This is a genomic window from Rhodococcus sp. IEGM1339, assembly GCF_050321925.1.
Taxonomy (GTDB): Bacteria; Actinomycetota; Actinomycetes; order Mycobacteriales; family Mycobacteriaceae; genus Rhodococcus; species Rhodococcus pyridinivorans.
In genome coordinates this window covers 1-56733 of the sequence record NZ_JBNQFT010000015.1, presented here as the reverse complement: position 1 = coordinate 56733, position 56733 = coordinate 1, and the positions used below count along the sequence as shown (strand labels likewise).

At 68.0% G+C, this 56733-nt stretch carries 52 protein-coding genes and 2 pseudogenes (1 of these 54 only partly in view); 28 read left to right on the top strand and 26 right to left on the bottom strand.

All coding sequences use genetic code 11. The features are described 5' to 3' along the window. The 5 genes and pseudogenes from ACQR3U_RS14810 to ACQR3U_RS14790 form a co-directional block, all read right to left on the bottom strand. A protein-coding gene (locus ACQR3U_RS14810) for a LamB/YcsF family protein (RefSeq protein WP_230810769.1) crosses the window boundary here: on the bottom strand, positions 1-665 show its 5' portion. The gene continues 94 nt to the left of window position 1, outside the view; 665 of the gene's 759 nt are visible here — the first part of the coding sequence; it begins with the start codon at positions 663-665; its stop codon lies off the left edge, out of view. A gap of 70 nt (positions 666-735) precedes the next feature. Then, positions 736-1505, bottom strand: a pseudogene (locus ACQR3U_RS14805) (hypothetical protein); the annotation flags it as partial. A 119-nt stretch (positions 1506-1624) separates the two neighbouring features. Next, a complete protein-coding gene (locus ACQR3U_RS14800; RefSeq protein ID WP_006550474.1) occupies positions 1625-2509 on the bottom strand; it encodes a metal ABC transporter permease in 885 nt (294 codons plus the stop codon). Next, complete coding sequence (locus ACQR3U_RS14795) at positions 2506-3369, bottom strand: metal ABC transporter ATP-binding protein (protein ID WP_230810770.1); 864 nt, start codon at positions 3367-3369, stop codon at positions 2506-2508. Before ACQR3U_RS14795 ends, ACQR3U_RS14800 begins: the two co-directional genes overlap by 4 nt. Before the next feature lie 26 nt (positions 3370-3395). Next, entirely contained in the window at positions 3396-4457 is a 1062-nt protein-coding gene (locus ACQR3U_RS14790) for a metal ABC transporter solute-binding protein, Zn/Mn family (protein WP_230810771.1), read from the bottom strand. Positions 4458-4626: 169 nt separating this feature from the next. Here ACQR3U_RS14790 and ACQR3U_RS14785 point away from each other — a divergent pair, with 169 nt between their 5' ends. Further along, positions 4627-5733: a LacI family DNA-binding transcriptional regulator gene (locus ACQR3U_RS14785; RefSeq protein ID WP_071936215.1), complete on the top strand. Its 1107-nt coding sequence runs from the start codon at positions 4627-4629 to the stop codon at positions 5731-5733. A gap of 21 nt (positions 5734-5754) precedes the next feature. Here the strand turns inward: ACQR3U_RS14785 and otsB are convergent, their stop codons facing one another. Beyond that, complete coding sequence (otsB, locus tag ACQR3U_RS14780; protein WP_230810772.1) at positions 5755-8331, bottom strand: trehalose-phosphatase; 2577 nt, start codon at positions 8329-8331, stop codon at positions 5755-5757. Between the two features lie 184 nt (positions 8332-8515). Then, positions 8516-9175, bottom strand: coding sequence for a cholesterol catabolism transcriptional regulator KstR (gene kstR / locus ACQR3U_RS14775; RefSeq protein ID WP_230810773.1), 660 nt, complete (start codon positions 9173-9175; stop codon positions 8516-8518). Positions 9176-9264: 89 nt separating this feature from the next. Between kstR and ACQR3U_RS14770 the strand changes: the two genes are divergently transcribed. The 10 genes and pseudogenes from ACQR3U_RS14770 (at position 9265) to ACQR3U_RS14725 (ending at position 20629) form a co-directional block, all read left to right on the top strand. Next, complete coding sequence (locus ACQR3U_RS14770) at positions 9265-11412, top strand: acyl-CoA dehydrogenase (RefSeq protein ID WP_230810774.1); 2148 nt, start codon at positions 9265-9267, stop codon at positions 11410-11412. Positions 11413-11479: 67 nt separating this feature from the next. Further along, positions 11480-12523: an acyl-CoA dehydrogenase family protein gene (locus tag ACQR3U_RS14765; protein WP_230810775.1), complete on the top strand. Its 1044-nt coding sequence runs from the start codon at positions 11480-11482 to the stop codon at positions 12521-12523. Next, on the top strand, positions 12508-13659 hold the full coding sequence (locus ACQR3U_RS14760; protein WP_230810776.1) for an acyl-CoA dehydrogenase family protein: 1152 nt from the start codon (positions 12508-12510) through the stop codon (positions 13657-13659). Before ACQR3U_RS14765 ends, ACQR3U_RS14760 begins: the two co-directional genes overlap by 16 nt. A gap of 74 nt (positions 13660-13733) precedes the next feature. After that, positions 13734-14753: a bifunctional MaoC family dehydratase N-terminal/OB-fold nucleic acid binding domain-containing protein gene (locus ACQR3U_RS14755; RefSeq protein WP_230810777.1), complete on the top strand. Its 1020-nt coding sequence runs from the start codon at positions 13734-13736 to the stop codon at positions 14751-14753. Beyond that, on the top strand, positions 14750-15154 hold the full coding sequence (locus tag ACQR3U_RS14750; protein ID WP_230810778.1) for a MaoC family dehydratase: 405 nt from the start codon (positions 14750-14752) through the stop codon (positions 15152-15154). The genes ACQR3U_RS14755 and ACQR3U_RS14750 overlap by 4 nt, the downstream gene beginning before the upstream one ends. Further along, entirely contained in the window at positions 15151-16320 is a 1170-nt protein-coding gene (locus tag ACQR3U_RS14745) for a lipid-transfer protein (protein WP_230810779.1), read from the top strand. Before ACQR3U_RS14750 ends, ACQR3U_RS14745 begins: the two co-directional genes overlap by 4 nt. A 79-nt stretch (positions 16321-16399) precedes the next feature. Further along, positions 16400-17805: pseudogene (locus tag ACQR3U_RS14740) on the top strand (DUF2252 domain-containing protein). A gap of 115 nt (positions 17806-17920) precedes the next feature. Continuing rightward, positions 17921-18757, top strand: coding sequence for a mycofactocin-coupled SDR family oxidoreductase (locus ACQR3U_RS14735; RefSeq protein WP_230810780.1), 837 nt, complete (start codon positions 17921-17923; stop codon positions 18755-18757). Positions 18758-18851: 94 nt separating this feature from the next. Beyond that, entirely contained in the window at positions 18852-19829 is a 978-nt protein-coding gene (locus ACQR3U_RS14730) for a daunorubicin resistance protein DrrA family ABC transporter ATP-binding protein (RefSeq protein ID WP_033096913.1), read from the top strand. A gap of 11 nt (positions 19830-19840) precedes the next feature. Beyond that, a complete protein-coding gene (locus tag ACQR3U_RS14725) occupies positions 19841-20629 on the top strand; it encodes an ABC transporter permease (RefSeq protein WP_170318477.1) in 789 nt (262 codons plus the stop codon). Between the two features lie 27 nt (positions 20630-20656). Here the strand turns inward: ACQR3U_RS14725 and ACQR3U_RS14720 are convergent, their stop codons facing one another. The 7 genes from ACQR3U_RS14720 to ACQR3U_RS14690 form a co-directional block, all read right to left on the bottom strand. Beyond that, entirely contained in the window at positions 20657-21271 is a 615-nt protein-coding gene (locus tag ACQR3U_RS14720; protein WP_006550457.1) for a flavodoxin family protein, read from the bottom strand. Between the two features lie 50 nt (positions 21272-21321). Continuing rightward, a complete protein-coding gene (locus ACQR3U_RS14715; protein WP_228044839.1) occupies positions 21322-22380 on the bottom strand; it encodes an alpha/beta hydrolase family protein in 1059 nt (352 codons plus the stop codon). 61 nt (positions 22381-22441) lie between these two features. Then, positions 22442-24187, bottom strand: a complete 1746-nt coding sequence (locus ACQR3U_RS14710; RefSeq protein ID WP_200359318.1) for a cholesterol oxidase substrate-binding domain-containing protein — start codon at positions 24185-24187, stop codon at positions 22442-22444. 34 nt (positions 24188-24221) lie between these two features. Then, on the bottom strand, positions 24222-25082 hold the full coding sequence (locus ACQR3U_RS14705; RefSeq protein ID WP_006550454.1) for a MaoC/PaaZ C-terminal domain-containing protein: 861 nt from the start codon (positions 25080-25082) through the stop codon (positions 24222-24224). Positions 25083-25122: 40 nt separating this feature from the next. After that, complete coding sequence (gene kstD / locus ACQR3U_RS14700; protein ID WP_230810781.1) at positions 25123-26835, bottom strand: 3-oxosteroid 1-dehydrogenase; 1713 nt, start codon at positions 26833-26835, stop codon at positions 25123-25125. Between the two features lie 178 nt (positions 26836-27013). Further along, the gene (locus ACQR3U_RS14695) at positions 27014-27376 is read right to left on the bottom strand and encodes a hypothetical protein (protein WP_033096911.1); all 363 of its coding nucleotides are present in this window, start codon (positions 27374-27376) and stop codon (positions 27014-27016) included. 2 nt (positions 27377-27378) lie between these two features. Beyond that, entirely contained in the window at positions 27379-28527 is a 1149-nt protein-coding gene (locus ACQR3U_RS14690) for a Rieske 2Fe-2S domain-containing protein (protein WP_230810782.1), read from the bottom strand. 191 nt (positions 28528-28718) lie between these two features. Between ACQR3U_RS14690 and hsaA the strand changes: the two genes are divergently transcribed. From hsaA to hsaB, 4 genes are read left to right on the top strand one after another with little or no spacing between them, the layout of a single operon-like run. Next, positions 28719-29894, top strand: coding sequence for a 3-hydroxy-9,10-secoandrosta-1,3,5(10)-triene-9,17-dione monooxygenase oxygenase subunit (hsaA, locus tag ACQR3U_RS14685; RefSeq protein ID WP_006550450.1), 1176 nt, complete (start codon positions 28719-28721; stop codon positions 29892-29894). Between the two features lie 8 nt (positions 29895-29902). Next, positions 29903-30778 (top strand): 4,5:9,10-diseco-3-hydroxy-5,9,17-trioxoandrosta-1(10),2-diene-4-oate hydrolase, encoded by an 876-nt coding sequence (hsaD, locus tag ACQR3U_RS14680; RefSeq protein ID WP_230810795.1) that lies wholly within the window; start codon positions 29903-29905, stop codon positions 30776-30778. Then, positions 30779-31678 carry an iron-dependent extradiol dioxygenase HsaC gene (gene hsaC, locus ACQR3U_RS14675; RefSeq protein WP_230810783.1) on the top strand — a complete coding sequence of 300 codons (900 nt, stop codon included), beginning with the start codon at positions 30779-30781 and terminating at the stop codon, positions 31676-31678. Continuing rightward, the gene (hsaB, locus tag ACQR3U_RS14670; RefSeq protein WP_016693305.1) at positions 31678-32265 is read left to right on the top strand and encodes a 3-hydroxy-9,10-secoandrosta-1,3,5(10)-triene-9,17-dione monooxygenase reductase subunit; all 588 of its coding nucleotides are present in this window, start codon (positions 31678-31680) and stop codon (positions 32263-32265) included. The genes hsaC and hsaB overlap by 1 nt, the downstream gene beginning before the upstream one ends. A gap of 90 nt (positions 32266-32355) precedes the next feature. Here hsaB and ACQR3U_RS14665 read toward each other — a convergent pair whose 3' ends face one another. Beyond that, a complete protein-coding gene (locus ACQR3U_RS14665; protein ID WP_230810784.1) occupies positions 32356-33333 on the bottom strand; it encodes a PRC-barrel domain-containing protein in 978 nt (325 codons plus the stop codon). Positions 33334-33514: 181 nt separating this feature from the next. Between ACQR3U_RS14665 and ACQR3U_RS14660 the strand changes: the two genes are divergently transcribed. Both ACQR3U_RS14660 and ACQR3U_RS14655 read left to right on the top strand, forming a co-directional pair. Further along, entirely contained in the window at positions 33515-34756 is a 1242-nt protein-coding gene (locus ACQR3U_RS14660; protein WP_230810785.1) for an aspartate aminotransferase family protein, read from the top strand. Between the two features lie 22 nt (positions 34757-34778). After that, positions 34779-35273, top strand: coding sequence for a DUF3830 family protein (locus tag ACQR3U_RS14655; RefSeq protein WP_019290153.1), 495 nt, complete (start codon positions 34779-34781; stop codon positions 35271-35273). Between the two features lie 65 nt (positions 35274-35338). On the opposite strand, the gene ACQR3U_RS14650 is transcribed toward ACQR3U_RS14655, so the two are convergent. Further along, positions 35339-36709 carry an amidase gene (locus ACQR3U_RS14650; RefSeq protein WP_033096908.1) on the bottom strand — a complete coding sequence of 457 codons (1371 nt, stop codon included), beginning with the start codon at positions 36707-36709 and terminating at the stop codon, positions 35339-35341. 32 nt (positions 36710-36741) lie between these two features. Further along, complete coding sequence (locus tag ACQR3U_RS14645; RefSeq protein ID WP_269065760.1) at positions 36742-37656, bottom strand: D-2-hydroxyacid dehydrogenase; 915 nt, start codon at positions 37654-37656, stop codon at positions 36742-36744. A gap of 140 nt (positions 37657-37796) precedes the next feature. Between ACQR3U_RS14645 and ACQR3U_RS14640 the strand changes: the two genes are divergently transcribed. From ACQR3U_RS14640 to ACQR3U_RS14630, 3 genes are read left to right on the top strand one after another with little or no spacing between them, the layout of a single operon-like run. Beyond that, entirely contained in the window at positions 37797-38537 is a 741-nt protein-coding gene (locus ACQR3U_RS14640) for a maleate cis-trans isomerase family protein (RefSeq protein ID WP_006550441.1), read from the top strand. Next, positions 38538-39278, top strand: coding sequence for a maleate cis-trans isomerase family protein (locus ACQR3U_RS14635; protein ID WP_230810787.1), 741 nt, complete (start codon positions 38538-38540; stop codon positions 39276-39278). After that, complete coding sequence (locus ACQR3U_RS14630) at positions 39265-39960, top strand: GntR family transcriptional regulator (RefSeq protein WP_006550439.1); 696 nt, start codon at positions 39265-39267, stop codon at positions 39958-39960. The genes ACQR3U_RS14635 and ACQR3U_RS14630 overlap by 14 nt, the downstream gene beginning before the upstream one ends. Before the next feature lie 6 nt (positions 39961-39966). On the opposite strand, the gene ACQR3U_RS14625 is transcribed toward ACQR3U_RS14630, so the two are convergent. After that, on the bottom strand, positions 39967-40572 hold the full coding sequence (locus ACQR3U_RS14625) for a TetR/AcrR family transcriptional regulator (RefSeq protein ID WP_064061671.1): 606 nt from the start codon (positions 40570-40572) through the stop codon (positions 39967-39969). An 83-nt stretch (positions 40573-40655) separates the two neighbouring features. Between ACQR3U_RS14625 and ACQR3U_RS14620 the strand changes: the two genes are divergently transcribed. Beyond that, a complete protein-coding gene (locus ACQR3U_RS14620; RefSeq protein ID WP_006550437.1) occupies positions 40656-41279 on the top strand; it encodes a hypothetical protein in 624 nt (207 codons plus the stop codon). Between the two features lie 13 nt (positions 41280-41292). Here ACQR3U_RS14620 and ACQR3U_RS14615 read toward each other — a convergent pair whose 3' ends face one another. From ACQR3U_RS14615 to ACQR3U_RS14585, 7 genes are all read right to left on the bottom strand, one after another. Next, a complete protein-coding gene (locus ACQR3U_RS14615; RefSeq protein WP_037217170.1) occupies positions 41293-42030 on the bottom strand; it encodes an acetoacetate decarboxylase family protein in 738 nt (245 codons plus the stop codon). Between the two features lie 69 nt (positions 42031-42099). Continuing rightward, positions 42100-42975 (bottom strand): aldo/keto reductase, encoded by an 876-nt coding sequence (locus tag ACQR3U_RS14610; RefSeq protein ID WP_230810788.1) that lies wholly within the window; start codon positions 42973-42975, stop codon positions 42100-42102. Between the two features lie 358 nt (positions 42976-43333). Then, positions 43334-44383: an acyl-CoA dehydrogenase family protein gene (locus tag ACQR3U_RS14605; protein ID WP_006550434.1), complete on the bottom strand. Its 1050-nt coding sequence runs from the start codon at positions 44381-44383 to the stop codon at positions 43334-43336. After that, positions 44380-45351, bottom strand: coding sequence for an acyl-CoA dehydrogenase family protein (locus ACQR3U_RS14600; RefSeq protein ID WP_230810789.1), 972 nt, complete (start codon positions 45349-45351; stop codon positions 44380-44382). Before ACQR3U_RS14600 ends, ACQR3U_RS14605 begins: the two co-directional genes overlap by 4 nt. After that, positions 45348-46508, bottom strand: coding sequence for an acyl-CoA dehydrogenase family protein (locus ACQR3U_RS14595; protein WP_006550432.1), 1161 nt, complete (start codon positions 46506-46508; stop codon positions 45348-45350). Before ACQR3U_RS14595 ends, ACQR3U_RS14600 begins: the two co-directional genes overlap by 4 nt. Then, entirely contained in the window at positions 46508-47377 is an 870-nt protein-coding gene (locus ACQR3U_RS14590) for an enoyl-CoA hydratase (protein WP_019290144.1), read from the bottom strand. Before ACQR3U_RS14590 ends, ACQR3U_RS14595 begins: the two co-directional genes overlap by 1 nt. Next, positions 47374-48921 (bottom strand): FadD3 family acyl-CoA ligase, encoded by a 1548-nt coding sequence (locus tag ACQR3U_RS14585; RefSeq protein ID WP_230810790.1) that lies wholly within the window; start codon positions 48919-48921, stop codon positions 47374-47376. Before ACQR3U_RS14585 ends, ACQR3U_RS14590 begins: the two co-directional genes overlap by 4 nt. A 44-nt stretch (positions 48922-48965) precedes the next feature. On the opposite strand from ACQR3U_RS14585, the gene ACQR3U_RS14580 reads away from it, so the two are divergent. From ACQR3U_RS14580 to ACQR3U_RS14550, 7 genes are all read left to right on the top strand, one after another. Then, positions 48966-50174, top strand: a complete 1209-nt coding sequence (locus ACQR3U_RS14580; protein ID WP_033096895.1) for an acyl-CoA dehydrogenase family protein — start codon at positions 48966-48968, stop codon at positions 50172-50174. After that, positions 50171-50986: an SDR family oxidoreductase gene (locus ACQR3U_RS14575; protein ID WP_006550429.1), complete on the top strand. Its 816-nt coding sequence runs from the start codon at positions 50171-50173 to the stop codon at positions 50984-50986. The genes ACQR3U_RS14580 and ACQR3U_RS14575 overlap by 4 nt, the downstream gene beginning before the upstream one ends. A gap of 34 nt (positions 50987-51020) precedes the next feature. Further along, on the top strand, positions 51021-51632 hold the full coding sequence (locus tag ACQR3U_RS14570) for a TetR/AcrR family transcriptional regulator (RefSeq protein WP_064061678.1): 612 nt from the start codon (positions 51021-51023) through the stop codon (positions 51630-51632). 9 nt (positions 51633-51641) lie between these two features. Further along, positions 51642-52790 (top strand): acetyl-CoA C-acetyltransferase, encoded by a 1149-nt coding sequence (locus ACQR3U_RS14565; RefSeq protein WP_033096893.1) that lies wholly within the window; start codon positions 51642-51644, stop codon positions 52788-52790. Between the two features lie 124 nt (positions 52791-52914). After that, positions 52915-53184, top strand: coding sequence for a DUF2277 domain-containing protein (locus tag ACQR3U_RS14560; RefSeq protein WP_006550426.1), 270 nt, complete (start codon positions 52915-52917; stop codon positions 53182-53184). A 118-nt stretch (positions 53185-53302) separates the two neighbouring features. Next, on the top strand, positions 53303-55621 hold the full coding sequence (locus tag ACQR3U_RS14555; protein WP_230810791.1) for a carbon starvation CstA family protein: 2319 nt from the start codon (positions 53303-53305) through the stop codon (positions 55619-55621). Then, positions 55618-55800: a YbdD/YjiX family protein gene (locus tag ACQR3U_RS14550; protein ID WP_230810792.1), complete on the top strand. Its 183-nt coding sequence runs from the start codon at positions 55618-55620 to the stop codon at positions 55798-55800. The genes ACQR3U_RS14555 and ACQR3U_RS14550 overlap by 4 nt, the downstream gene beginning before the upstream one ends. Before the next feature lie 94 nt (positions 55801-55894). Here ACQR3U_RS14550 and ACQR3U_RS14545 read toward each other — a convergent pair whose 3' ends face one another. Beyond that, complete coding sequence (locus tag ACQR3U_RS14545; protein WP_230810793.1) at positions 55895-56521, bottom strand: response regulator; 627 nt, start codon at positions 56519-56521, stop codon at positions 55895-55897. Positions 56522-56733 lie beyond the last annotated feature (212 nt).

Genomic DNA, 56733 nt, shown 5'->3' with positions numbered 1-56733 from the left:
CACACCGACTGCGCGTTCACGCGTATGTCGCTGCCGTCGACGGCGGTGACCACCCCCTCGGTGACCATGCGCAGGACCCGCTCGGCGACCTCCTCCGGATCGTGCAGTACCGCACCGGGTTCGCGTCGGAAGACGAGCGTGCCCTCGGGGGTGTAGGCGCGGTCGGCGAACGCCTCGGCGACCACCTTCAGTCCGGCCCGTTCGGCCTCCTCGAGGAAGACGGAGCCGGGCAGTCCGAGGACGGGCAGCGAGGCGTCGTAGGCGCGTACCGCATCCACGACCGCACGGGCCTGTTCGCGGTGATGGACGATCGCGTTGTACAGCGCGCCGTGGGGTTTGACGTAGCTCGCCGACGAACCGGCCGCCCGGGCGAGACCGTCGAGCGCGCCGATCTGGTAGATGATCTCGGCGGTGAGATCCGCCGACGGCACCTCGATGAAGCGGCGGCCGAAACCGCCGATGTCGTTGTAGCCGACCTGGGCACCGATCCTTACCGCGCGCTTCGCGGCGCCGTGGCACGTATGCAGCAGTGTCGCCGGGTCGCCGGCGTGAAATCCGCACGCCACGTTGGCGCTGGTGACGATGTCGAGCATGGTCTCGTCGTCGCCGAGACGCCACCGGCCGTAGCTCTCGCCGAGGTCGCTGTTGAGGTCGATGCGGGTCACGACCCGAGTCTATGCCCGCTCAGAAGACCGTTCCGACGTCGCGCACGACGATGTCGTCGAGGGCGCGTTCGCCGGCGATGCGGCGCACGGTGGGGTCGATGTGACCCGTCTGCAGCACCGCGTCCCCTTCGTGCGGCCAGCGCAGGCCGGCGTCGTCGCGAGCGGCGTCGTAGACGAAGTGCCCGCGACCCTCACTGACGCCGTAGCCCACCAGTACGGTGCTGCGCATGTCGATCCCGTAGAAGCCGGGAATGGAGGCCTGGATGTCGGTGACCTCGTGTTGCGTCGCGACGGTGACCAGACCGGTCGCCTCGGCCTCCGCGATGTAGGTGACGTCGACGGAGTGCTTGCCGCCGTTGTTGACACCCATCGCACCCGAACCGTCGGTGTAGCCGGGGCCATCTCGTCGCGGAGTTCGGCGAGCGCGTAGTCCCAGTCGATCGGCATCGGGATCTTGTCGATCGGGAAGCCGGCCTTCCGCGCACGGTTGGCGAAGATGCGCGAGGTCGCGTAGTTGGGGCTGTCGACGAGTTCGTCGGGCGCCACGGCCAGGTGCAGCATCTGCGCGACGCGCGGGTAGTGGACGCGGTCCATGCGCGCCCAGTCGAGTTCGTTCGGGAAGTGGGCGTTGAACACCGCTTCGTCGGGTTGCAGCGTCATGCCCTGGTAGACGAGCGACCCGCCGCCGACACCGGCGGCGCACAGGGCCGTCATGTTCTCGCCGACGCACGCCTCGACCAGACCGGTGTAGGGCTCGAAGGCGAGGTGACGACCGAACACCTCGGGGTTCGACCGGTGCCACAGGAACCGCTTGTCGGGGTTGTCGATGCGAAGGAACGACGCGTGACGTGCTGCACTCTCCACCCCCGATGTCTGTGACGTCCCGTTACTGGAGCAACCTCGGGAAACTGGGCGGACGTCGAGGAGCGCGTCAAGATCACGTCCCGACGGGCCGTGAATCAGGCAGTTGCGGCGACCCGCCCGGAACCACGTCGGTTGCGGGCGGTGCCGATCACGCGGCAGATCATGTAGATGACGAACGCGATCGTCGTGATGAACGCCGAGACCGGCACGCCCGGCGCCAGCGCGAGCAGGATGCCGCCGACCGCCGAGATCTCCGCGAAGACCACAGACAGCACCGTGGCGGCGAGCGGCCCGCTGACCACCCGGGCCGCCGCGGCGGCCGGGGTGATGAGCAGTGCCATCACCAGCAGCGCGCCGACAATCTGCACACCGAGTGCGGCGGTGACACCGACGAGCACCGCGAACACGATCGACAATGCGCGCACCGGGACGCCGCGTGCAGCCGCGACCTCCGGGTCGGTGCTGGCGAACAATAGCGGACGGTAGATCACCAGCAGCGTGAGGATCACGACGGCAGCGCACGCGGCGAGCAGGGCGATGCCGGTACCGCCGGGCGCCACGATCTGACCGGTGAGCAGCGAGAAGGCGGCGCCGGTGCGTCCGTCGTAGGCCCACAGCAGCAGGACGGCGAGACCGAGTCCGAAGGCCATCACCACGCCGATGACGGAGTCGCGTTCGCGGGCACGTGTCCCCAGGACCCCGAAGAGGATCGCGGCGATCACGGCACCCGCGACCGCACCGATCCCGACGGAGACCCCGATGATGAGCGCCGCCGCGGCACCGGTGAGCGACAGTTCGGAGGTGCCGTGGACGGAGAACGCCATCTGACGGCTGATGATCAGCGGGCCGATCACGCCGGCGAGCAGACCGAGGATCGCACCGGCGACGAGCGCCTGCTGCACGAAGTCGTACTGCAGGAGTTCGACGGTGGTCTCCACGTCGAACATCCGCCCGAGGGCGTCGGTGAACTTGCTGCTCATTCGTGATCCTCGTGATCGTGGTGGACGCCTTCCCCGGGGCGCAGTCCGCCGGCGCTGCCGAGCGCGTCGATGGCGTCGCCGGTGCCGACGACCACCAGGCGGCCGCGCATCTCGAGCACTTCGACGTCGGTGCGGTAGAGCTCGGAAAGCACCTGCGAGGTCATCACCTCGGCGGGGGTGCCGATGCGGAACTGGCCGTCGACGAGGTACAGCACGCGATCCACCAGCGGCAGGATCGGATTGATCTCGTGGGTGACGAACAGGACGGAGGTGTCGTGGTCGCGGCGGCGGCGGTCGATGAGCGCCGACACCAGGTGCTGGTTGGCGAGATCGAGACTGAGCAGCGGCTCGTCGCACAGGAGTACGCGCGGATCTCCCACGAGCGCCTGCGCGATACGCAGCCGCTGCTGCTCACCACCGGAGAGCGTGCCGATCGGGGCTCCGGCATAGGTCTCTGCGCCGACCTGAGCGATCGCGTCGTCGACCGCGACGCGGCGCCCCCGGCGCGTGCGCAGGCCGGTGCCCCAGCGATGTCCGTCCATGCCGAGGCCCACGAGATCGCGTCCCCGCAGCGGGACGCCCTCGTCGAGAGACTTCTGCTGCGGCACGTATCCGACGTGCGAGTTCCCGGTCCGGACGGCCTGCCCGGCGATGGTCGCGGTTCCGGAGGTGAGCGGGAGCTGGCCGAGCAGCACCTTGAGCAGCGATGTCTTGCCGGCACCGTTCGGTCCGAGCACCGCCAGGAACTCGCCGGGTTCGACGACGAGGTCGAGTCCGTCCCAGAGGACCCGATCGCCGAATGCCAGCCGGGCATCGCGGAGTTCGACTGTGGGCGTGCGGTCGGATGGAGGAGGTGTCACCGGAGTCCGTGTTCTCGATCGGATGGTCAGGAGGCGGTCTCGAGCGCGGCGGCGAGGGTCTCGGCGGTCCGGGCCTGCCACTGAATGTAGTCGACACCTTCGGGCAGGGTTTCGAAAACCTCGACCACGGGGACGCCCGACGACTCTGCTGCCGTGCGCATCTCGCGGCTGATCCGGTCCTCGGTCTGCGGGTTGTAGATCAGGACGCGAACCTGCTTGTCGACCAACAACTGCCGTGTCGCCGCGATCGCCGCCGGGGACGGATCGGTGCCGTTCTCGATGGCATTGGTGAAGTCCGGGGGAGTGATGTCGTCGAGCGTCGCGGCCGAGACGAGGTAGTGGCCGATCGTCTCGGTCTGGGCGACGGGTGCGTCGCCGTGTGTGTCGGCGAGCTTGTCGACAACATCCGCGACGTAGTGCAGGTTCTCGTGGAAGCCCGCGGCGTTGGCCTCGTAGACGGCGGCGCCGTCGGGGTCGAGTTCGGCGAGCTGCTCGGCGACGGCGTGCGCGACGGCGTCGGCGGTCGCGAGGTCGTACCAGACGTGCTCGTTGATGCCGCCGTGGTCGTGACCCTCGTGCGAGTGCCCGTCGCCGGCGTCGGACACCTCACCGCTCTCGTGCGAGTGGTCCTCGGAAACGGTTGTCTCCGAGTCGCTCTCGATGGCGTCGTCGATGCCGTCCTCGTCGCCGTGATCGTGTCCGGCGTGCAGATCCGAGTACGCGCCGGATTCGAACAGGGCGAAGGCCTCCACGACTGCAGGCTTGTCCCCGGTGGCGCCGAGGATGTCGTCGACGAATTGGTCGTAGCCACCGCCGTTGTAGACGACGAGCGAGGCGTCGGAGATCGCCGCGGCGTCGAGGGGGCTGGCCTCGTAGGAGTGCGGGTCGGCGTTCGGTTCGGTGATGAGCGAGCGGACCTCGATGCGGTCTCCGGCCACCGCCTGCGCGATCGACCCCCACACGTTCGTGGAGGCGACGACGCTGATCTCGTCGTCGTCGGCGCCGGAGGTATCGGTGCCGCACGCGGCGAGGGCGGTCGCGCAGGCTACGGCGGCGGCTGCGAGGGCCGTGCGGGAGGACAGTCGCACAGTTCTTCTCCTGAGGATCGGCGGTCTTCGACGAACGGGGTCCGGAACGACCGAGCGACCGACCCAAACGTTATTGGTAACCGTTACCGTTCCACTTTAGCGGACGACACCGAGCCCTCCTACCATCCCTGGGTGGTCGTGACCATGGACACAGGACTACGGTCCTCTCATGTCCAGGTCTCGTCAGCCGCGCCGACAGGCGACCCTGGCGTCGATTGCCGCCGAGTTGAAGATCTCCCGCACCACGGTCTCGAACGCGTACAACCGCCCCGACCAGTTGTCCGCCGAGCTACGCGAACGTGTCCTCGAAGTCGCCAAACGACGCGGATATGCCGGCCCGGATCCGATGGCGCGGTCGCTGCGCACCCGCAAGGCAGGAGCGGTGGGGGTCCTGCTCACCGAAGCGTTGAGCTATTCCTTCCGGGATCCCGCCGCCATGAGTTTCCTGTCGGGACTGTCCGAGGCCTGCGAAGCGGCCGGACAGGGACTACTGCTCATCCCCGCCGGACCGGGCCGGACCGACGACGAGGCCGCACAGGTCGTGCACCGCTCGTCCGTCGACGGCTTCGTCGTCTACTCGGTCCCCGCCGAGGACCCCTATCTCGCTGCCGTGCTCGAACGGCACCTCCCGATCGTCGCGTGCGACCAGCCGCGCGGGCTCGAGAACACCCCGGTGGTGGGCATCGACGACCGGCGGGCGATGCGCGATCTCGCCGCCCACCTCATCGAACTCGGCCACCGCCAGATCGGCATGTTGTCGATGCGCCTCGGCCGCGAACGGCACGACGGGGTCGTCGACCTGTCGACCCTCGAATCCGGCGCCTTCCACGTGCAGCGCGAACGCATCCGCGGCGTCCAGGACGCCATGAGCGCCGCAGGGCTGGCCCCCGAATCGCTCACCGTCGTCGAGCGCTACACCCACACCGCGGAGGACGGCCTGTCCGCCGCGGCGCAGATCATGCGCATGAACCCGCGGATCACCGCGCTCGTGTGCACCACCGACGTGCTCGCGCTCGGCGCTCTCGCCTGGGCCAATCAGATGGGTCTCGACGTGCCCGGCCACCTGTCGATCACCGGCTTCGACGGCATCGACGAAGCGATCCGCGAAGGCCTCACGACCGTGAGGCAACCGCAGAAGGACAAGGGGCGGCGCGCAGGCGAACTGCTCCTCGCCGCCCCCTCGCACTCCGGTGTACCCGCGCTCGAGACCCTGGGGACCCAGCTGTGGTTCGGTGCCACCTCGGGTCGGGTCGAGAGCGAGTGGTACGCCGAGTGACCGAGCGGCCCCGCTCGTAGCTCAGTGCTGCCGGTCGCCCGTGGCCTTCGCGCCCGACAGCAGCTGGGCGCAGTGCAGCAGACCGATGTGACTGTACGCCTGCGGGTGGTTGCCCAGCGCACGCTCCGCGACGGGGTCGTACTCCTCGCTGAGCAGCCCGGTCGGTCCGGCCGCCGCGACCAGCTGCGCGAACAGCGCCTCGGCGTCGTTGCGCTGCCCGACCAGCAGGTAGGCCGCGACCAGCCACGCCGCGCACAGGTGGAAGCCGCCTTCGGCGCCCGGCAGGCCGTCGTCGCTGTGATAGCGGTAGACGGTCGCGCCGCTGCGCAACTCCCGTTCGGTGGCCTGCACGGTCGCCCGGAACCGCTCGTCCTGCGGGTCGACGAGTCCGGTGAGGCCGATGAACAGGGTGGCCGCGTCGAGATCGGTGCCGTCGTAGGCCGAGGTGAACGACTGGACCTCGTCGTTCCAGCCCTTCTCGGTGACCTCCTCGGCGATCTCGTCGCGCAGCGCCGCCCAGCCCTCGCCGGCGGTCCGGCCGAACTTCTCGGCGAGCGTCAGTGCCCGGTCGACGGTCAGCCACCCCATGACCTTCGAGTACACATGGTGGCGGGGTGCGTGGCGGATCTCCCAGATGCCGTGGTCCGGTTCGAACCAGCGCCGTTCGACCGCGGTGACCATCGAGCAGACGAGCTCCCAGTCCCGGTCGGTGAGGGCACGGTCGTGGGACACGCCGCGCGACTCGCGGCTGTGCGCGAGGTCGGCGATCAGGTCGACGATCGGGCCGAAGACGTCGAGTTGCACCTGCTGGTTCGCCGCGTTGCCGACCCGCACGGGCCGCGAACCGGCGTATCCGGGAAGCGAGTCGATCACGGCCTCGGGCGGCAGCGGTCCGCCGGCGAGCGTGTACAGCGGGTGCAGACGTTCGGGGCCCGGCACGGTCTCGAGGACGCGGTGGACCCAGTCGAGATAGTTCTCGGCCTCCTCGAGGGATCCGACCCGCACGAGCGCCTGCGCCGTGAGCGCGGCGTCGCGCAGCCAGCAGTAGCGGTAGTCCCAGTTGCGGACACCGCCGATCTCCTCGGGGAGCGAGGTGGTCGCCGCGGCGAGGATCGAGCCCGTCGGACCGTGGACCAGCCCCCGCAGGGTGAGCGCCGAACGCTTCATGAGATCGGGCTTGAGCGGCGGCAGCTCGAGCTGGGACGCCCACGTGTGCCAGTAGGCCTCGGACTGTGCCCGACGCTCGACCTCCGGCACCGGGTGCTCATCGAGATCGTCGGTGCCGCAGCGGAGTTCGAGGATGATGTCGTTCTCGGTGGGGTCGACCACGGCGTGGGCCGTCTGGTGCACGCCGTCCGTGGTGATGTCCCACCGCACGCCGGGGGAGCGCAGGACGTAGGGCTCGTTGAAGCCCATGACGCGGATGCCGTCGTCCTCGACCTCGAGGGTGACCTGTCCCTGTCCGAACTCCGGTCGCGGGGCGAAGGTCACCACCGCGCTCGCGCGCCCGGTGATCACGCGCGTGAGGTCGGTACGGCCGGCCTCGACGTCGTGCGGGAGGTAGTCGATCACCGCGAGCGACGCCCACCGGGTCACCACCGTCATCGTCGAGTCGACGTAGCGCTGGCTGAGCGGCAGTGCCTGGCGGGTCGGGCCGATGGTGAAGTGACCGGCTGCGTCACCGCCGAGGAGATGGGCGAACACCGCCGCGGAATCGGGTTCGGGGTGGCACAGCCAGGTGATCGTGCCGTCGGGGGTGACGAGTGCCTTCGAGCGGGGGCTCGCGAGCATGGTCAGGCGTTCGATCGGCGCGACGTGGGCGCCGGACAACCAGGTGCGACGTTCCTCGAGCAGGAACGCGAGTGCGGCGATGACCTCTTCGCTGGTGCGGACGCGGTACTCGGCGGCGGTGTCGCCGTCGCCGATCTTCACCCCGACGTCCGGGCCCTGCAGCGAACGGAAGGCCTTCTCGTCGGTCACGTCGTCGCCGAAGAAGACCGCCGCGCTGGCGGCTTCCTGGTGGCGGATGACGTCGAGCGCCTTGCCCTTGTCGGTGGGCACCACGGACAACTCGATGACTGCCTTGCCCTCGGTGACCTGCACACCGGGCTGGAGCGCGAGGCCGCTGCGCACGAGATCGAGGGCCTGCTCGGTATCGGCGGGAGAGGCGTTGCGCACGTGCAGCGCGGCGCTCGCGGGCTTGGCCTCCACCTGCACGCCGTCGAACCGGGATGCCACCGAGTGCAGTCCCTCGACGATCGTGGCGAGGAGGTCCCTCGCGTCGGGATCGATCTCGTGGACGAATCCGATGTCGAACTCGGAGCCGTGGCTGCCGACGAGTTTGACCTCGACCGGCAGACGCGACAGGGCGGCGAGATCCTTGAGAGCGCGTCCCGAGATGACGGCAGCGGCCGTCGACGGCAGAGCGGCGAGGCCCCGCAGCGCCCGCACCGCATCGTCGTGCGGGTAGGCCTTCTCGGGATCGCTCACGATGGGGGAGATGGTGCCGTCGTAGTCGGTCGCCACGAGCAGGCGGGGCGTCCGCGCGACAGCCACCAGAGCACGTCGAAGGTCAATCGGAAGATCGTGGGCACTCACCTGCTCCACGTTAGGTCAGAGTGGGGCACGAATCCGACCCGCTGGGTATTGCGACCACGTGTTTCCGGTTACAGGAAGCGGCGGATCGGACGTCGGGCTTCCGGCGCGAGCGCCGCGGGGCTTCCGGCGCGAGCGCCGCGGGGCTTCCGGCGCGAGCGCCGCGGGGCTTCGGACGCGAGCGCCGTCAGGCTTCCGACGCGACCGTCTTCGGCACGCGCGAGCCGTCGCCGAGCAGCAGCTCCACCGTCAGTTCGAGCCGGCGGGCGACATCGGTGGCCGACGAACGGCGCGTGAGCCAGGCGACGAGATTCGACAGCCACACGTCGCTGATGACGCGTGCGATGGCGAGTTCTTCCTCGGTGGGCTTGCCGTCGTTCATGGCCCGTGCGAACAGTCGGTCCATGAGGGTGCCCACCTGGTCGACCTCGGCGGCGGCGGAAGCGTCGGCGAACATGAACGCCCGTGTCATGGCCTCGGTGAGCAGGGGATCGCGCTGCATGGCCTTGGTGATCAGGCCCAGGATGAGGTGCATGCGCTCGAGGGGGCTGTGGCCGGGTGGGATCCGGCCCTTGCCTTCGATGCGGGCGAATTCACGGCCGAGGGCGGAGACCAGCAGGTGGACCTTGGACGGGAAGTATCGGTAGAGGGTGCCGACCGCGACGTCCGCGCGTTCTGCCACCGCCCGCATCTGCACGGCCTCGTAACCACCCTTCGACGCGAGCGCCAGGGTGGCGTCGAGAATCCGCTTGCGCCGTTCCTTCTGGGCATTGGAACTGAGATCGTCCTCGGTGAGGGCGGTCAGAGTTCCGTGTCCGTTGGCACGGGAGCGGGACGGGGTGGCCATAGATTCGTTTCCTTACGCCTTGACTCTGAATCGGTGCCATATTAGAACACGTTCTAGCAATGATGTCATTCGGAAGGGCGGAAACCGCTGTGAGTATCGCCACGACCGAGGAGCAGCGGGCCGTTCAGGCATCTGTCCAGGCCTGGTCACGTGCCGTAGACCCCATGTCGACGATACGTCGCGCAAGCGACGCGACGTGGCGCGACGGCTGGTCCTCCCTCGCAGAACTCGGAGTCTTCGGCGTCGCCGTCCCGGAGGAGGCGGGCGGCCTCGGCGCGACCACCGTGGACCTGGCCGTCATGCTCGAGCAGGCCGCCTACGAACTCGCACCGGGCCCGATCCTGACCACCGTCGTGGCCGCCCTCGTGTTCGGCCGTGCCGGTGAGACCGTCGCCAAGACGACGGAACGGCTCGCCGAGGGTGAGGTCCCCACCGCGCTCGCTCTCGACTCGGCCGTGACCGCGGAGCCGGCGGGTGACGGAGTCCTGCTGCGCGGTGAGGCCGGACCGGCCGTGGGTGCCGAAGCCGGGATCGCCGTGCTCGTCCGTGTCGCGGGTGAAGGTGATCCGGCCGTCGAGAGCTGGGCGCTCGTCGAGGCCGATGATCCGGGTCTGCACATCGAACCGCTCGAGACCATCGACGCCTCCCGCGCGGTGGCCCGCGTCCGCCTCGACGACGCGACGGTCCCGGTCGATCGGGTCGCGACCGTCCCGGCCGGCTTCGTGCGCGACCTGACCGCCGGCCTCGCCGCCGCGGAGCTGGCCGGTCTCGCCGGCTGGGCGCTGACCACCGCCGTCGAGTACGCGAAGATCCGCGAACAGTTCGGAAAACCGATCGGTTCGTTCCAGGCCGTCAAACACATCTGCGCCGAAATGCTCTGCCGCACCGAGAAGATCCGGGCCGTGGCCTGGGATGCGGCGGTCACCGTCGACGCGCAGCCCGACGAACTGCCGATCGCGGCGGCGGCCGCCGCAGCGATCGCACTCGATGCCGCGGTGCAGACCGCCAAGGACGCGATCCAGGTGCTCGGCGGCATCGGGTTCACATGGGAACACGACGCACACTTCTATCTCCGCCGTGCGGTCGCCACCCGCCAGGTGCTCGGCGGTTCCACCGCGTGGCGCTCGCGGCTGACGACCCTGGTCCGCGACGGCGCGCGCCGTCACCTCGGTATCGACCTGTCCGATCACGAGGAGAAACGCGCGCGGATCCGTGCGGAGGTCGAGAAGATCGCCGCCGCACCCGAATCCGAGCGCCGTGTCGCCCTCGCCGAATCGGGCCTGCTAGCGCCGCACTGGCCGCCGCCCTACGGTCGCGGAGCCGGCGCCGCCGAACAGCTCGTCGTCCAGGAGGAGCTCGCCGCCGCCGGCATCGAACGTCCCGACCTCGTGATCGGCTGGTGGGCGATTCCGACCGTCCTCGCACACGGAACACTCGAGCAGATCGAGCGTTTCGTGATGCCCACCCTGCGCGGCGATGTGGTCTGGTGTCAGCTGTTCTCCGAACCCGGCGCCGGCTCGGACCTCGCGGCGCTGCGCACGAGTGCCGAGAAGGCCGACGGCGGATGGGTGCTGCGCGGGCAGAAGGTGTGGACCTCGCTCGCACAGCAGGCGGACTGGGCGATCTGTCTCGCCCGCACCGACCGCGACGTCCCCAAGCACAAGGGCATCACCTACTTCCTCGTCGACATGAAGTCGGCGGGCATCACGATCTCGCCGCTGCGCGAGATCACCGGCGACGCGTTGTTCAACGAGGTCTTCCTCGATTCGGTCTTCGTGCCGGACGACTGCGTGGTCGGCAATCTCGGCGACGGCTGGAAGCTGGCCCGCACGACCCTCGCCAACGAACGCGTCGCAATGGGGGGCAAGTCGTCGCTGGGGCCGCGCATCGAGGAACTGCTCGAACTGTCGACCTCCGGCGATCCCGTCGCCGAGGACCGCATCGCGACGCAGATCGGGGAGGCGACGGTCGGTTCGCTCCTCGATCTGCGGGCGACCCTCGCGCAGCTCGAAGGGCAGGATCCGGGCGCCGCGTCCAGCGTCCGCAAGCTCATCGGTGTGCGGCAGCGGCAGGACACCGCCGAGCTCGCCATGGATCTCGCGGGCGAGGCCGGCTGGGTGGAAGGTCCGCTCACCCGGGAGTTCCTCAACACCCGGTGCCTGACGATCGCCGGCGGATCCGAGCAGATCCTGCTCACCGTGGCGGCCGAGCGGCTCCTGGGCCTGCCGCGCGATTGAGCGGTCCTTCCGCAGGGCGCCGGGGAGTGCTACAACTAGAACACGTTCTATTCGAAGGTGGGTGACGGTGGACTTCACACGTGACGAGACACAGGAGGAAATCGCCGGTGTGGCGGCCGGTCTCCTGAAACGCGGCCTCACCGACGACGCGTTGTGGGCCGCGCTGGCCGACGCCGACCTGCTCTCGCTCGCTCTGCCGGAGCGTCTCGGCGGGTCGGGCCTGGGGCTCGGCGAGGTCGCCACCGTGCTCACCGAGATCGGACGCGGAGCCACGCAGACCCCGGCCCTGGCCACCCTCGGCCTGGGCGTGCTGCCGATCCTCGCGCTCGCCTCCGAACAGCAACAGGGCGACCTGCTCGCCGGCGTCGCCGAAGGAGCCGTGCTCACGGCCGCGCTCGGCGAACCGGGGCGCGCCTTCCCGGAGCAACCTGCCGCCACGGCGGTCGCCACCGACGGGGGCCACGCGGTCACCGGTTCGTTCGTCGCCGTGCCCTACGCCGATCGGGCACGCGTGGTGCTGCTGCCCACCGACGCAGGCGTGGTCGCGGTGGCTCCCGACGCCGTGGGCATGACCCTGCGTTCGAGCCCCACCTCGACCGGCTCTCCCGAGTTCTCGGTGCGCGCCGACGGCGCCGTGGGTGTCCTGCTCGCCGAATCCGGCACCGACGCTGTGGCGATGCTCCACCGGATCGCGCTCGCCGCCGTGGCGGCCTTCGCCGACGGACTGCTCTCCGGGGCAACCGAACTCACGGCGAAGCACGTCAGCGAGCGGCACCAGTTCGGCAAGCCGCTCGCGACCTTCCAGGCCGTCGCACAGCAGATCGCCGACGTCTACGTCACCGCCCGCACCCTGCACGTCGCGGCGCTGTCGTCGGTCTGGCGCCTGGCCGAAGGTCTCGACGCCGCGGACGATCTCGACATCACCGCCTACTGGATCGCCGCCGAACTGCCGCCGGCCATGCGGGTGCTGCACCACCTGCACGGCGGCGTGGGTGTGGACGAGACCTATCCGCTGCACAAGTACTCGTCGACCGCCAAGGACCTCGCCCGGTTGCTCGGCGGCGCCTCGTACCGACTCGACCTCGTGGGGGCCCGGTGTTCATCGATCTGACCGGCGACCAGCGCGCACTGCAAGCCGAACTGCGGCGCTACTTCAGCAGCCTCGTCTCACCCGAGGAGGCTGCGATCATGCGCACGGAGCGGCACGGCCCCACCTATCGCGAGGTCGTGCGTCGCATGGGCAAGGACGGTTGGCTCGGCGTAGGCTGGCCCGTCGAGTTCGGCGGCCGCGGCTTCGGCGACGTGGAACAGCAGATCTTCGCCAACGAGGCCGTCCGCGCCGACGTGCCGTTGCCGAGCGTCACCCTGCAGACCGTCGGCCCGACCCTGCAGGTCTACGGGACCGACGAACAGAAGCGAAAGTTCCTGCCCGCCATCCTCGCCGGCGAGGTGCACTTCGCCATCGGCTACTCCGAACCCGAGGCCGGTACCGACCTCGCCGCCCTGCGCACCACCGCCGTCCGCGACGGCGACCACTACATCGTCAACGGACAGAAGATCTTCACCACCGGCGGGCACGACGCCGACTACATCTGGCTCGCCGTCCGCACCGGCCCCGCCGACTCGCGTCACCGCGGCATCTCCGTGCTCATCGTCGACACCAAGGATCCCGGCTTCAGCTGGACGCCGATCATCACGTGCGACGGTGCCCACCACGTCAACGCCACCTACTACAGCGACGTACGCGTTCCCGTCGAGATGCTCGTCGGCGAGGAGAACAAGGGCTGGAAGCTCATCACCACCCAACTCAACCACGAACGCGTCATGCTCGGCCCGGCCGGTCGCGTCGCCGGCATCTACGACCGGCTCGTCGAATGGGTCCGCGCCCACGAACTCCGGGACCGCCCCGAGGTGCGACGCGCACTCGGCGAGATCCACGCGACCTGGCGACTCAACGAACTGCTCAACTGGCAGGTCGCGGCGAGCAGCAACGACGCCGTCGACATCGCCGATGCCTCGGCGACCAAGGTGTTCGCCACCGAGCGGATCCAGCGCGTCGGGCGCCTCGCCGAGGAGATCGTCGGTGCCTTCGGCGATCCGGCCGACGACGACACCGCCGATCTGCTCCGCTGGCTCGACATGATGGCCAAACGCAATGTCGTCATCACCTTCGGCGGTGGCGTCAACGAGGTGATGCGCGAACTGATCGCCACCGCCGGTCTGGGCATGCCGCGGGTCCCGCGGTGAGGCAGGAGAATTCGGTGACACGAGATTCGGTGACACGAGATTCGGTGACACGAGATTCGGTGACACAAGGTTCGGTGACACGAGATGCTCGGGGGAGGATCCTCGAGGAGATCCGGCAGGCGGCCGAGAAGGTCCGCGGCGACGGCCCGTCCGCGCCGCGACCCGGCCGCGATCCGGTGAACATGCCGATGATCCGCAACTGGCTCGAGGCGATCGGCGACGACAACCCGATCTACACCGACGAGACCGCGGCGATCGCAGCCGGTCACGGTGGTCTCGTGGCCCCGCCCGCGATGGCGCAGGTGTGGACGATGCGCGGCCTCGGCGCCGAACGCGAGAAGGACGACCCGCTCGGCCGGATGACGCAGATCCTCGACGACGCCGGCTACACCTCGGTGGTCGCCACCAACTGCGACCAGATCTACCACCGCTACCTGCGCCACGGCGAGCAGGTGACGATCGAATCCACCCTCGAGGACGTCGTCGGCCCGAAGCGGACCGGGCTCGGAGAGGGATGGTTCTTCACCACCCGCAACCTGTGGAAGGTCGGCGACGAGGTCGTCGCCGAGATGCTCTTCCGCATCCTGAAGTTCGCACCGCCGTCGAAGGACGAGCGCGCGGAGACGTCGGAAGACCGGCCCACATCCGCGGTACGCGACGATCTCGACCCCACGCGGATGCTCCGCCCGTCCGTCTCCCGCGACACGCAATTCTTCTGGGACGGCGTGGCCACCCACGAACTGCGCATCCAGCGACGCCCCGACGGCACCCTGCAGCACCCACCCGTCCCGGCGCTCTGGCTCGACAAGTCGGAAACCACCGACTACGTCGTATCCTCCGGTCGCGGAACGGTGTTCAGCTTCGTCGTCCACCACGCGCCCAAGGTGCCGGGGCGGCAGGTGCCCTTCGTCGTCGCGCTCGTCGAACTCGACGAGGGTGTCCGGATGCTCGGTGAACTCCGCGACGTCGACCCTGGACAGGTACGCATCGGGATGCCGGTCGAGGTCACCTTCCTCGACTTCCCCGGCGACTACGAGACCGGCGGGCAGCCGTGGACGCTGTACGCCTGGAAGCCCCTCGAGGAGGACGTGTGAGCACCCCGACCGTCACGACGGGCGAGAGCCTGCCCTCCCTCGAGATCCACGCCGATCCCACCTTCATCGTGTCGACGGCCCTGGCCACACGCGACTTCCAGGACGTGCACCACGACCGCGACAAGGCACAGCAGCGCGGATCGAAGGACATCTTCGTCAACATCCTCACCGACACCGGCCTCGTGCAGCGCTACGTCACCGACTGGGCCGGCCCCCGCGCGGTGGTGAAGTCGATCTCGCTGAGACTGGGTGTGCCCTGGTACGCCTACGACACCCTGACCCTCTCGGGTACCGTCGCGTCCGTCGAGGACGGACTGGTCGCCGTCGACATCACCGGCACCAACAGTCTGGGCAAACACATCACGGCCACAGCCGCTTTCGTGATCGGAGGCACCGCATGAGCGGCCTGTCGGGTGCAGCGGCGATCGTCGGCATCGGCGCGACCGACTTCTCGAAGGACTCCGGCCGCAGCGAACTCCGCCTCGCGGCCGAAGCGGTGTGCGCCGCCCTCGACGACGCGGGACTGACCCCGGCCGACGTCGACGGTCTGGTCTCGTTCACGATGGACACCAACACCGAAGTGGCCGTGGCCCGTTCGGTGGGCATTCCCCACCTGAAGTTCTTCTCCCGCATCCACTACGGCGGCGGTGCGGCGTGCGCGACGGTGCAGCAGGCGGCGATGGCCGTCGCGACCGGCGTGGCCGACGTGGTGGTCGCGTACCGGGCGTTCAACGAGCGGTCCGGCGCGCGGTACGGGCAGGTCAACATTGACCTTGCCGCACAGGCGAATTCGTCGGGAACCGACAACGCGTTCTCCTACCCGCACGGGCTGAGCACACCGGCCTCGTTCGTCGCGATGGTCGCGCAACGCTACATGCACGTCTCCGGTGCGACGAGCGCCGACTTCGGCGCCGTGGCGGTCGCGGATCGGGCGCACGCCGCCACGAACCCGAAGGCGTTCTTCCACGGCAAGCCGATCACGCTCGAGGACCACCAGAACTCGCGGTGGATCGCCGAGCCGCTGCACCTGCTCGACTGCTGCCAGGAATCGGACGGCGGCGTCGCGATCGTCGTCACCAGCGCCGCGCGGGCGAAGGACCTGAAGCAGACCCCAGCGATGATCGCGGCCGCGGCGCAGGGGAGCGGACCCGATCAGTACATCATGACCAGCTACTACCGGGACGGGCTCACAGGCCTGCCGGAGATGGGCATCGTCGGCGACCAGTTGTGGGAGAAGGCGGGCATCGGGCCGCAGGACATCGCCACGGCCGTGCTCTACGACCACTTCACCCCGTACGTGCTCATGCAGCTCGAAGAACTCGGTTTCTGCGGCCGCGGTGAGGCCAAGGACTTCGTCGCCGACGGCATCCAGGTGGGCGGACGGCTACCGATCAACACGCACGGCGGTCAGCTGGGCGAGGCCTACATCCACGGCATGAACGGCATCGCGGAGGGCGTACGGCAGATCCGCGGCACGGCCGTCAACCAGGTCGACGACGTCGACCACGTCCTGGTCACGGCAGGAACAGGAGTTCCGACCTCAGGGCTGGTGCTGTCGCGGTCCTGACGCCGTTTCCCTCCCAGGGGACCGCAGGCCTGCCTACTATGAAGGCCCACACTCCGGTGATATCCCCGTGGGAGGACCCATGTCGGTCACGGACGGACATGTCGTGCATCCGACGCGCGAACAGCGGGTCCAGAACGGTCTCGCCGCTCGGAGGGGCACTCCCGTCGAGTCGCTGGCCGATCTCGGGGAGTCGTCCCGGGATCCGATCGCGCTGCTCGAGAGTCAGGCGCAGTCGCGCGTCCCCCAGCTCGTTCCAGTCCGGTACGGCCGCATGGCGACGTCGGCGTTCGCGTTCTTCCGCGGTGCTGCACTGGTGATGGCCGACGATCTGTCGCGCACATCCGACAGTGGTCTGCACACACAGCTGTGCGGCGACGCCCACGCGAGCAATTTCGGCCTGTTCGCGACTCCGGAACGGAGAACGGCCTTCGACGTCAACGACTTCGACGAAACCTATCCGGGGCCGTTCGAATGGGACGTCAAGCGCCTGGTCGCAAGCCTCGAGATCGCCGGTCGCGACAACGGGTTCACCGCGAAGGAACGCCGGAAGATCACCGGGCATGTGCCGCAGAGTACCGCGAGACGATCTGTAGGCAAGCGCAACTCGGAAATCTGGCCGTGCGGTACTCCCACCTCGATCCCACGACCGAGATAGCGGGGTTGGGTGGCCTGCTGGATGCGAAGATGGAGAAACGCACGCGGAAAGCGCTCGACAAGGCCTCGCGCCGCGACAGCCTCCAGGCACAGGAGAAGCTGACCACCATCATCGACGGTCACCGCCGGATCATCAGCGATCCGCCGCTCATCGTGCCCGTCGAAGAGGTCTTCGCCGACCTCGACGCCGAGGCGATCTACGACGAGTTGTACGGCCGTGTCCGTTCGTACCGGGCGACACTACAGTGGGACCGCCGAGTCCTCCTCGAACAGTTCGAACTGGTCCAGGCCGCGCGGAAGGTCGTCGGAGTGGGCAGTGTCGGCACGCGGGCGTGGATCCTCCTGCTGCGCGGTGCGGACGACGACGATCCGTTGTTCCTGCAGGCGAAGGAGGCGCAGCGTTCGGTGCTGTCGTACTACGTCGACGGTCCGACCTTCCGGAGCGAGGGCGAACGGGTCGTCAACGGTCAGCGGCTGATGCAGTCGGCGAGCGACATCTTCCTCGGCTGGCAGCAGGGCGCCGGGGCCGACGGGGTGAACCGGGATTTCTATATCCGTCAGCTCCGCGACGGCAAGGGTTCGGCGGTGATCGAGGAGATGGTGCCCAAGGGCCTGAAGCTCTACGGCCGACTCTGCGGCCGAGTCCTCGCCTTCGCCCATGCGCGGGCCGGCGACCGGATCGCACTGGCGGCCTATCTCGGCACGGACGAGGAGTTCGAGGAGGCGGTCTCGTCGTTCGCGGTGGCCTACGCGGACCGCAACGAACGCGACCTGCAGGCCCTGCACGACGCCATCGAACAGGGACGGGTGAAGGCCCGGACCGGGCTCTGATCGCCGTCTGATTCGTGCCTGCTCCCCGGGCATGTCCGCTGTCCGGGAATCACCCATCCGTCCTTTCGCTCGGCGCGGTACAAGGGAGGCGATCACGCGCCGACGGAAGGACGTCATGATGGGTTTCGAGGGCAGGGTCGCATTCGTGACGGGAGCGGCGCGGGGCCAAGGACGCTCGCACGCCGTCGCATTCGCCGAGGCAGGCGCCGACGTGGTCGTCTGCGACCGGTGTTCCGACTCACCGGTGGTGGGATATCCGCTGGCGACCGAGGAGGACCTCGCGGAGACGGTGCAACTCGTCGAGGCGACCGGTCGCCGCGCCGTCTCTGCGACACTCGACACCGCCGACCGCCCGGCGATGGACGCGCTGGTGGCCCGTGCCCACGCCGAACTCGGGAGGATCGACATCGCGGTCGCCAATGCCGGGGTGTCGGTCGCGGCACCGGTGTACCGCATGCCGCAGGAGATGTGGGACGAAGCGATCGCGTCCAATCTCACCGGGGTGTTCAACACCGTCGCCGCGGTCACGCCGGGGATGATCGAACGCGGCTACGGTCGTATCGTCACGGTGTCGTCGATGCTCGGCCGAGCGGGCAACACCAACATGGCCGCGTATGCGGCGTCGAAGTGGAGCGTGATCGGCCTGACGAAGAGCGCCGCCCTGGACCTCGCGCAGAACGGCATCACTGTCAACGCCGTCGCCCCGGGCAACATCTCCACGCCGATGATCCACAACGACGCGCTCTACGGGATGCTGCGGCCCGACCTCGAACATCCGACCGCCGACGATGTCGCTCCGGTGTTCACCTCCCTGCACGCACAACCGGTGCCGTGGCTCGACCCGGCCGAGGTCACCCGTGCGGTTCTGTTCTTCGCCGACGAGGCGTCCGCACACATCTCCGGCACCGTGCTGCCGATCGACGCCGGCAACGCCGCCCGGGTGACGGGCTGAGCGATCCTCCCGGCGGAGCGATGAGAAAACCCGTCGAACCGTGTCGGTCTCTTCGTGCACACTGTGCTCACCACCACAGTCAGGGGAGAAACTGATGGCCGACGCCATAGTTGCAGAAGGACTGATCAAGACATACGGGCAGCTCAGAGCGCTCGACGGGGTAGATCTGCGAGTGCCGGAGGGGACGGTCACCGCGCTGCTCGGGCCCAATGGGGCCGGAAAGACCACCACGGTGCGGGTGTTGACGACACTGCTCGTCCCCGATGCCGGTCGCGCCGAAGTGGCGGGATACGACGTCCTCACCGAGGCGCGAAAGCTCCGCTCCAGGATCGGAGCATCGGGGCAGTACGCGGCGGTCGACGAATATCTCACAGGCTTCGAGAACCTCGAGATGGTCGGCCGGCTGTACCACCTCGGCGCCAAACGCAGTCGCCTCCGGGCACGCGAGTTGCTCGAACAGTTCGATCTCGAAGAAGCGGGCGATCGCCCGGTCAAGGGTTATTCGGGCGGTATGCGACGCCGCCTCGACCTCGCCGGTGCGCTCGTCGCCGATCCTCCGGTGCTGTTCCTCGACGAACCCACGACGGGTCTCGATCCGCGGGCCCGCCTCGGGTTGTGGGACGTCATCGACACCCTCGTGCAACGCGGCACGACGCTGCTGCTGACGACGCAGTACATGGACGAGGCCGAACGCCTCGCCGACGACATCGTCGTGATCGATCGGGGCACGGTCATCGCCCGCGGCACGGCCGACGAGCTCAAGAGCCGCGTCGGTGGCGAACGCATCGAACTCGCCGTGACCGACACCGATCAGCGCGACCGCGCGGTTCGCGAGCTCGAATCGGTGGCGTCCGGGGAGGTCAGGGTCGAGCGCAGTACCGGCCGCATCACCGTGCCGGTCAGCGGCGACTCGGGCGGCGGAACCGACGGGCTCGTGATGGCGCTCGGGAAGCTGTCGGCCGCGGGCATCCGGGTCTCCGACGTCGCACTGCGGAAACCGACCCTCGACGACGTGTTCCTCACGCTCACCGGTCGCGGCACGGACGAGAAGGTCGAGGAGGCGGTGTCGTGAACACACTCGAGATGGTCGCATCCGACGGCCTGACCATTGCCAAGCGCAACATGATCAAGATCAAGCGTGTGCCGGATCTGCTGGTCTTCACGACGCTGTCGCCGATCATGTTCGTGCTGCTCTTCGCATACGTCTTCGGCAGCGCGATCGACGTTCCCGGCGTCTCGTACCGGGAGTTCCTCATCGCAGGCATCTTCACCCAGACGGTCATCTTCGGATCCACCTGGACGGGCCTCGGGATGGTCGAAGACCTGCAGAAGGGCATCATCGACCGGTTCCGGTCGCTGCCGATGGCCCCGTCCGCGGTGCTCATCGGACGCACCAGCACCGACGTGCTGATCAATGTGCTCAGCCTCGTGGTGATGTCGTTGACCGGTCTTCTCGTGGGGTGGCGGATCAACACCTCGGTCGGTGAGGCGCTCGCCGGCTACCTGTTGCTGTTGTTGTTCGCCTACGCCCTGTCGTGGGTGATGGCCGTGATCGGCATGTGGATCCGCACACCCGAGGTCTTCAACAACGCGAGCTTCATGGTGATCTTCCCGCTGTCGTTCATCGCCAACACGTTCGTCGACCCGTCGTCGATGCCGACGGTGCTGCGCGTCATCGCCGAATGGAATCCCATCTCGGCCGTCACGCAGGCGGTCCGCGAACTGTTCGGCAACACCAATCCCATGGTGCCGCCCCCCGACGTGTGGCCCCTGCAGAATCCGGTCCTCGCGTCGCTGATGTGGACAGCGTTGATGCTGATCGTGTTCGTGCCGTTCGCGATCCGCAGGTACCAGAAGGCCGTCAGTCGCTGACCGTCGGCGTCCGGCCGGCGGGTGGGTTCATCCCGGGTAGGGCGCGTACTGGCGCTGACGCAACAGCGTCGCCAGGTGCACGGCGTTGCGGGCGACGGATTCGGTGGTCGAGCGCACCGCTTCGGGGATCTCGTCGAGATCCTTGAAGTCGGTGCCCGACATCGCCTCGCCGTTCCAGTAGGTCGAGCTCTGCGCAGGGATCGAGAAACCGATGTCGTTGAGGCTCTGGAACAGGTCGGCGACGATCTTGTGCGCGCCGTCCTCGTTGCCGACGACTGCGGCGATCCCGACCTTGCCCACCATGCGTGGACGGTTCTCGTCGTCGGTGTTCGACAGTTCGGCATCGAGCCGCTCGAGGACGCGCTGGGCGACGCTCGACATGTGTCCCACCCAGGTCGGTGTGGCGACGAGCAGGATGTCGGCCGAGACGATGCGCTCGACGATCTCCGGCCATTGATCCCCATCGCCCATGTCGGCTTCGACACCGGGCTTGACGTCGAAGTCGACGACCCGGACGGTTTCGACGCTGACGTCGTGCTTCGATAGTGCGTCGAACACGTGCGCCACCATCTTGTCGGTGCTGGACTCGGCGGGGGACGGCTTGAGCGTGCAGTTCAGGGCCACGGCGTGCAGTGCTGTCATGTGCCCGGGATACCCGAGTTACACCACGACAATCACCTACAACACGACAGTCAGCGACCGCGTGCGGCCGCCCAACTGTCGATCGCCGCCGAGAACTCGAACGAGGTGGGCAGCAGCGCCACCTGGTCGGCCGGGCCGGGCTGCAGCGGGCCGAGTTCCTCGAGACTGTGGTTGGCGGTGGTGAAGTGCTCGAACTGCAGGTCGGTGTGGGCGAGGGCGTTTCGCAGCGGCTCGACCTGCGCGCAGTTGATGTTCAGGTCCTTGTCGGAACAGGTGAGCAGCACCGGGGTGTCGGCCGCCAGCTCCGCGGCGAGCTCAACCGGGTCGAGCTGGTCGGACTCGAAGAGGAACTTCGCGTTCGCGGGGTTCATGCCGAACTGCGCGAGGATCGGGTGCAGATCGGTGGGGAAGGCCCCGGTCGTCCGCAGCGACTCGACGGCACGCGGCAGGTCGGCCCGGACCGCCTCGCCGTCGGGGCCGAGCTGTCCGGAATCCACCACGGCATTCAGCTGGGCGGTCAGCAGGTCCAGGTAGCGCATCGGCAGCGGAGCGAGAAGTGCGAAGCCGCTTCCGATACCGCGATCGGCGAGTGCGAGCGCGGTCAGTGCACCCTCGCTGTGTCCGAGGACGAGGATCTCCTCGGGGGAGACTCCGGTGTGTTCAGCGAGCAGACGCACCGCGGCTTCGGCGTGGTCGACCTGCTCGGTGAAGCCGTACTCGCCGATGGTCTCGACCGTGTAGGACCCGAGGCCCGTCTCACCGGCCCCGATCTTGTCGAAGCGCAGGCTCGCGATGCCGTGGGCGGCGAGTGCGTCCGCGGTGCGCACCAGGGTGTCGGCCGCCCAGCCGGGCTGGTTGCCGTTGCGATCGGTGGTGCCGCTGCCCGGGAGCAGCAGTGCGGCGGCCACCGCGGCTCCGTCCGGGTTGCGGAGGCTGCCGTGGAAGGTGGTGCCGTCGGCCTCGAAGGTCACCGGGGCGTCGGTGCCGTTCGACACGGCGACCGAACCCGTGTCGGGAAGGGCCACCGCGGTTCCCGCGAGTGTCACACCTCCCGCGAGAACCAGCACGGGCACAGCAGCAGCACCGATCCACCTTCGCACGTTCCGCATGGTGCGAACCCTAGCAAAGGACTGCGCTGTGCCCGTGGTGAGCGAGGACGCCCGTGGGAGATCAGGGGAGCAGGGTGTCGATGAAGGTGTTGCTGAAGACCCGATGCGGATCGAGACGGTTGTAGACCGCGCGAGCCGAATCCCAGTTCTCGTCCGAGGGAACACCTTCCCGGTAGGTGTCGGGCAGGCCCTGCGTCAGGATCTGCTCGTCGGTGTACGGCAGGTCGGGACCGAACGCCCAGCCCTTCGACCATTCCGGCCGGAAGGTCGAGTCGCTTCCGTTGTACCGCTGCCGCATCCACTGCTCCATCTCCCGGTAGAAGGCGAACATGCCGGGAGTTCCCGGGACACCGAGAACGTTGAGCCAGATGGCGGTGTCCCATTCCGGGTGGTCGGGACGCGGGCGGGTCGACGCGATCGTCGGCGGTCCCGCCGACGGGACGAGGACGTCCTCCGGCCGATCCAGTCCGCAGCACCGGATTTCGACCGGACCGTTGAGAGGGAACTGTCCCAGGCTGCGGTAGTGCTCGATGCGCTCGGAGAACCAGTGCGCGAAGTCGTGGATCACGTTGGCGATGTTGGCGCGGTTCGTGAGCACCGCACCGCCACCCTCGGTCAGTCGCAGGGTGGTCGCCTTGATGTAGAACTGCAGATCCTTCGACCAGCCCCAGATGTCGGACGATCCCGTCGCTGCGAGACCGGCCACGGTCACGCCGTAATAGGTCTGACCGAAAGCCGGTGCGATCGAAGTGTTCCCGGCCGTGATGTGCCCCAGCAGGTCGGTGATCGGTTCGGGCACGTTGTCGGAGAACGGGTAGTTGTACGGCCCGGTGACCTCCCGCGAGGTGGCCGGCTTCTTCGGTGCGAGCGACCACACCTTCATCCACGGACGTTCCGTGAACGGATACCAGATCGCCTCGGCCCGCCCCGCCGAATCGACGAACGACTCGAAGGTCCGACCCGGCGAACCGGCGGGGGAGAACAGTTCCTGCCAGGTGATGTCGGTGAAGGACTGGCAGCGCATGCGATAGTTCGGTCCGGCCTGCAACGTGACGGACGTGATGAACGTCCGGCCGAGATGCGTGAGCAGCGGGGTGATCTCGGGATCGGCGCGGGTGAAGGTACGCAGTGCGTAGGCGCTGCCGTCCCACACGACGGCGGTCAGTTCGGTCACGAGATTGCTCAGCGACCCGAAGGTGTGACCGGGGAGGGTGGATTCACCGTTGGCGGGCAGGGCGGCGCCGTGCGCGTTGACGGCGAGCGCCCCGGCGATCGACAACACGCCGGGCGCAGGAAGATTCGCGAGTCCGAGACCGTGGTCCTGCAATGCAGTGGTGATGACGTCGAGCGTCGCGCCGGGACCTGCCGTGACGGTCGCGGGGGAGCCTCCGGGGTTCACCTGGACCCAGTCGAGATGGAGCATGGTGTCGGCGAGGATCACCCGGTCGACGGGTGCGCCGTTGACGATCGTCAGCGGTGTCCAGCCGTGCATGGCCCCGCGCGGACGGATGGTGTATCCGTTCTCGTGCGCCCAGTTCACCAGGCGCACCACGTCGTCGGGGGTGCGAGGCGCGCAGGTCCAGATGGCGTCCAGCATGATCTCCTTGGACCAGTTCTGGTACGCCTGCTGGTAGAGATCGATGCCGTCGGGGAACACCGGGGGAGTGGGGAGCGTCGAGGCCGCGGACCCGGAGGGGACGGCATGTACCGGGGTCCATCCACCGAGGGCGGAGACCGCCAACGCACCGGCGCCGGCCGCGAGGAAACCGCGCCGCGACAGGCGCGGCGACGAATCACGAAGTGTCATGTTCGAATGTCGCTCTTTCGGGAGGGCGTGGCGATCACGCCACGGTGAGTACCACGTCGGCCAGGGCAGGGGCGAGATCGCGTTCGATGACGGAGACGGTCACGAGTTTGCGGTCGCCGTCGTTCCACACGCGCACCCGGAGGGTCTCGCCGGGGAAGACCACACCGGCGAACCGGGCGCGGAATCCCTTCACGCGCGATGCGTCGGCGTCGAGCAGACCGTCGGTCACCGCCTTGCACACGATGCCGTAGGTGCACAGCCCGTGCAGAATCGGTGCCGGGAAGCCCGCCGCGGATGCGAACTCGGGATCGGAGTGGAGGGGATTGCGGTCGCCGCACAGGCGGTAGAGCAGCGCCTGCTGTGGAAGGGTCGGCACGTCGAACTCGGCGTCCGGTTCACGATCGGGATACTCCACCGACTCCGACGGGCCGCGCTCGCCGCCGAAACCACCCTCACCGCGGGCGAAGATCGACGACCGCGCGGTCCACAGGGGATTGCCGTCGAGATCCTCGGTCACCGATTCCTGCACGACGACCGCGGCCTTGCCCTTGTCCCACACCTCGGCGATGCGGGTGACCGTGCGGCCCTTGCCCGAAGCGGGGATGGGCGCGTGCACGGTCACCTCCTGGCTGCCGTGGACGACCTTGGCGAGATCGATCTCGATCCCGGGGAACGAGACCTTCGGCGGCTCGACCTGGTGGAAGGTCGCGGCGACGGTCGCGAAGGTGGGGAGTACCTGGGGACCCCTGTCCCGGAGGTAACGCAGTTCACCCGCGTCGGTGGGATGGGACCCGGCACCGATGCCGAGGTTGTAGAGCTGGACATCGGTGCTGCTCCACTCGAACTCCTGAGCGGGCAGTTCGGCTCCGACGGCAACCGAGGGATCGATGGGCACGGGTACTTCCTTTCTACGGCTCGAACGCGAGTCGATCGGGTCACACGGTGTCGGCGGATTCTCGCAGCTCTTCGGCACGTTCGTCACGCGTGCGGTCCAGGATGTCCAGGGCCGCGAGATAGCCGAAGGTCATCGCCGGTCCGATGGTGGCGCCGGGCCCGGCGTAGGTGTGACCCATGACCGGGGAGCTGGCGTTACCGGTCGCGTACAGGCCGTCGATCACGCTGCCGTCCTCGCGCACCACCCGGCCATGGACATCGGTGACGAGCCCGCCCTTGGTGCCGAGATCGCCGGGGACCACCTTGAACGCGTAGAACGGGGCCTTGTCGACCACGCCGAGGCTCGGATTCGGCTTGTTGCGCGGATCCCCGTAGTAGTGGTCGTAGTGGGATTCGCCGCGGCCGAAGTCCTCGTCCTTGCCGGCCCGGGCGAAGCCGTTGAACCGCTGCACCGTCTCGGTGAGGGCGTCGGCCGGTACCCCGATCTTCTCGGCGAGTTCGGCGACGGAACCGGCCTTGACGAGCACCCCGGCCTCGAGCCACCGGCGGGGGAAGGGAGTGCGGGGGGTGATGCCGGCGAAGGTGTAGCGGTCGCGGTAGCGCTGATCGAGGATCAGCCAGCTGGGGATGTTCTCGCCCGGTCCCTCGCCGCGGCCGTGCTTGCCGCCGTACATCGCATGCGTCGCTTCGACGTAGGGCGCCGACTCGTTGACGAAACGCTTGCCTGCGGCGTTGACCATGAGGCACCCGGGGAGGCTGCGTTCCGACAGTGCGAACCACGGGCCGCCGGTGAGAGTGAAGGACGGTCCCCACCAGGCATCGTCCATGAAATCGACTGCGGCGCCCAGCTTCTGTCCGGCGCGGATGCCGTCTCCGGTGTTCGCCTTCGCGCCCACGGTCCACTCGGTGCCGATCGGCTGACGCTGGTACTGCGCCCGCATCTCGGCGTTGTGCTCGAAACCGCCGCTTGCGAGGATCACGCCCTTGCGGGCACGGATGACGCACTTCTCGCCGTTCGCGACCACCTCGACGCCGCGCACGACCCCGTCCTCGACGACGAGGTCGGTGAGCGCCGTCTCCAGTAGCAGGGGCACACCGGCGTCGCGCAGACCGATCCGCAGCCCGGCCATGAGCGCCTGGCCTCGGACGAGCAGGTGCTTCTTGGTGATGTTCGCCCAGACGAACCGAGCGCCGACCCGCATGGCGCGAACCGGTCCGCGCGGATTCCGCATGAGCAGGTTCAGCCACTTGTAGTCGGCCTGGGTGATGATGAAGTTCTTGGGAGCTCGGGCGTAGTCGGGTTCGAGGAGAGCGAGATCCTCGCCGAGACGGCGGCCGTCGAAGGGCGTCGGTTCGACCGAACGGCCACTGGGACGTCCGCCCGGCGCCTCGGGGTAGTAGTCGGAATAGCCCGGTACCCATTGCAGTTCGAGGGCGCTGTTCTTCAGGACGAAGGAGAGCATCTCCGGTCCGCGATCGATGTAGGTGTCGATCTTCTCGGCAGGTACGCCGTCGCCGATGATGCTGTGGAGGTACTTCCGGGCTTCTTCGGGGGTGTCGTCCACCCCGGCGGACTTCAGCGCCTCGTTGTTGGGAATCCACACACCGCCGCCCGATCGGGCGCTCGACCCGCCGTAGCGCGACGCCTTCTCGATCAGGACCACGTCGGCGCCCTTGCGGGCTGCGGTGATGGCGGCGGACATTCCGCCGGCACCGCTGCCGACGACAACGATGTCGTACTCCTGCTTCGTCATGTAGAACACGTTATAGAAATGGCGGTGCCGAGTCCATCCCCGAATGCGAAGAGCCCTGGACGTGAAGCGAAGACGCGGTGACGCCGACACTGGAACGCGATATCGCCGGCCGACGACGAGCGACGGCACCGTCCGATAGGGACGGTGCCGTCGCGGGGTCGATCGGGGTCGGAATCGGTCAGGTGGGTGATCCGTCCGGTACGGGAAGGGTGCCGTCGAGCACGGCCCGGTCGATGCTCTCCCGGAGCCGCGGACACCCTTCGCGCGGTGTGATGGACGAGCCTCGGAGCGAGGCGGTCTCGCGGAAGGTCGGGCACACGGTGTCCGGATCCTCCTGCCACTGCACGCTCGTGTGCGACAGGCTGTTCTTGCGCACCAGCACGCAGGTGCCGCACTCGCGGCACTGCACCTCGTGCTGACCCGAATCCAGATAGTTGATCTTGTCGATCGCGGTCTGGGCGGCGACGGCCTCGGCCCGCTCGGGCCACTGGGAGAAGTCCGGGGACTTCGCCCATCTGCTCCGCCGGGTCGAGGCACTCATCGTCACACCTCCGCTTCCTGCTTGCCCTGTTCTTCCTCGCGCTTCTTACGCTCGAGATTCTCGGCGACCTCCTTCTCCCAGGCCTCGTTGGCCTTGGCGGTGTCGACCTCGAACTCGAAGCGGCCCGTCATCTTCTCCGTCACGTCGGCGACGTCGACGTAGAACTGCTCGTACCAGCGGCGGAGCTGGTAGACCGGACCGTCCTCATCGCACAGCAGGGGATTGTCGATCTTTGTCTTGTTCTTCCAGATCTCGACGTCCTGCAGGAAGCCCTCGCCGACACCCTCGGTGAGCTTGGCGGCCAGCACGTCGGACTGCTCGGGTGACATGCCCTGCGGCTTCTTGACGATGATGCCGTACTGCAGCATGAACGAATCGTGCGTGATCGGGTAGTGGCAGTTGATCAGCACGGATTCGGTCTGGTACCCACCGTAGTTGTTCTTCAGCGGATTGATCATGTAGGAGGGGCCGTAATAGGCCGCGTACGACTCGAGCGTCGACTCCAGCCCGTACTGCGTCGCCATACCCTTGTCCGGCCGGCCGCGGGTGTTGAGGTACTGCTCCGCGATGTGCCCCTCGAAGACGTTCTTGAAGAACGTGGGGAAGGCGTAGTGGATGTAGAAGAAGTGCGCCATGTCGACGACGTTGTCGATGATCTCGCGACAGTTGGAACCTTCGATCCGGATCTGGTTCCAGGTCCAGTCCGTCCACTCGTCCGAGCCGTACTGCTCGATCTCGGGGATGGTGACCTCCGGAGGCGGGGTGTTGCCCTCGGGGTCGTTCCACACGAACAGCTGGCCGTGCTTCTCCATCGTGATCCACGAACGGGTGCGGGCCAGCGGGGGAACACGCTTGGCGTACGGGATGTCCGTGCACTTGCCGTTGCCGCCCCAGCGCCAGTCGTGGAACGGGCACGCAACCGAATCGCCCTCGATCTCGCCCTGTGACAGGTCGCCGCCCATGTGGCGGCAGTACGCGTCGAGCACCTTCGCGTCGCCGTTGCTGTCGGCCCACACCACGAGTTTCGTGCCGAAGGCCTCGACGGCGTGAGGCTTGCCGTCCTTGAACGTGCGACTGAGGCCGAGGCAGTGCCAGCCTCGCGCGAAACGCGTCCGGACCTCTCCGACGTCGATCTCGCGAATCTGTGCCATGTCCGCTCACTTCCCTCCGGAAATCTCTTCTAGAACACGTTATAGAATTCGCGTCCCGAGGGGAAGGGTTCGGGGACTTTGGTCCCGCCACAGAGATTGTCTACCTGCGGGTGCGGCGCGTCTCGACACGAATAAGAACATGTTCTAGTCTCGGTACAAGCGATCAATTCCTGAACAGACGGGAGCGTCCAGTGGGTGACCACGACAGCCACGAGGTACTGCAGCGGATCGACGCTCTGCTGCCCACGCTGCGAGAACGTGCGCAGGAGGCCGAGAATCTGCGCCGGGTGCCCGACGACTCGATCAAGGAACTCCAGGAGGCCGGCTTCTTCAAACTTCTGCAACCGGCCCAGTGGGGTGGATACGAGGCCGATCCCGTCACCTTCTTCACCGCGGTGCGCAACATCGCGAGCGCGTGCGGCTCGACCGGATGGGTCTCCGGCATCATCGGCGTCCACAACTGGCACCTCGCACTCTTCGACCAGCAGGCCCAGGAAGAGGTCTGGGGCGACGACACCGACGTCCGCATCTCCTCGTCCTACGCGCCCATGGGTGCCGGTGAGGTCGTCGACGGCGGATACAAGGTCAACGGTGCGTGGGCCTGGTCGTCCGGATGCGACCACGCGAGCTGGGTCGTCGTCGGTGGCCCGGTCATCAAGGACGGCCGCCCCGTCGACTTCGGCAGCTTCCTGATCCCTCGTTCCGAGTACGAGATCGACGACGTGTGGCACGTGGTCGGCCTGCGCGGCACCGGATCCAACACGATCAAGGTCAAGGACGTCTTCGTCCCGCGCCACCGCTTCCTCAGCTTCAAGGCCATGAACGACCTCGCCTCGCCCGGGCTCGAGCGCAACACCGCACCCGTCTACAAGATGCCGTGGGGCACCATCCATCCCACGACCATCTCGACGCCCATCGTCGGCATGGCCTACGGCGCGTACGAGGCGCACGTCGAACACCAGGGCAAGCGTGTCCGTGCGGCGTACGCCGGCGAGAAGGCCAAGGACGATCCGTTCGCCAAGGTGCGCATCGCCGAGGCCTCCAGCGACATCGACGCGGCCTGGCGTCAGCTGTCGGGCAACGTCGCCGACGAGTACGCCCACCTCCTCGCCGGCGAGGAGGTTCCGATGGAACTGCGGCTGCGGGCGCGTCGCGACCAGGTCCGCGCGACCGGCCGTGCAATCACGTCGATCGACCGTCTCTTCGAGAACTCGGGTGCCACCGCACTCGCGGACGGCACACCCATCCAGCGTTTCTGGCGCGACGCGCACGCCGGTCGTGTGCACGCCGCCAATGACGCCGAGCGCGCCTACGTGATGTTCGGTGCCGCCGAGTTCGGTCTGCCGATCACCGACACGATGGTCTAGGGGTGGATGTGACCGCAATCGACGAGATCACCTACGAGTCGACCTCCCGTTTCGCGCAGGTCCGCGACGACCTGCGCCTGCACTACCACGAGGCCGGTGTCGGCAACGACACCACGATCGTCCTGCTCCACGGCGGTGGCCCGGGCGCGTCGTCGTGGTCGAACTTCGCCAGGAACATTCCGGTGCTGGCACAACGGTTCCACGTGCTCGCCGTCGACCAGCCCGGCTACGGCAGGTCCGACAAGCCGACCGAGCATCCGCAGTACTTCGTGCACAGCGCGTCCGCGCTGAGCGACCTGCTCGACACGATCGGGATCACCGACCGCGTCCACCTCCTCGGCAACTCGCTCGGTGGTGGTGCCGCCGTGCGGTTCGCGCTCGACTACCCCGAGCGCGCAGGGCGACTCGTCCTCATGGGGCCGGGCGGGCTGAGCGTCAACCTGTTCGCACCCGACCCCACCGAGGGGGTCAAGAATCTCGGCCGGTTCTCGTACGAGCCCACCCGCGAAAATCTCGAGGCGTTCCTGCGGATCATGGTGTTCGACCAGTCGCTGATCACCCCCGAGCTCGTCGAGGAGCGGTTCGCGTCGGCGAGCACCCCCGAGTCGCTCGCTGCGGCGAAGGCGATGGGGAAGTCGTTCTCCAGCGCCGAATTCGAGAAGGGGATGCTCTGGCGCGACGCCTACAAACTCCGTCAGCGGGTACTGCTGATCTGGGGTCGCGAGGACCGCGTCAACCCGCTCGACGGTGCACTCGTCGCACTGAAGATGATCCCGCGTGCACAGTTGCACGTGTTCGGTGGATGCGGCCACTGGGCCCAGCTCGAGAAGTTCGACGAATTCAACCGCCTGACAGAGGATTTCCTCACGGATGGAGTCGAATAGATGAGTATCCGGTCGCTGGCATATCTCCGGATCGGCGCCACCGACGTCCCGGCCTGGCGCGAGTACGGACTCAAGGTCCTCGGCATGATCGAGGGCAAGGGCACCCACGCCGACGCGCTGTACCTGCGGATGGACGACTTCCCGGCCCGGCTCGTCATCGAGCCGCACGAATCCGACACGCTGCTCGTCTCGGGCTGGGAGACCGCGAACGCCGCCGATCTCCAGACGGTTCGCGACAGTCTGTCCGCGGCAGGCGTCCCGTTCAAGGAGGGCACCGCCGAGCAACTCGCCGATCGTCGCGTCGACGAACTGATCGTCTTCCAGGATCCGTCGGGCAACACCCTCGAGGCGTTCCACGGTGCCGCCCTCGAACACCGCCGCGTCGTCAGCCCGTACGGGCACAAGTTCGTCACCGGCGAGCAGGGTCTCGGGCACGTGGTGCTCTCGACCCGCGACGACGAGGAATCGCTGCGCTTCTACCGCGACGTGCTCGGTTTCCGCCTGCGCGACTCCATGCGGATGCCTCCGCAGATGGTCGGCCGGCCCGCCGACGGAAAACCGGCCTGGCTGAGGTTCTTCGGATGCAATCCGCGCCATCACAGCCTCGCCTTCCTGCCCATGCCCACCTCGTCGGGTATCGTGCACCTGATGATCGAGGTGGAGAACTCCGACGACGTCGGTCTCGCCCTCGACCGCGCACTGCGGAAGAAGGTCAAGATGTCGGCGACGCTCGGTCGCCACGTCAACGACAAGATGCTGTCCTTCTACATGAAGACCCCCGGCGGATTCGACGTCGAATTCGGTTGCGAGGGGCTGCAGGTCGAGGACGACGACTGGATCGCCCGTGAATCCACGGCCGTGAGCCTGTGGGGCCACGACTTCTCGGTGGGAATGCAGTAATGACCGCGCCGGAGGCCGGAGAGAACGGTGCGATCGACCCACGGGCCTTCCGCACCGTGCTCGGGCAGTTCTGCACCGGCGTCACCGTCATCACCACCACCGAGGACGACGGAACGCCTGTAGGATTCGCGTGCCAGTCGTTCGCAGCGTTGTCGCTCGACCCGCCGCTCGTATTGTTCTGCCCCACGAAGCAGTCGCGGTCGTGGGCGGCCATCGAACGAGCGGGCCGCTTCTGCGTCAACGTCCTTGCCGAGGAACAGCAGGAGACCTGCGCGCGGTTCGGTTCTCGCGAACCCGACAAGTTCGCCGGACTCGACTGGACGCCCTCCCCGTTGGGCTCACCCGTCCTGACGGGCTCGCTTGCGCACATCGATTGCACGGTCGAGACGGTGCACGACGGGGGAGACCACTGGGTGGTCTTCGGTCGCGTGTCGTCGCTGAGCGAGGTGCGCGACGAGAAGGAACGCCCGCTGCTCTTCTACCGCGGGCAGTACACCGGGATCGAACCGGAGAAGACGACGCCGGCGCCCTGGCGCGACGACCTCGAAGCGTTCCTCACCTCTGTCACGGAGGACACCTGGTTGTAGATCGCAGGACCGTACCGCGCGACACGTGGTACCGCACGACGAAGCCGGGACGACCACATCGATTGTGGTCGTCCCGGCTTCGTGTGTGGATCAGGAACGGTCGGCGCCGGTCGCGTCGTCCGGTTCCTCCTCGTAGTACTCCGTGGTCACGACGCGGCGCACCAGGCGCGGCTTGCGCGGCCGGTCGGCGTCCTCGCCGCCTGCCGTGTCCGTCTTCGCATCGGCCGTGCTCGTGTCGGCCGACGGCGGCGGCGTGAAGTGCGCCGGCCCCGTCGGTCCCGGACCGACGATCTCCTGATCGCTGCCGCTGCCGCTGCCGCTGCCGCTGCCGCTGCCGCTGTCGCTGCCGGGAGCTGCGTGGCGGGCGGTGTCCGCCGCCGAGTCCGCGGTCCCGGACGGTGTGGACGAGTCCGCGGTCCCGGACGGTGTGGACGGCGTCGACGCGGTATGCCCCGGCATCGAGTGCTCGAGCGATTCGTCCCGCTGGCCCTCGCTCGGCCGGTAGTTGCCGGCGATCTCCTCACGCGCGACGTCGGGCGGTGTCGGTGAGGGCCCGGTTCCCGCCGATGTGGTGGTGCCGTACGTCTCGCCGGTGTGCGGCGTCCCGGTGCCTCCCGGTCCGCCGGCCGCGCCACCGACGAGGCCACCACCGGCTGCGCTCCGCTCGCCGAGGCCGCTGCGGTCGTCGGTGAACCCGGCCCGATCGTCCGTGAATCCGCCCTGATCGCCGGTTGATCCACCCCCTGCAGGGGTGTCCCCGAACCGGCGGTAGTAGCGGTACAGCTCGTCCTCCTCGAGCGGGGTCAGCTCACCGTTCTCGTCGATGTTCGGGGCGCCGGTGATCGTGTCCTTGTCGAAGGGCAGGCGCACTCCGGTGCTGTCGAGCATGGCTTCGTCGATCGGGGCGAAGTGCCGGCGCGTTCCGAACAGACCCGTGACGACGGTGATCCAGGCGGGTCGGCCCGTGTCGTTGTCCAGGTAGACCTCTCCGACGCGTCCGAGCTTGTCACCGTCCGGCCCGTACGCGGTGGCGCGAGCGAGGGTGTCGATGTCGTCGTTGCTGATCATGATGTCCTCATCCGTGGGCGATGCGGCTTCCTGCTGTGCGGATGCCCTGCGGTGCGAGTGACGAAACGCTGCCGTTACACCGCTCGCCGTTGCGTCGACCATCCCCGCGTGTTATCCATATTGTCAACAATCCGACAACCGGCACGAGGGTTCGCGCCCTCGGCTGTTCGGAGGGATCGTCATGACCCGTCTTTCACCCCGCCTGCTGCAGGCAACGCCCGTCACCGTCGACCACGCCGAGGGGTGCTACATCCACGGCACCGACGGACGTCGGTATCTCGACTTCACCGCCGGCATCGGCGTCACGAGTACCGGCCACTGTCACCCGCACGTCGTCGAGGCCGCCCGTCGGCAGATCGGCTCGCTGATCCACGGGCAGTACACGACCGTGATGCACCGGCCCCTGCTCGAACTCACCGAACGCCTGGGCACGGTGCTCCCCGAAGGACTCGACTCGCTGTTCTTCGCCAATTCGGGCAGCGAGGCAGTCGAGGCGGCGCTGCGTCTGGCCCGCCAGGCGACAGGGCGACCCGGAATCGTCGTCTTCCACGGCGGTTTCCACGGCCGTACCGTCGCCGCCGCCACGATGACCACCTCCGGAACCCGTTTCTCCGCAGGGTTCTCGCCGCTCATGGGCGGTGTACACGTCGCTCCCTTCCCCACGGCCTATCGCTACGGCTGGTCGGAGGAGGAAGCGACCGATTTCGCCCTGCAGGAACTGGACTACCTGTTCGCGACCCTCGTGGCGCCGGACGAGATCGCGGCCTTCGTCGTCGAACCGGTCCTGGGCGAGGGCGGTTACGTCCCCGGCAACACCAGGTTCTTCCAGGGACTGCGGCAGCGGGCCGACGAACACGGCATCCTGCTCATATTCGACGAGATCCAGACCGGATTCGGGCGGACCGGAAAGTTCTTCGGGCATCAGCACTTCGACGTGCGACCCGACATCATCACCATCGCCAAGGGCCTCGCGAGCGGTTTCCCGCTGTCGGGTATCGCCGCCTCCGAGGAACTCATGGAGCGCGCCCGTCCGGGATCGCAGGGCGGCACGTACGGAGCTAATGCGGTCTCCTGCGCGGCGGCCGTGGCCACTCTCGACGTGATCGAAAAGGAGGGGCTCGTCGACAACGCCGCCGCACGTGGACGTGAACTGCTCTCCGGTGCACGGGAGAACACGATCGACGCCATCGGCGACGTGCGCGGCCTCGGCCTCATGGTGGGCCTCGAGTTCACTACCGACGGAGCACCCGACCGGGAGCGGGCGTCCGCAGCGCAGCAGCTCGCCGCGCAGAAGGGGTTGCTGCTGTTGACCTGCGGTGCGCACATGAACGTGGTGCGCATGATCCCGCCGCTGATCGTCACCATCCGGCAGATCGAGGATGCGCTCGGGATCTGGTCCGAGGTCCTCGCCGAGGTCCGATAATCCGTCGAACGAGGGAGTCCGCGTGGCCCGATACATCACGATCACTCTCGACAAGCGCGACATCACGTGCAGAGCACGGCTTCTCGACGACGAGGCGCCGCTCACCTGCGCGGCGGTGTGGGACGCCCTGCCGCAGAGCGGTTCGGCGTTCCACGCCAAGTACGCCCGCAACGAGCTCTACACCCTCGTCCCGAGGATCACCGCGGCACCGCACCGGGAGAACCCGACGGTGACACCGATCCCGGGGGATGTGTGCCTGTTCGACTTCGAACCGTGGGAGATCGGTAATCCCGCATACGGTTACGAACCCGGCTCGCAGGCCCATGCGCAGCAGGGAGCGACCGATCTCGCGTTGTTCTACGGCCGGAACAATCTGTTGCTCAACGGCGATGTGGGCTGGGTGCCGGGCAACGTCTTCGCGACGATCGAGGATGGCCTGCCCGAACTCGCCGTCGCGTGCAACGACCTGTGGATCCAGGGGGTCGTGGGGGAGACGCTGAGCTTCGCACGCGCATAGACGGGCACCGCACGGGAACGGCACCGCACAGTCTGTGCGGTGCCGTTCCCGTGCAGACCTCTTCTTCAGCTCAACGCGTACTCGGCGAATCGCGCGACGGCGAGCAGCAGGTCGTCCGAGTGCCGCGGTCCGACGATCTGCAGACCCACGGGCAGACCCGCCGAGGTGGTGCCCACAGGGATGCTGATGGCCGGCTGCTGCGTGAGATTGAAGGGATAGGTGAACGGGGTCCACTGCGGCCACGAGGTCAGCGACGAATCCGGTGGCACGTCGTGGCCGGCCTCGAAGGCGGGGATCGGCATCGTCGGGGTGATCAGCACGTTGTACTTCTGGTGGAAGATCCCCATCGTGATGCCGACCGCCGCCGCGACCGCACGGGCCTCGAGATAGTCCACGGCACCGAGTTGTTCGCCGTGGGACCACACGCGTCCGAGACCGGGATCCACCTTGTCGCGCGTGCCCTCGGGGAAGGTCTTCAGCATCGTCGCTGCGCCTGCCGCCCAAAGGTTCTCGAAGGCATCGAGCGGATCGGGGAAACCGGGATCGGCGGCGGTCACGCGCAGCCCGGTTTCGTCGAGGACGCGGACCGCCCGGTCGACGATCTCACCGACCTCGGGGTCAACGTCGACGTAGCCGAGGGTCTTGGAATAGGCGACGTCCATCCCCACCACCTCGCGGTTGAGGCCACCGCGGAAGGTCGTCAGCGGCGGCGCAAGGGCCGTCGGGTCCCGGGGATCGGGCAGCGCGAGGATGTCGGTGAGCAGCGCCGCGTCCTCGACCGTCCGGGTGATCGGCCCGGCGTGCGCGAGCGGCCCGAACGGGCTGGCGGGGAAGATCGGGATCCGGCCGTGAGTGGGCTTGAAACCCACCACGCCGCAGAACGATGCGGGGATGCGGATACTGCCCCCACCGTCGGTGCCGACGGAGCACGGACCGAAGCCGGCCGCGACCGCCGCCGCGCTGCCACCGGACGAGCCACCGGCAGTCTTCGTCGTATCGACGGGATTCGTGGTCACCCCGTACAGGGCCGAATCGGTCACCGCCTTCCACGCGATCTCCGGGGTGGTGGTCTTGCCCACCAGCACCATTCCGTCCTCGCGCAGCCGGGCCGCGACCGGGCTGTCGACGTTCCAGTCCTGGTTCTCGTCGATGGCCTGCGAGCCCCGCAGGGTCGGCCATCCGTCGGTGAGGAAGACGTCCTTGATCGAGATGGGGACCCCGTCGAGCAGACCCTTCGAATAGCCGGTCCGCCACCGCTCCTCGGAGCGGCGTGCCTGGTCGAGGGCCTTCTCCTCGTCGACGAGGCAGAACGAGTTGATCTCGCGATCGTGCGCCGCGATCCGATCGAGCACGGCCCGTGTCACCTCGACGGGAGACAACTCGCCCGAGGAGAACGCCGACACGAGTTCGACGGCGGTCATGTCTGTGGGCTCCATCGTGCCTCCTTCTCGTCGGACGATGCCGACTCTCACGCGCCGGGCACGTAACCCAGCTCCTTGTCCACCACGTTCCGAAGAGGTTCGCCACTGCGGTGACGGTGGAAATTGTCGATGAAGACGTCCACCAGCGCATCGCGCCAGCCCACGAAATCCCCCGAATTGTGCGGGGTGATCGAGACGTTCGGCATGTCCCAGAGCAGATGGTCCTCGGGGAGCGGCTCGACGTCGAGCACATCCAGTGCGGCACCGGCGATGGCGCCCGACCGCAGTGCCTCGACGAGGTCGTCGGTGCGCACGAGTTCGCCCCGCCCGACGTTGACGAAGCGGGCCTGCGACTTCATCGCGGCGAACATCCGGGCGTCGAACAGGTGCCGGGTCTGCTCGGTGAGAGGCGCGGCTACGACGACGAAATCGACGTCGGCGAGGGCGTCGGGAAGATCTGCGGTCGTGGTGACGGTGCCGAAATCGGGGTCGTCGTCGCGAGGGCGCCGGCCCGAGCCTCGGACCGTCATCCCCACGGCGGAGAGCAGGCGTGCGATCGCGCGGCCGATCGGGCCGGTGCCGACGACGAGCACGGAGCGACCGGCGATGCGTTCGGACTCGCGGTGCTTCCAGATGTGCTCGTGCTGGAGCCGCAGGGATTCGGGGATGTCCTTGGCGAAGGAGAGTATCTGGGCGAGCACGTATTCGGCGATCGCCCCGTCGAAGACTCCGCGGGAATTGGTGACGATCACGTCGCTGTCGCGCAGCTCGGGGAACATGAGGGCGTCGACCCCGGCCGCGGCGACATGGACCCACCTCAGGGAGGTCGCGGCGTGCCAGGCCGCGGGCAGGGCGTCGGTGAGGAAGTCGTACGCGAAGAGGATGTCGGCGCCGTCGAGTGCGTCGGCCAGACCGGCGGCGTCGGTGTAGCGCACCGTGGCGTGTTCGGCCACCGGGGCCATCCACGCACGATCCGGCACGGCTTCGGCATGAAGCACTGCAACGACCGGCTGGGCATCCACGTTGACACCGTATGAGCGCCTCGTATTATTGTCAACAATCCTCAAGGCTGAGGGAACTGTTGACGAAGCCGAGGGACCGTATGGAACTGAACATTCCCGAATTCGAAGGTCCTCTGGCTCAGCGGGGCATCGGTGTGATCGCACCCTTCGATCTCGCCCTGGAACGAGAACTGTGGCGATGGGCGCCGCTCGAGGTCAGTCTGCACCTCGCTCGAACCCCCTACGAGCCGGTGCCGGTCAGCCGTGCCATGGCCGAGATGGTCTCCGACCGGCGGCACCTGATGGTCGCGACCCGCGACGTGCTGTCGGTGGAACCGGAAGTCGTTGCGTATCTGTGTACCTCGGGCAGTTTCGTCAACGGGGTGGCCTACGAGAAGGCCCTGTGCGACGCGATCTGCGGGGCGGGCGCACCGTGCGCGGTCACGACCTCCGGAGCGTTGCTCGAAGCCCTCCGCGCACTCGACCTGACCCGCATCTCGGTGATCACCCCCTACGACCGGGAGCTCACCGACCTACTGCGCGACTTCCTGAACGAGGCCGGAACCGATGTCGTCCGGTCGTCGCATCTCGGGCTCGGCGGCGGCATCTGGAAGGTCAACTACCGCACCATCGCCGAACACATCATCGGGGCCGATACCCCCGAGTCGCAGGCGATCTTCGTCAGTTGTACCAACCTGCCGACCTACGACCTGATCGCGCCGCTCGAACGGGAACTCGGCAAGCCGGTCCTCACGGCCAACCAGCTCACCATCTGGGCGTGCCTGGGACGGATGAAGTTGCCCATGACCGGGCCGGGAAAGTGGTTGAGAGGAGTGTTCTGAATGCATCGTGACCGTCCGACCATCGGGATCGTCTACCCGGATCATGCCGCCGAGGACGACTACCCGTTCGCCGCCGAACTCCTGGGGGTGAATCTGCCCGTCGCCCACATCTACGGAACCGATCTGCACGCCGTTCCCGAACTCCTCGACCTCGGGAGCCCGGCCAAGCTCGCCGGGGGAGCGGCGCAGTTCGCGGACGAGCCCCTCGACGCTCTCGTGTGGGCGTGCACGTCGGGCAGCTTCGTGTACGGACCCGAGGGGGCACGCACCCAGGTCGAGCAGCTCTCCCGGGACGCGGGAGGCGTGCCCACGACCAGCACGAGCATCGCGTTCGTCGCCGCACTACGGGCGCTCGGAGTCGGCCGGGTGGCCGTGTCGGCGAGTTATCCGCGGGACGTCGCCGAACTGTTCGTCGCCTTCCTCGCGGACGCCGATGTCGAGGTCGTCTCGCTCGCCGACGCCGGCATCGACACCGCCGCCGAGGTCGGCACCCTGACCGACGACGCCGTCCTCGAATTCGTGAGGACCAACGATCATCCCGACGCACAGGCGGTCCTCGTGCCCGACACCGCGATGCACACGCTGCGGATCATGCGGGAACTCGGGAAGGAGACCGGCAAGCCGGTGCTGACCGCCAACCAGGTCACCGTGTGGCACGGCCTGGAACTGGCCGGATATACAGTGGAATGCCCGGAGCTGGGCTCACTGTTCGAGGAGGATACCGATCATGGTGCTCGGTGATCTGGAAGATCTACGTCCTGTCACCCGGCCGTCCACGGCCGAGCTCATCGCCGAACAGATCCGGTCGGCCATCGTGCGGGGTGCGCTCGGTCCCGGGGAACAGCTGGGGGAGGCCGAACTCGCGGCGCACTTCCAGGTCTCCCGGGGCCCGCTGCGAGAAGCCATGCAGCGGTTGCTGTCCGAAGGTTTGCTCTACAGCATCCGCAACCGGGGCATCTTCGTCACCGAGCTCACCTTCGACGACGTCGTCGACATCTACCGCAGCCGCTGGGTCATCGAGGGCGGTGCCCTCGACCTGGTGCTGGACGGCCGTCGCGAACAGACGTGGAAGGCCCTCGAACCGGCGATCGAGGAGATGCGCACCGCCGCCGAACGCGAGGACGCCACCGGTGTCTCGGACGGCGACCGGCGTTTCCACGAGATCCTCGTGGCCAGTGCCGACAGTCCGCGGCTCGTGCGGGCAGCCCGCACGCTGCTCGTCGAGACGCGGATGTGCCTCGGCGCGTTGCAGACCACCTATCCCGACCTGCACGTGCAGGTGGACGAGCACGTCGTGCTGCGGGAGGCGATCCGCACCGCCGACCGGGAGGAGGTGCGGCGTCTGCTCGACGAGCACCTGCACGACACGGTCACCCGGCTCCGCGAGCGTCAGAACGTCGACGGCGTGATCGCGTCCGGCTGATACGGCTCAGCCGGGAGGGGTGAACGACGACAGGGCCGTTGCGGCGATGTTGCCGCCGGCGTCCTCTGACGCCAACCGTCCTGCCGCGACTTCGGTTGCGGCACAATGGACCAGGCTGTGCAGGACCGACGCCAGCCAGGACGACGACAGGTCGGTGCGGAACGCCCCTTCGGCGCGACCGCGCTCGATGAGGGCGGTCGCGCGGGCGAGCAGGCCGTCGTGTGCGGCGCGTACGTCCTCGGCGGGAAGTGCTTGTTCGGCGGCCGCGAGCAGTGCCCCCGCGTCGGCGGTCAGCGACCACGAGCCCGCGATGAGGCGGTGAAGGGCGTCGCGGGGGTCGCCCGTGAGGTCGATCCGGTCCACGGTCTGTTCCGCCTCGGCGAGCGCGCGCTGCACCACGGCGGTGACGAGTTCTGCGCGAGTGGGGAAGTGGCCGTAGAGGGTGACACGCCCGACGCCGGCGGCCTTGGCGATCTCCCCGATGCTCGCGTCGGGGTCACGACTCAGTGCGATGCGCGCGGCGTCGAGGATCGCCTCGATGTTCCGCTCGGCGTCCGCACGTTTCCTGGTGCGAAGCGATACGGGACGGCGGGATGCCTCGTGGGTGGTCACGGGTCCTCCTCTTGTCGAACACTGATGTTCAGGTTACGCTGACCATCAACTCGAACATCACTGTTCAACTTAGGCGGATCCTCATGACGAGCTCCGACATCACCATCGTCCCCGTCGATCGACCTGCGACCGGCATCGACCCGAAGGCGCTGCTACGAGGGGTGCTGCGCCGGTGGCCGAGCCTCGTCGCAGTCGCCCTCGCCGCGTTCGTCCTCGCGGACGGGGGCACCGACTTCCCGGCGATCCTCACCGGCGCGGCACTGGTCTATCTCGGTGCCGCCGTGCTGGGTCGTCGCAGCGCGGCTTGGCCGCTGTTCCTCGGCGCTGTCGCGCTGATCGGCGTCGGCAAGGTCGCCGTCGTCGCGTTCGGGGTGCCGGTCGAGATCACCGTGGTGATGGTTGCGCTCGGTGCCGCGGGCGCCGTCTACGGACTCGCGCGCACCCCGGCCGGCCGGGCGATGCTCGTCGGGCCGTCGACCGTGGCCATGCTGGGTTTCGGTGCCGTCGCGGTGGCCGCGGTGACGGTCACCCCCGTCCCGGCGGGCGTGATCGTCGGGCTCGGACTGCTCGGTCACGCCGCGTGGGACTACCTTCATTTCCGCCGGAACACCGTGGTCGCCCGCTCGCTCGCGGAGTTCTGCGGTGTGCTCGACACCCTGCTGGGTGTCGCGGTGATCGTCCTCGCCGTCTCGGGCGCGCTCTCCTGAGTCCAGGAGAGTCTCAGACGACGGTCGCGTTGCCGAAGATCATCCACAGATCGGCGATCGACGACGAGGTCAGTGCGCGTCGGGGCAGACCGAGCGACCGCAGTTCGTCGGCGATCGGATGCGTCCCCAACCGTAGGGTCGCGCCGCCGAGCCGGGTGCGCACGCCGCTCGGATTCATCTCCCAGGTCGTGCAGCGGGTGACGTCGTCGATGTGCGAGTAGGCGGCGAGCGAGGCTGCAAGGCCGTTGCCCGGCACCGGAAATCCGGGCGCCACCGCCAGTTCGGCGATCAGCACCCCGTCGGCGGAGACCGAACCGCGCTTGGTGCTGCTGTCGTGGTCGGTGTCGAAGTCGGCGAGGGTCTTCGGGAAACCCCAAATGCCGCGTCCCGCCGCAAGAGTGAAGTCGCCGTCGACGGGCAGATGGTGGATGAGCGCACCGGCCTGCCCGCCGACCAGGCTCCGCCAGTCGCCGACGATGCCGTCGCCGCGGTTGTGATGGTTGCGGACGAGGAAGCACACCCCGAACTCGTTGTACGGACCGAGGTCCCCGTCGACGTAGTCCACGAAGACGAGCGTGCAGATCCCGTGGCCCGGGCGGTACTGCAGGATCTCGAGCCCGGTGCGGGCGACGAGTTCCTGCGCGGGGCGCACGGGAACCGAGAACATCCCCATGAACGCCGTGGCCGTTCGGACCTGCACGGGCATGGTGACCGGCTTGCCCAGCACCACATGCGTCGTCGTCTCGCTCATCGCTGCCTTCCGGAAGTCGGACGTGCGTACCCCGACAATGAGAACACGCTCCAGTTCCGGGGGAAGGGACTAGGAAGGAGCGCCGATGTTCATCTCATCGGGATGCGCGCCCACCCGCGTGCCGTCGTCGAGCGTGTCGAGTTCGCTGAGGTCGAGCTCGTCGAGTTCGAAGTCGAAGACGTCGATGTTCTGGGAGATGCGCTGCTCGTGCACCGACTTCGGGATGACGATCAGCCCGTTCTGCAGATGCCAGCGGATCAGCACCTGCGCGGCCGACTTGCTGTGACGATCGGCGATGCGGGTGACGATCGGGTCGACGAGCAGGGTGTTCGGCTTCGAGTTCGGACCCCACCCCGAGTTGCTCGTGCCACCGAGCGGGCTCCACGACTCGACGGCGATGCCGTGCTCGGACGCGAACCGGCGGATCTCCTGCTGCGGCAGGTGCGGATGCAACTCCACCTGATCCACCGCAGGCAACAACCCGCCACGATCGACGAGCAACTGCAGGTGGTGCGGTTCGAAGTTGCACACCCCGACCGCCTTCGCGCGCCCGGACTCGGCGATCTTCTCGAGGGCGTCCCAGGTGCGCAGGATCCGTTCGCGGTCCTGCAGCGGCCAGTGGATCAGGTAGAGGTCGACGTACTCGGTGCCCAGCTTCTTCAGGCTCGTGTCGAATGCCTTCAGTGCCGGCTCGTAACCCTGATCGGCGTTCCACAGCTTGGTGGTGACGAAGATGTCCTCGCGCGGCACCGACGACGCGGTGAGCGCGCGGCCGACGCCTTCCTCGTTGCCGTAGGCCGCGGCCGTGTCGATGTGCCGGTAACCGGCCTCGTCGATCGCGTATCGGACCGCGTGTTCGGTCTCGTCGTTGGTGGCCTGCCAGACTCCCAGGCCCAGCTGCGGGATCGTCGTTCCGGAATTCAGCATGATCGTGGGAGGTGTCATCTCTCCGACGTTAGCGAGCCGCCGCGGCGGGCGCGAGTGATCCCGGACGGTCGGGTGCTCTCCGGCCCGCGGGCTCCGAGGACGGGTGTCGAGTTCATCCGCCGGACGCCGGGGGGACGGCAGGCGAGCAGCGCCGCCCACGTATCGACCTCCCGTCGGCCCGTCAGCCGCACGACCGGCAGATCGGGACGTTGTGCGAGCGCGGTGAGGACGCGGTCGCGGTACCCACCGTGGGTGCGCGGTGAACTCCTCGACGTCCCCGCCACGAGGACGCGGCGGGGACGCACGGGGAGTGGAACCGAGGAATCGAGGAGGCGCATCACCGATCTTTCGCAGGGATCGCCGCCGACGATATTGCTCAGGCGGATATTGCGCTCAGGTACTCGCGCGGTTGCCCGAACAACTGGGCGCTGCCGTGCGCCCGTTTGAAGAACAACTGCGCGTCGTGCTCCCAGGTGATCGCGATCCCGCCGTGCAGCTGCACGGCCTCCGACGCGACCTGTTGGAAGGCTTCCGAACAGTAGATCTTCGCAGCGTACGCGTCCTGCGGATCCTGCGACAACGCAGCCGCATACGACATCGATCGCGCCGTCTCCACGAGCGCGTACATGTCGGCCATGCGGTGCTTGAGCGCCTGGAACGACCCGATTGCGCGACCGAACTGCTTGCGGTTCTTCGCGTAGTCGACGGTCAGGTCGAGCACCGCTTGCGCGGCACCCACCTGCTCGGCCGACAGGGCGATCGCCGCGGACGCCCGCAACCGGTCGACGAGATCGTCGGACGATGACAGGCGACGACCGGTCACCGCCGAGAACGACACCTCCGCGAGGGAACGCGTGGGATCCATCGTGGGCACGCGGCGCCGCGACACCCCGTCGGTCTCCGGATCGACCTCGAACAGGCCGACCGTGTCACCGTCGGCGGCGAGCACGAGCAGGGTGGACGCGATGTCGCCGCCGAGCACGTAGTGCGCGGTTCCGGTCAGCACGTTGCCCTCGGCGCTCACGCCGGGACGCTGCCAGCCGGTGGCCGACGCCCAGCACACCGCGACGACCTCGCCGGCCGCGATGCCGGGGAGCAGACGCGCCGCCGCGTCGGCATCACCGGACAGCAGCACGGTCTGCGCCGCGAGTACCGCCGACCCCAGGAACGGTGACGGGGTGAGCGTGCGGCCGAGTTCCTCGAGCACCACGTGGGCCTCGACCCACGAGGCGCCCACACCGTCGTACTCCTCCGGAACGGCGAGGGCTGCGACCCCGACCTGCTCGACGAGCATCGTCCACAGTTCGTCGTCGTACCCGCTGCCGGTCGTGATCGCCCGCCGGACGGCAGCCGAATCGGAGTGCTTGGCGAGCAGGGTACGCACCGAGTCCCGCAGTGCGGCACGATCTTCCGTCTCGAACGTCATGACGCCTTGCTCTCGAGTGCCGCGACCACGCGTGCCCGGTGCTCGTCGGGGGTGCCCCACGCGGTGACGAGCGCGCGGACCTTCGTGATCCACAGCGACAGATCGTATTCCTGGGTGTAGCCGATCGCGCCGTGCACCTGCAGTGCCGTGCGCGCGGCGAGATAGGCGGCGTCGCCGCACGCGACCTTGGCCGCCGAGACGTCCCGGGACGCGGTGGACAACTCGTCGCGGACGGCGATGGCCGCACCGTGCAGCAGCGGACGTGCCATCTCCAGCGCGACCGCCACCTCGGCGAGATGGTGCTTGACCGCCTGGAAGGAGCCGATCGCGCGGCCGAACTGCTTGCGCTGCTGCGCGTACTCGACGGTGGTGTCGAGCAGAGTCCGGCCCAGGCCTTGGAGCTGAGCTGCAGACGCGAGGACACCGATGTCGAAAGCCGCAGCGGTATCTGTGGATCCGAGCGACTCACCGACGGTGAGCGAGGCGAGCGTGCGCGACCGGTCGACCGACTCGCGCGTGTCCCCGGCGGTGCCCATCGAGACGGTGCCGTCGGCGACGTGCAGCGCGAGGTCGGCGACGTGCGCGTCGACCGCGTACGGCGCGTGGGGGAGCATCGCGACGGTGGCGAGCGATCCGGCGGCAAGCGGGCCGAGACGCTCGGGTGCCACGGCGGCGAGCAGAACCGGTGCCACCGCGACGGTTTCGACCACCGGACCGGGCACAGCGTGGCGACCGAGCTGTTCGACGGCGACGACGAGATCGACCGCGTCGGCCCCGAGGCCGTCGTGCTCCTCGGCAACGAGCAGACCGTTGACGCCGGTCTCGGCCAGTCGCTCCCACACCTGCAGACCCGGTGCCGTGTCGCCGCTGTTCCACGCACGGATCACCTGCGGCATATCCGACTTGGTGAGCAGGGCATCGATACTGGACGCGAAGTCCTCATGGGACTCGTCGAGTGCGAATCTCATCGATCACCCCTCGGAAGGCCGAGCAGCCGCTCGGCAATGACGTTCTTCTGGATTTCGTTGGTACCGGCGTAGATCGGTCCCGACAGCGAGAACAGGTAACCGTCGGTCCAGCCGTCGACGAGTTCGGCATCCGCACCCTGCAGGTCGAGCGCCGTCTCATGCGCGGCGATGTCCCACTCGGACCAGAACACCTTGTTGATCGACGATTCGGCGCCGAGCTGTCCGCCCGCGGTCAGGCGCGTGACGGTCGCCCAGGTCGACAGCTCGTAGGCGCGCGCCCCGATCCACGCGTCGGCGACGCGGTTGCGCAGCGCGGTGTCGCCGTGGAGATCGGACTCGCCGTAGGCGCGCAGCAGCCGGTCGGTGGCCGCCAGGAATCGGCCCGGCGCACGCAGCGACAGACCGCGCTCGTTGGAGGCGGTGCTCATCGCGACCCGCCATCCTTCGTTCACCGCACCGATCACACCGGACTCACCGGGACGCTCCGGGTCGTCGGGGACGAAGACGTCCTCGAGGAAGATCTCTGCGAAGCCCGGCTCACCGTCGAGCTGCGGGATCGGTCGCACGGTGACGCCCTCGGCCCGCAGGTCGAACATGAAGTAGGTGATGCCCTTGTGCCGCTGGGCCTCCGGGTCGGAGCGAAACAGACCGAAACCCATGTCGGCATAGGACGCCCGCGAGCTCCAGGTCTTCTGGCCGTTGAGCAGCCAGCCGCCGTCGACTTTCGTGGCGGTCGAGCGCAGCGACGCGAGGTCGGAGCCGGACTCGGGTTCCGACCAGGCCTGGGCCCAGATGTCGTCGGCCCGGGCCATGCGCGGCATGATGCGGGCGAGCTGTTCGGGGTGGGCATGCTCGAACAGGGTGGGGGCGAGCAGGAAGATGCCGTTCTGGCTCACCCGGCCGGGCGCACCGGCGCGGTAGTACTCCTCCTCGAACACAACCCACTGCTCGAGGGTCGCGTCGCGGCCGCCGAGTTCCTCGGGCCAGGAGACGACCGACAGGCGTGCATCGGCGAGGGTCCGCTCCCACTGCCGGTGTTCCTCGAAGCCCTCGGCCGTGTCCATCGACTCGAGCGGCGTCGTGGGGACGTTCTCGGCGAGGAAGGCGCGTACCTCGTCGCGGAACGCGAGGGTGGCGTCGTCGAGCTGCAGATCCACTACTTCGCTCCTTCCACCGGACGAGCGCTCGCGGCCATCGACTTGGCGTTCATGCCGCCGAGCGAGTCGGCGCCGACCTCGGCGTTGTGCGCGTGCGCGAAGTGGTGCAGGCCGAAGACCGAGTCCATGCCGTTGCGCATGCCCATCTGGTCCTCGCACTGGTTGACGGCGCGCTTGGTGAGCGCGAGCCCGAAGCGGGGCATCTCCGCGATGCGGGCGGCGAGGGCGAGGGTCTCGTTCTCGAGTTCCTCACGCGGCACGACGCGGCTGACCATGCCCACCTCGTAGGCGCGCTGGGCACTGAAACGGTCACCGGTGTAGAGGATCTCCTTCGCGAAGCGCGTTCCGAGGATCCACGGGTGCGCGAAGTACTCGACACCCGGGATGCCCATGCGGACCACGGGATCGGAGAAGAAGGCATCCTCGGACGCGACGATCAGGTCGCACACCCACGCCAGCATGAGACCACCGGCGATGCAGGCGCCCTGCACCGACGCGATGGTGGGCTTGGGGATCTCGCGCCAGCGGCGGCACATCCCCAGGTAGACCTCCATCTCACGGGCGTAGCGCTGGTCGCCGCCGGGCTTGTCGACGTGATCCCACCACATCACGGCCTTGTTGTCGTAGTGGACGTGGTGGTCGCGGCCCGGGGTGCCCAGATCGTGGCCGGCGGAGAAGTGCTTGCCGTTGCCGGCCAGCACGATCACCTTGACCTCGTCGTCCTCGACGGCCCTCTCGAAGGCGGCGTCGAGCGCGTAGGTCATGACCGAGTTCTGGGCGTTGCGGTAATCGGGTCGGTTGAGAGTGACGATCGCGACGCCGTCGCGCACCTCGTAGGTGACGACATCGGGCTCGAACGGGACGGTCATGACTTCTCCTCACGCAGAACGTTCTTCAGTACCTTGCCGGACGGGTTTCGGGGCAGCGCATCGATGAACCGAACCGATCGCGGCGCTTTGAAGTTGGCGAGTTTCTCTCGGGCGTACGCGATCACGTCGTCCTCGGTGAGCGGATGTCCGTCCAGCGGGACCACGAACGCCCGGCCGACCTCACCCATGCGCTCGTCGGGGACACCGATCACCCCGACCTCGTGGACTCCCGGCAGGCGCAGCAGTGCCGCTTCGACCTCCGCCGGATAGACGTTGAATCCGCCGCTGATGTACATGTCCTTGAGACGATCGGTGATGTCGAGATAGCCGCGTTCGTCGACGGTCCCGACATCGCCGGTGTGCAGCCACCCGTCCTCGTCGATCGTCTTGGCCGTGGCCTCGGGATCGTCGAGATAACCGAGCATGACGTTCGGGCCACGCAGCAGGATCTCGCCCTTGTCGCCGATGCGCACCTCGAACTCCGCGGTGGCGCGTCCGGACGAGGTGGAGACGGTGACGGGATCGTCGTCGGTGCGGCACATCGTCGCGACGACCGCCTCGGTCTGCCCGTAGGCGGTGAGCACCGCGTCGAAGCTCAGTTCGTTCTGCATGCGCTCGACGAGGGAGACGGGCACGGGTGCGGCGCCGGTGACGGCGATGCGCAGGTTGCTCAGGTCGTACTCGCCGCGCCGCGGGTGGTCGAGGATGGACTGGTAGATCGTCGGGGCGCCCGGGAGGACGCTGATGCGCTCGGCCGCGACCATCGCCATGACCTTCTCTACGTCGAAGGTCGCGAGGGGGATGACGGTGGAGCCATGGAGCAGTGCGGCGACGAAGCCGGCCTTGTACCCGAAGCTGTGGAAGAACGGGTTGATGATCAGGTAGTTGTCGTCGATCGTCAGTTCGGCGCACTCGGCCCACGCCTGCGCGACACCGATGCACTGACTGTGGGCGCTGAGCACGCCCTTGCTGCGGCCGGTCGTGCCCGAGGTGAACAGGATGTCGGAGACGTCGTCGGGGGTCACGGCCGCGGCGCGCGCGTCGGCCTCGGTGCGGGCGGCGTCGGTGGCGGAGGACAGGAAGTCCGCCCACTCGACGATCCCGTCGATCGGCGCGTCGTTCCCGCCCAGCGGGACCCGCACGGTCGTCGGGATCGACAGTTCCGGAGCGGCCTTGCACAGTTCGGTGTAGCGGTCGGTACCGAGGAAGTCGCCGACCACGACGAGGGCCTCGGGGCGGACGCGCTCGACGACGTCGGCGGCTTCGTTTCCGGTGTAGCGGGTGTTGAGGGGTACGACGACCCCGCCGGCCCAATGTGTACCCAGGGCAGCGATCACCCAGTGGAACGTGTTGGGCGACCAGATGACGACGCGCGCACCGCGTTCGACGCCGCGGGAGACGAGCGCCGCGGCGACATCGCGGACGTGGTCGCGCAGTTGTGCGAAGGTCAGCCGGGTGTCGCCATCGGCGATCGCGAGCAGGTCCGGCCAGGTGTCGGCGGCACGTACGAGTGCGGCCGGAGTGGTTCTCGGTCGTGTGTTCACAGAGCTCCCTACCTAGCAATTGCTTGGTAGGTTATCGTACGGATGTGCACGAGAGCGAGAGCCAGGAAAATGCGGAGTTCGCAGCCACCGTCCGACAGTGGCTCGAAGACAACCTGACCGGCGAATTCGCCGAGCTCAGAGGCAAGGGCGGACCCGGAAGCGAACACGAGTTCTTCGAACAGCGACTCGCGTGGGACCGGCATCTGGCCGCTGCCGGATGGACCTGCATCGGCTGGCCCACCGAGTACGGCGGGCGCGGCGCGAGCATGGATCAGCGCGTGATCTTCCACGAGGAGTACGCGAAGGCGAACGCGCCCGCGCGCGTCAACCACCTCGGTGAGGAACTGCTCGGCCCCACCCTCATCGCGTTCGGGACCGAGGAACAGAAGCAGCGCTTCCTGCCCGGGATCCGTAACGTCACCGAACTGTGGGCGCAGGGCTACTCGGAACCGGGAGCCGGCTCCGACCTCGCCAACGTCTCCACCACCGCCCGCCTCGAGGGCGACAAGTGGGTGATCAACGGTCAGAAGGTCTGGACGTCGCTCGCACACGTCGCACAATGGGCCTTCGTCGTCGCGCGGACGGAACCCGGTTCGACCCGCCATCACGGCCTGAGCTTCCTGCTCGTGCCCCTCGACCAGCCCGGCGTCACGGTGCGGCCCATTCAGCAGCTCACGGGCACCTCCGAGTTCAACGAGGTCTTCTTCGACGACGCCGTCACCGACGCCGACCTCGTCGTCGGTGCCCCCGGCGACGGGTGGAAGGTCGCGATGGGTCTGCTGACCTTCGAACGCGGCGTCTCCACCCTCGGGCAGCAGATCGGCTTCGCCCGCGAACTCGACGGCATCGTCTCCGTCGCCGAGAGCAACGGTGCGATCGACGATCCGCACCTCCGCGAACGCATCGCCCGCGCGCGGATCGAACTGCGGGTCATGCGTGCCCACGCCCTGCGCACCCTCGGCGACGCCGACCCGGGTCAGGCCTCGGTCGCGAAACTGCTGTGGGCGAACTGGCATCGCGACCTGGGGCAACTCGCCATGGACGTGCAGGGATCGTCATCGCTCGTCGGCCCCGATCACGACCATGCCGGAAATCCCTCCGACATCACCGATCCCGAACATCTCGAGCTCGCGGAATGGCAGCGGCTGTTCCTGTTCACCCGCGCCGACACCATCTACGGCGGATCCAACGAGATCCAGCGCAACATCATCGCCGAGCGCGTGCTCGGCCTTCCCCGGGAGGCACGTCCGTGACCGCAACACCCCGTCCCGCATCCCCGCTCGCGACCCCGCCGGTCGAGACCCCCGGCCACGGACTGCTCCGCGACAAGAAGGTCGTTGTCACCGCCGCCGCCGGTACCGGCATCGGATTCGCCACCGCGCGTCGCGCGCTGCTCGAGGGCGCCGACGTGCTCGTCTCCGACTTCCACGAGCGCCGGCTCGGCGAGTCCGCGGAGAAGCTCGCGGCCGAGTTCCCCGAACAGCAGGTCGCGACGATCGTGTGCGACGTGTCGTCCACCGAACAGGTCGACGCCCTCATCACCGGCGCCGCCGACCGGCTAGGGCGCATCGACGTGCTCGTCAACAACGCTGGACTCGGTGGGGAGACGCCCGTCGTCGAGATGACCGACGAGGAATGGGATCGCGTCCTCGACATCACCCTCACCAGCACCTTCCGCGCGACCCGCGCGGCACTGCGCTACTTCCGCTCGGTCGACCACAACGGCGTGCTCGTCAACAACGCGTCGGTACTCGGCTGGCGCGCCCAGCACTCGCAGGCGCACTACGCGGCGGCGAAGGCCGGCGTCATGGCCCTGACCCGCTGCTCCGCGATCGAGGCCGCCGAGTACGGCGTGCGCATCAACGCCGTCGCCCCGTCCATCGCCCGACACCCCTTCCTCGCGAAGGTCACCAGCGAGGAACTGCTCGACAACCTCGCCGCCGGTGAGGCCTACGGCCGCGCCGCCGAGGTCTGGGAGGTCGCGGCGACCATCGCGATGCTCGCGAGCGACTACACGACCTATCTGACCGGCGAGGTCGTGTCGGTCTCCTCCCAGCGCGCATGAACCCGCTCTCGGTCGGCTTGAAAGGATGTCCGTCATGACTCCCTCACGCGACGACACCTCCAGCAAGTCCGGACGCCGCGCGGAACTGCTCGACATCGCAGCCGACCTGTTCGCGTCGCGCGGTGTGCGGGCCACGACCGTGCGCGACATCGCCGACGCGGCGGGAATCCTCTCCGGCAGCCTCTACCACCACTTCGATTCCAAGGAGTCGATGGTGGACGAGATCCTGCGGGCCTTCCTCGACGACCTGTTCGACCGGTACCGCAAGATCGTCGCGTCGGGTCTGCCGTCCCGCAAAACCCTCGCGGCACTCGTCACCACCTCCTACGAGGCGATCGACCGGTCGCACGCCGCGGTGGCGATCTACCAGGGTGAGGCCAAGCATCTCGAGGGCGACCGCTTCGCCTACATCGGCGAACTCAACACCGAGTTCCGCGACCTGTGGGTGGGCGTGATCGAACGCGGCGTCGCGGACGGTTCGTTCCGGCCCGACGTCGACGTCGAACTGGTCTTCCGGTTCCTGCGCGACACCGTGTGGGTGGCCGTGCGCTGGTACCGGCCCGGAGGCTCCCTCGGTATCGATCAGGTTGCCCAGCAATACCTTTCCATCGTTCTCGACGGACTGTCGAACCAGAATTCTTCGTAAGGAGACATCATGACCGAGGCCTACATTGTCGACGCGGTGCGCACCCCCATCGGCAAGAAGAAGGGTGGGCTCGCGGACGTGCACCCGGCCGACCTGGGCGCGCACGTGATCAAGGCGCTCGTCGAGCGCACGGGCATCGACCCCGCCGACGTCGACGACGTGGTGTTCGGTTGTGTCGACGCCATCGGCGGCCAGGCCGGCAACATCGCCCGCACCGCGTGGCTGGCCGCCGGCTACCCGCAGCACGTGCCCGGCGTGACCGTCGACCGTCAGTGCGGGTCGAGCCAGCAGGCCCTGCACTTCGGTGCCCAGGCGATCCTCAGCGACACCGCGGATCTCATCGTCGCCGGTGGCGTGCAGAACATGACGCAGATCCCGATCTCCGCGGCCATGATCGTCGGGCAGCAGTACGGCTTCGACACCCCCTTCGGTGGGTCGAAGGGCTGGACGGAGCGCTACGGCAGCGACGAGGTGTCGCAGTTCAAGGGTGCCGAGATGATCGCCGAGAAGTGGGACCTCAGCCGCGAGGAACTCGAGAAGTGGGCGCTGCAGAGCCACGAGCGCGCCAAGGCCGCCATCGCCGAGGGACGCTTCGAGAACGAGATCGTCCCCTTCGGTGACGCCACCGTCGACGAAGGCCCGCGCGAGACCAGCCTCGAGAAGATGGCGTCGCTGCAGACCCTCGTCGAGGGCGGACGCCTGACCGCCGCCGTCGCCAGCCAGATCTCCGACGGCGCATCCGCGGTGCTGCTCGCCTCCGACGAGGCCGTGAAGAAGTACGGCCTGAAGCCCCGCGCGCGCATCCACCACCTCAGCGCCCGCGGCGACGACCCGATCTTCATGCTCACCGCCCCGATCCCCGCCACGCAGTACGCCCTCGAGAAGGCCGGCCTGACGATCGACGACATCGACCTCATCGAGATCAACGAGGCCTTCGCGCCCGTCGTCCTGGCGTGGATCAAGGAGATCGGCGCAGACCCGTCGAAGGTCAACGTCAACGGCGGCGCGATCGCCCTCGGCCACCCGCTCGGCGCGACCGGCACCAAGCTGATGGCGACGCTGCTCAACGAGCTCGAGCGCACCGGTGGTCGCTACGGCCTGCTCACCATCTGCGAGGGTGGCGGGACCGCCAACGCGACCATCATCGAACGCGTCTGACCCACCCCCTTCACATCCGCGCGCCTGTTCGTCATCCGCTGCTGCGATCGCCGCAGCGGACGGACAGCGGGCGCGCGGAAGCGAACGTATGGTCCGGTCCGGAGGTGACGTCTACCCTCGAAGCATGTGCCGGAACATCACGGAGCTGCGGGGGCTCGAGCCGGCTGCGACCGCCGAGGAGATCGAAGCGGCCGCACGGCAGTACGTCCGTAAGGTCAGCGGGATCCACAAACTCTCCGACGCCACCCGGGAGCCGTTCGAACAGGCCGTCGCCGAAGTGACCGCGACGACGACGAGATTGCTCGCGGCCCTTCCCGAGCGGCGGCAACCACCGCCCTCGGTGCCGCCGCTACGTCGGCCCGAGGTGCAAGCCAGGATCGCCGCACGCGGCTGATCGATTCCGGTTCGTTCGTCGACGCGCGCGGGTAGCGTGACGCTGGTCGAGATTCGAGCACGTTCGAGGCCCGTCGCGACCTCCGCGGGTCTGCGGGCGAGCCTGGTGAGGAGCCGATATGGCTGTGGACCCGGCGCCGCCGACCAGCAGCGAGGTGGAATATCTCCGGACCGACCCCGATCTTCCACCGGTCGGTGTCGTCGACCGGACACCGATATCACCCACCGCGAGGATCGTCTTTTTCGTGCTCGCGATTCTGGGGGCGGTCGCCTGGTCGATCATCGCGCTGGTCCGCGGCGAGGAGATCAACGCGGTCTGGTTCGTCATCGCCGCCGTGTGCACCTATCTCGTCGCCTATCGCTTCTACGCGAAGTTCATCGAACGCAAGATCGTGCAGCCACGCGACGACCGTGCGACACCTGCCGAGGAACTCGAGAACGGCAAGGACTACATGCCGACGGACCGTCGGGTGTTGTTCGGCCACCACTTCGCCGCCATTGCCGGCGCGGGCCCGCTCGTCGGCCCGGTGCTCGCCGCCCAGATGGGTTATCTGCCCGGCACGATCTGGATCATCGTCGGCGTCGTCTTCGCCGGTGCGGTCCAGGACTTCCTCGTCCTGTGGATCTCCTCGCGCCGCCGCGGACGCAGCCTCGGCCAGATGGCCCGCGAGGAACTCGGGCCGATCGGCGGCGTCGCGGCGCTCATCGCGGTCTTCGTCATCATGATCATCCTGATCGCGGTGCTGGCATTGGTGGTCGTGAACGCGCTCGCCGACAGCCCGTGGGGCCTGTTCTCCATCGCGATGACCATTCCCATCGCACTGTTCATGGGCGTCTATCTGCGCTACCTGCGACCCGGCAGGGTCGCGGAGGTGTCGCTGATCGGCGTCGTTCTGCTGCTCGTCGCGATCATCGCGGGTGGCTGGGTCGCCGAGACCGACTGGGGAACGAACTGGTTCACCCTGTCCCCGGTGACGATTTCGTGGCTGATGATCGCCTACGGATTCGCGGCGTCGGTGCTGCCGGTGTGGTTGCTGCTCGCCCCGCGCGACTATCTGTCGACCTTCATGAAGGTCGGCACGATCGTCCTGCTCGCGATCGGGATCCTCGTCGCACGACCGAACCTGGAGATGCCCGACATCACGTCGTTCGCCATCGACGGTGACGGCCCGGCCTTCGCGGGGTCGCTGTTCCCGTTCCTGTTCATCACCATCGCATGTGGCGCACTGTCTGGATTCCACGCGCTCATCTCCTCGGGCACCACCCCGAAACTGCTCGAGAAGGAGAAACAGATCCGGCTGATCGGCTACGGCGGCATGCTCACCGAGTCGTTCGTCGCGATCATGGCGCTGGTCACCGCCTGCATCATCGACCAGCACCTGTACTTCACGCTCAACGCTCCGGCCGCCCTCACCGGCGGCACCCCGGAGACCGCCGCCGCCTACGTCAACGGTCTCGCGCTGGGGTCGCCCGACATCACCCCCGAACAGATCTCGGCGGCAGCCGAATCCGTCGGGGAGGAGTCGATCATCTCCCGTACCGGTGGTGCCCCGACGCTCGCGTTCGGCATGTCCCAGGTGCTCAGCGACCTGTTCGGCGGCGACAGCCTCAAATCGTTCTGGTACCACTTCGCGATCATGTTCGAGGCGCTGTTCATCCTCACCACCGTCGACGCGGGAACGCGTGTCGCGCGGTTCATGCTTTCGGACTCGCTCGGCAACTTCGGCGGTCCCGCTCGTCGCTTCAAGGATCCGTCCTGGCGTCCCGGCGCCTGGTTGTGCTCCGCGGTCGTCGTCGGCCTGTGGGGTGCGATCCTGCTGATGGGCGTCACCGACCCGCTGGGCGGCATCAACACGCTCTTCCCACTGTTCGGCATCGCCAACCAGTTGCTCGCCGCGATCGCCCTGACCGTCGTGCTCACCGTCGTCGTGAAGAAGGGACTGGTGAAGTGGGCGTGGATCCCCGGCGTGCCGTTGGTGTGGGACCTGATCGTGACCATGACGGCGTCGTGGCAGAAGATCTTCTCCGGCGACCGCGCGGTGGGGTACTGGGCCCAGCACCGAGCTTTCGTCGACGCGAAGAACTCCGGCGCAACCACATTCGGTTCGGCGAAGACTGCCGACGAGATCGATGCCGTCATCCGCAACACATTCATCCAGGGCACGTTGTCGATCGTGTTCGCAGTGCTCGTGCTCATCGTGGTCGCCGCAGGAGTAGTGGTGTGTACCAGATCGGTCCGGGCCGGAGGTATGCCCACCACCGAAACACCCGACGTGCCGTCGAAGATATTCGCGCCCGCGGGCTTCGTGCCGACCCCGGCCGAGAGGGAACTGCAGAAGGAGTGGGACGAACTGATCGCATCGGGCAAGGTCCGCGCCCCGGGCGCCGCACACACCCATGCCTCGCGGCATCGCGACGGGGACGGAGGTGGGTCGTGATCACAGCACTGCGTCGGGCGTGGTGGTGGATCGGTGCCGGCATGGGCGACCACGACTACGCGAGGTACGTCGAACTGCACCGCCGGCAGCATCCGGATCGACCACCGCTGAGCGAACGCGACTACTGGCGTGAGCGGCACGCTGCAGCGGATGCGAACCCGGGAAGCCGATGCTGTTGAGCGGGGAGGTCGGGCATGACGCCGTACGAATCGATCCGCGTCGAGACGCGCGATCGGGTAACGACTGTGATCCTGGCCCGATCCTCGACACCGATCACGCGATCAGGCCCCGCTCGCGCGCCGCGACCACTGCGGCGGTGCGATTGTCCACGTCCAATTTGGTGAAAGCGTGCACCAGATGGGATTTCACGGTTGCCTCGCTGACGAAGAGCTGTTTGGCGATCGCGCGATTGGACAACCCTTCGGCGACCAGCGACAGCACTTCGATTTCGCGGGCGCTGAGGTCGGTGCGGGGCTGCTGCATGCGGCGGTAAAGGCGCTGGGCCACGTCCGGGTCCAGGACGGTCTCCCCACGGGCCGCCGCGAACACCGATTCGATCAGCACTTTCGGGTCGGTGTCCTTGAGGAGGTAGCCCGCCGCACCGGCTTCGACCGCGCGCAGAATGTCCGCGTCCGTGTCGTAGGTGGTGAGTACGACGACCCTCGGCGGATCGGCCGCAATCAGGATCCGGGCGGTCGCCTGCGCCCCGTCGATCCCCGATCCCAGACGCAGATCCATCAGCACCACATCGGGTTTCTCGGCCGACGCCGAAGCCACGGCTTCCTCACCCGACGATGCTTCGGCGACCACCATGATGTCATCGTGCGACGCCAGCAACGCGCGCAGTCCCGCCCGTACCACCGGGTGATCGTCGACGAGCAGTACACGTACCGCACTCATGCGACCCGCCCGATCGGAAGTGTTGCGGCGACCGCGGTTCCGTCTCCGGGTGCCGATTCCACGACGAGTGTGCCACCCAGTTCGGCCAATCGTTCCCGCATCGACCGTAAGCCCAATACCGTTCAGTTAGGGGGGTTTGCGTTACGATGAGGTGTGCCTCGGAGTGGATGGGTGAAGCCGGTCTCGGATCGGCGGTTGTCGGATGTGGTGTC

What these genes read in the sequence shown, in the direction of transcription:
- ACQR3U_RS14665 (WP_230810784.1), bottom strand. Translation starts at nt 33,333, where the DNA reads ATGATCAGCAACGACGACATCGACACCCTCGCTCGCGCCACCGCGTAC.
- ACQR3U_RS14615 (WP_037217170.1), bottom strand. Translation starts at nt 42,030, where the DNA reads ATGAGCGAGACGACGACGCATGTGGTGCTGGGCAAGCCGGTCACCATG.
- ACQR3U_RS14800 (WP_006550474.1), bottom strand. Translation starts at nt 2,509, where the DNA reads ATGAGCAGCAAGTTCACCGACGCCCTCGGGCGGATGTTCGACGTGGAG.
- ACQR3U_RS14600 (WP_230810789.1), bottom strand. Translation starts at nt 45,351, where the DNA reads ATGAGATTCGCACTCGACGAGTCCCATGAGGACTTCGCGTCCAGTATC.
- ACQR3U_RS14710 (WP_200359318.1), bottom strand. Translation starts at nt 24,187, where the DNA reads ATGACACTTCGTGATTCGTCGCCGCGCCTGTCGCGGCGCGGTTTCCTC.
- ACQR3U_RS14660 (WP_230810785.1), top strand. Translation starts at nt 33,515, where the DNA reads ATGACCCGTCTTTCACCCCGCCTGCTGCAGGCAACGCCCGTCACCGTC.
- ACQR3U_RS14640 (WP_006550441.1), top strand. Translation starts at nt 37,797, where the DNA reads ATGGAACTGAACATTCCCGAATTCGAAGGTCCTCTGGCTCAGCGGGGC.
- ACQR3U_RS14785 (WP_071936215.1), top strand. Translation starts at nt 4,627, where the DNA reads ATGTCCAGGTCTCGTCAGCCGCGCCGACAGGCGACCCTGGCGTCGATT.
- kstD (WP_230810781.1), bottom strand. Translation starts at nt 26,835, where the DNA reads ATGACGAAGCAGGAGTACGACATCGTTGTCGTCGGCAGCGGTGCCGGC.
- ACQR3U_RS14645 (WP_269065760.1), bottom strand. Translation starts at nt 37,656, where the DNA reads ATGGCCCCGGTGGCCGAACACGCCACGGTGCGCTACACCGACGCCGCC.
- ACQR3U_RS14605 (WP_006550434.1), bottom strand. Translation starts at nt 44,383, where the DNA reads ATGACGTTCGAGACGGAAGATCGTGCCGCACTGCGGGACTCGGTGCGT.
- ACQR3U_RS14735 (WP_230810780.1), top strand. Translation starts at nt 17,921, where the DNA reads ATGATGGGTTTCGAGGGCAGGGTCGCATTCGTGACGGGAGCGGCGCGG.
- ACQR3U_RS14635 (WP_230810787.1), top strand. Translation starts at nt 38,538, where the DNA reads ATGCATCGTGACCGTCCGACCATCGGGATCGTCTACCCGGATCATGCC.
- ACQR3U_RS14630 (WP_006550439.1), top strand. Translation starts at nt 39,265, where the DNA reads ATGGTGCTCGGTGATCTGGAAGATCTACGTCCTGTCACCCGGCCGTCC.
- ACQR3U_RS14715 (WP_228044839.1), bottom strand. Translation starts at nt 22,380, where the DNA reads ATGCGGAACGTGCGAAGGTGGATCGGTGCTGCTGCTGTGCCCGTGCTG.
- ACQR3U_RS14610 (WP_230810788.1), bottom strand. Translation starts at nt 42,975, where the DNA reads ATGACACCTCCCACGATCATGCTGAATTCCGGAACGACGATCCCGCAG.
- kstR (WP_230810773.1), bottom strand. Translation starts at nt 9,175, where the DNA reads ATGGCCACCCCGTCCCGCTCCCGTGCCAACGGACACGGAACTCTGACC.
- ACQR3U_RS14690 (WP_230810782.1), bottom strand. Translation starts at nt 28,527, where the DNA reads ATGGCACAGATTCGCGAGATCGACGTCGGAGAGGTCCGGACGCGTTTC.
- hsaB (WP_016693305.1), top strand. Translation starts at nt 31,678, where the DNA reads ATGACCGCGCCGGAGGCCGGAGAGAACGGTGCGATCGACCCACGGGCC.
- ACQR3U_RS14745 (WP_230810779.1), top strand. Translation starts at nt 15,151, where the DNA reads ATGAGCGGCCTGTCGGGTGCAGCGGCGATCGTCGGCATCGGCGCGACC.
- ACQR3U_RS14590 (WP_019290144.1), bottom strand. Translation starts at nt 47,377, where the DNA reads ATGACCGTCCCGTTCGAGCCCGATGTCGTCACCTACGAGGTGCGCGAC.
- ACQR3U_RS14730 (WP_033096913.1), top strand. Translation starts at nt 18,852, where the DNA reads ATGGCCGACGCCATAGTTGCAGAAGGACTGATCAAGACATACGGGCAG.
- ACQR3U_RS14720 (WP_006550457.1), bottom strand. Translation starts at nt 21,271, where the DNA reads ATGACAGCACTGCACGCCGTGGCCCTGAACTGCACGCTCAAGCCGTCC.
- ACQR3U_RS14620 (WP_006550437.1), top strand. Translation starts at nt 40,656, where the DNA reads ATGACGAGCTCCGACATCACCATCGTCCCCGTCGATCGACCTGCGACC.
- ACQR3U_RS14565 (WP_033096893.1), top strand. Translation starts at nt 51,642, where the DNA reads ATGACCGAGGCCTACATTGTCGACGCGGTGCGCACCCCCATCGGCAAG.
- ACQR3U_RS14695 (WP_033096911.1), bottom strand. Translation starts at nt 27,376, where the DNA reads ATGAGTGCCTCGACCCGGCGGAGCAGATGGGCGAAGTCCCCGGACTTC.
- ACQR3U_RS14560 (WP_006550426.1), top strand. Translation starts at nt 52,915, where the DNA reads ATGTGCCGGAACATCACGGAGCTGCGGGGGCTCGAGCCGGCTGCGACC.
- ACQR3U_RS14650 (WP_033096908.1), bottom strand. Translation starts at nt 36,709, where the DNA reads ATGGAGCCCACAGACATGACCGCCGTCGAACTCGTGTCGGCGTTCTCC.
- ACQR3U_RS14555 (WP_230810791.1), top strand. Translation starts at nt 53,303, where the DNA reads ATGGCTGTGGACCCGGCGCCGCCGACCAGCAGCGAGGTGGAATATCTC.
- ACQR3U_RS14570 (WP_064061678.1), top strand. Translation starts at nt 51,021, where the DNA reads ATGACTCCCTCACGCGACGACACCTCCAGCAAGTCCGGACGCCGCGCG.
- hsaC (WP_230810783.1), top strand. Translation starts at nt 30,779, where the DNA reads ATGAGTATCCGGTCGCTGGCATATCTCCGGATCGGCGCCACCGACGTC.
- ACQR3U_RS14545 (WP_230810793.1), bottom strand. Translation starts at nt 56,521, where the DNA reads ATGAGTGCGGTACGTGTACTGCTCGTCGACGATCACCCGGTGGTACGG.
- ACQR3U_RS14725 (WP_170318477.1), top strand. Translation starts at nt 19,841, where the DNA reads ATGGTCGCATCCGACGGCCTGACCATTGCCAAGCGCAACATGATCAAG.